This is a genomic window from Staphylococcus arlettae, from assembly GCF_025560845.1.
GTDB lineage: Bacteria > Bacillota > Bacilli > Staphylococcales > Staphylococcaceae > Staphylococcus > Staphylococcus arlettae.
In genome coordinates this window covers 2,595,211-2,649,228 of record NZ_CP094803.1, presented here as the reverse complement: position 1 = coordinate 2,649,228, position 54,018 = coordinate 2,595,211, and the positions used below count along the sequence as shown (strand labels likewise).

Below are 54,018 nucleotides of genomic sequence, written 5' to 3'. Positions count from 1 at the left end.
ATTAACTACTCCATCTTTCACTAAAATTTTTGACTTATACACAAAAATAACACATGTGAATAACTATAATCACAGGGTGTTAATAATTATCCACAAGTTAATAACAATCAGTGGATAACTTAGATTAATTTCATTGTTATACACAGCATTTTTCGGTAAATCTACTAAATGCAACCCTTTATGTATCAACAATTAGCTGACTTATCCACATAATTATACGTTTTAACAGGTTAAGATGTCAAATGACTGTGAATATGTTTGTAAATCTGCGAATGGGTTGTGTATATAGATAATATTATCCACAATTTTGAACAAATAAACTGTGTATAAGTGGATAAGTTGCGAAGTTTTTAATTATAACAGAAAAAAGGCATTTTGGGGAGTTGGGAAATAATTTATATGAATTGTATGGAAAATGTATAATGATGTTCGTCTTTTGAATTGCTAGTAAAATCGGAGGCATATTGTTCGGATTTGGCGCCAATTACATAATAAGAAAGTCAAATAAATTTCATATTTCTTCACTATATGAGTAAATTGGTGCTTGCTTTATAAATTAGAATTTGTTATATTTTAGTAGTTGCTTGAATTATGACTAGAAAATAATTGAGTTAAATCAAGACTTATTAGCAGAAACGTATACTAAAATTTATCTATATAATCGTTTAGATAACTGAATAAAGATGGAGGTGTTTTTGCATGGTAAAACGTACTTATCAACCAAATAAACGTAAACATAGTAAAGTTCATGGTTTCAGAAAACGCATGAGCACTAGCAATGGCCGCAAAGTTCTAGCGCGTCGTCGTCGTAAAGGCCGTAAAGTTTTATCTGCATAAGATCACTGACTCATCAGTGGTCTTTTTTTTGGTTTTAAATCACTTTTTGGAGACGTAAAGTTAATTGTAATGTTAAACAATCTTAATGATTTGAAGCTGATAGCAATACACATTAAAATTAACCATTATATAGAAGAAATACGTCTGGATGAGGAAATGGATAACAGATAGGCGAGTGATATGACGTGGAGAAACAGTACCGCATTAAAAAAAATAAAGATTTTCAATTTGTTTATAAAAAAGGTAAATCAGTGGCAAACAGACAGTTTGTTGTTTATACCAAACCGAATAAAACATTAACGCATTTTAGATTAGGGATAAGCGTATCTAAGAAAATTGGTAATGCCGTCGTTAGAAATCGAATTAAGCGTGGCGTTAGAGAAACGTTTAAAGTACATAAAGACGATATTATAGCAACAGAAATTATTGTTATCGCGAGGCAACCTGCCAAAGATATGTCAGCACTGCAAATTCAAGCAAGTTTGGAACACGTCTTAAAAATTGCGAAAGTATTCAATAAGCGTATTCGATAGGGTAGGGGAAGGTAATATTTAGACGTACGTTAGCCTTACCTCAGACAAACGGAAGACTGAATTGTGAAAAATGTAATTCATGATATTAGCTTTTTCAGTCCAAAGTCTTTACAATATTATAATGATAATTTAGTTACAAGGAGGCGAGATGGATGATGGAATTAGACACGATTACGAGTATATCAACCCCAATGGGGGAGGGTGCGATTGGCATTGTACGACTATCAGGTGCACAAGCTGTAGACATAGCGGATACCTTATATAAAGGTAAACGTCTTTTAGCTGAAGTCCAATCACATACAATTAATTATGGTCATATCATTGATCCAGAAACAAATGAAGTAGTAGAAGAAGTTATGATTTCTGTATTACGTGCACCTAAGACATTTACACGTGAAGATATTGTTGAAATTAACTGTCACGGTGGTATTTTAACCATAAACCGTGTCTTAGAATTGACGATGACACACGGCGCACGTATGGCAGAACCTGGCGAATTTACGAAACGTGCATTTTTAAATGGACGTATTGATTTGTCCCAAGCAGAAGCAGTTATGGACTTTATACGTTCTAAAACTGATCGCGCTTCGAAAGTTGCGATGAATCAAATTGAAGGTCGCTTAAGTGATATGATCAAACGACAGCGTCAATCCATACTCGAAATCCTTGCACAAGTAGAAGTAAATATTGATTACCCGGAATATGATGATGTAGAAGATGCTACAACTGAATTTTTATTAAAACAGTCAACAGACATTAAGGCTGAAATTAATAAATTACTGGATACAGGTACACAAGGTAAAATTATGCGTGAAGGTCTATCCACAGTAATAGTAGGTAAACCAAATGTTGGTAAGTCATCGATGTTAAATAATTTAATTCAAGATAATAAAGCTATTGTCACGGAAGTTGCGGGTACGACACGTGATACTTTAGAAGAGTACGTCAATGTCAGAGGAGTACCATTACGTCTAGTGGATACTGCAGGTATTAGAGATACCGAAGACATCGTGGAGCGTATTGGTGTTGAACGTTCTCGTAAAGCATTGAGCGAAGCGGATTTAGTATTATTCGTCTTAAACTATAACGAAGCTTTAACTGAAGAAGATAGAAAGCTTTATGAAGTAATTAAAAATGAAGATGCGGTTGTCATCGTGAATAAGATGGACTTGGAACAACATTTAGATTTAAGCGAAGTTCAAGCTATGATTGGTGATATGCCACTGATTCAAACATCAATGTTAAAACAAGAAGGTATTGATCAGTTGGAAATCCAAATTAGAGATTTATTCTTTGGTGGCGACGTACAAAACCAAGATATGACGTATGTATCTAACTCACGACATATCTCACTGTTAAAGCAGGCTAGAAATGCCATTCAAGATGCAATAGATGCAGCAGAGTCTGGTGTGCCAATGGATATGGTACAGATTGATTTAACACGCACATGGGAAATTTTAGGTGAAATTATCGGAGAATCCGCTAGTGATGAACTTATAGATCAACTATTTAGTCAGTTCTGTTTAGGAAAATAAAAGGAGGAAATAATTATGGCTCAAAAATATGATGTCATTGTAATCGGAGCCGGACATGCTGGAATTGAAGCTGGTTTAGCTTCTGCAAGACGTGGTGCTAAAACGTTAATGTTAACAATTAACTTGGATAATATTGCATTTATGCCTTGTAATCCATCTGTAGGTGGTCCTGCGAAAGGGATTGTAGTTCGTGAAATAGATGCTTTAGGTGGTCAAATGGCTAAAGCAATCGATAAAACACACATTCAAATGCGTATGTTAAATACAGGTAAAGGACCTGCAGTAAGAGCGTTAAGAGCACAAGCAGATAAAGTATTGTATCAACAAGAAATGAAACGTGTTTTAGAAGAAGAAGATAACTTAGACGTTATGCAAGGCATGGTCGATGAATTAATTATCGAAGACGACGTAATTAAGGGTGTACGTACGAATATTCAATCGGAATATTATGCAGAAGCAGTTATTGTTACGACAGGTACATTTTTACGTGGCGAAATCATTTTAGGAAACATGAAATATTCAAGTGGTCCAAACCATCAATTACCATCTGTCACACTTGCAGATAATTTAAGAGGTCTTGGCTTTGACGTTGTGAGATTCAAAACAGGAACACCACCACGTGTTAACGCTAAAACTATAGATTATGACAAAACAGAAATCCAACCCGGTGATGACGTTGGCAGAGCGTTCAGTTTCGAAACTACAGAATATATTTTAGATCAACTTCCATGTTGGTTAACATATACTAATGAATCCACGCATAAAGTTATCGATGACAACTTACATTTATCAGCGATGTACTCAGGTATGATTAAAGGTACAGGTCCAAGATATTGTCCATCTATTGAAGATAAATTCGTACGTTTTAACGATAAACCACGCCATCAATTATTCTTAGAACCAGAAGGACGCAATACCAATGAAGTTTACGTGCAAGGCTTATCTACAAGCTTACCAGAACACGTACAACGTCAAATGTTAGAAACAATTCCTGGTTTAGAAAAAGCAGATATGATGCGTGCGGGTTATGCGATTGAATATGATGCGATTGTGCCAACACAGTTATGGCCGACATTAGAAACTAAAAAAATTAAAAACCTATATACTGCAGGTCAAATCAACGGTACTTCAGGTTATGAAGAAGCGGCTGGTCAAGGTATTATGGCTGGTATTAACGCTGCAGGACGTGTCTTAGGTAAAGAGGAAACAATTTTAAGCCGTTCAGATGCCTACATCGGTGTATTAATTGATGACCTTGTAACTAAAGGTACTAATGAACCTTACCGTCTATTAACATCACGTGCTGAATATCGTTTGTTGTTACGTCACGATAACGCGGACTTACGTCTTACAGATTTAGGTCATGAATTAGGTATGGTGTCAGAAGAACGCTATGCACGATTTAATGAAAAACGTGATTTAATCAAAGCAGAACAAGAGCGTTTAGCTAATATTCGTATTAAACCACATCAACGTGTGCAAGACATTATCGAAGCACAAGGTGGTTCTATTCTTAAAGATGGTATTCTCGCAATAGAGTTACTACGTCGTCCTGAAATGACATATGATATTATCTTAGACATTTTGGAAGAAAGTCACAAATTACCTGAAGATGTATCAGAACAAGTGGAAATTCAAACGAAATATGAAGGTTATATCAATAAATCATTACAACAAGTTGAAAAAGTAAAACGTATGGAAGAAAAGAAAATACCTGAGGATCTAGATTATACTAAGGTAGACAGTCTTGCTACAGAAGCACGTGAAAAATTAATTGAAGTTAAGCCTTTAAATATTGCGCAAGCTTCACGTATTTCTGGTGTTAATCCAGCAGATATTTCCATCTTGTTAGTATATTTAGAGCAAGGGAAAATCCAAAAGGTGGAGCAATAATATGAGTGTGACATGGTTAACTGAGCAGCTAAGTGAACATGGCATTACCTTAACAGCTAAGCAACAACAACAATTTCAAACGTATTATGATATGCTAGTGTCTTGGAATGACAAAATGAATTTAACAAGTATTACTGAAGAACATGATGTGTATTTAAAGCATTTCTATGACTCCATAGCACCAAGTTTTTATGCAGACTTTCAACAAGATTATAGTATTTGTGATGTCGGTGCAGGTGCAGGTTTTCCAAGTATTCCATTAAAAATTATCTATCCAGAATTACAAGTAACAATTGTCGATTCATTGAATAAACGTATTCAGTTTTTAAATCAATTAGCTGATAATTTAGGATTGGAAAACGTAAGCTTTGTTCACGACCGTGCGGAAACGTTTGGCAAGGGAGACTACAGGGAGTCATATGACATTGTGACGGCACGTGCCGTTGCGCGTTTATCTGTCCTTAGTGAACTATGTATACCACTAGTGAAAAAAGGCGGTCGATTTATCGCTTTAAAATCGGCTAAAGGTGATGAAGAATTAGAAGACGCTAAATTTGGCATCGGTGTATTTGGTGGAAAATTAGAACAGCTAATTTCTTATGAATTGCCCGAAGAAGCGGGCGAACGCCAAATGATGATTATTGAAAAGCGTAGCTTAACACCGAAAAAATATCCAAGAAAACCAGGGACACCAAATAAAGCACCGTTACTTGAAAAGTAAAAACAGACAATTAATTTAGAGGGAGCGCATGAATCATGAAAAAACCTTTTTCTAAATTATTTGGTTTAAAGAATAAAGACGACATCATTGGTTATATCGAAGAAGATTATAATAATAGCGTAGAATCAATCCACGTGGAGCGTATCGTACCTAACCGTTATCAACCAAGACAAGTATTTGAGCCAAATAAGATAAAAGAACTTGCAGAATCAATAGAAGAGCACGGGTTACTTCAACCAATCGTAGTACGTCCAATCGAAGAAGATATGTTTGAAATTATTGCAGGTGAGCGTCGTTTTAGAGCGCTCCAATCATTGCAACAAACGCATGCAGATGTGATTATTCGTGCATTGGATGATGAAGAAACAGCAGTAGTAGCACTTATCGAAAATATCCAACGTGAAAACTTATCGGTGATTGAAGAAGCGGAAGCCTATAAAAAATTGTTAGATATTGGTGATACTACGCAAAGTGAACTTGCAAAAAGTGTAGGAAAAAGCCAAAGCTTTGTTGCTAATAAATTACGTTTATTAAAATTGGCTCCTCAAGTAATTGTACGCTTACGTGAAGGCAAAATTACAGAACGCCATGCGCGTGCTATGCTAAGTTTATCAGAGGCTGAACAAGAAGAATTGGTTGAAATAGTTATTGCTCAACAACTTAATGTCAAACAGACAGAAGCACGTGTGAAACAGCAAATGGGCCCTGAAAAAGTTAAAGCTCAAACTTTCCAATTTGCTAAAGATTTAACACAGGCACGTGAAGAAGTTGGGAAAAGTATCGAAGCCATTGAGCAAACAGGAATCCACGTGGAACAAAAAACAAAAGATCATGACGATTATTACGAAATAAAAATTAAACTTTATAAAAGGTAACGGTTAAAAGAGTATGGAGGATAAACACTCCTCGCTCAAAATAAGAGGTTGGGACGAATCGATCTGAACTGCACCCAGTCAAGTAGACAAGTAAATAATTAAAAAATTGGTTAGTCTCGTTTTATGCGAGATTAGCCATTTTTAATGTAATTCTTTCATTATTAAAAAACTTTATATATTTATTTATAACTTGAAATGCTTCTTCTATACTTTCGAATTTAAACCGTTTAGAACCTCTATAAATCTCAGATTTAATAATTCCCCAAACACCTTCCATAGGACCATTATCAATACACTTTCCAACACGAGACATACTTTGTATCATCTTATGGTGATTTAACTTATTTTTAAATAATCGGGAAGTATACTGAAAACCACGATCGCTATGAAATATAATACCTTCGGTACTAGTTACAGTCTTGACTGCCTTATCAAATGTTTTAAATACGAGTTGATTGTTATTTGAATTTCCCAAATAATGACTTACGATTTTACCTGTTCCCAAATCATATATTGCACTAAGATATATTTTACTTCCATTTTCAAGTTGGAACTCAGTTACATCTGTTAGCCATTTTTTATTAGCCTCTCTTTCTTGAAACTCACGATTTAATTCGTTTTCGGCTATCGTTTGAGGAGTACAAGGCTTATAGCGCTTGCGTTTACGGCGGATAACTGCTTTTAAATTTAGTTGATTCATTAACCGATAAACACGTTTATGATTTACTTTTTTATGCAAATATAGGCGAATATAAATATAAATTCGTCTATATCCATAAATGCCTTTATATTTTTCATAAATGTGTTTGATTTCTTTTATTAATATTTTATTTTCAAATTCTTTTTGTGTGGGCTTTCGATGTAACCATTTATAATAACTTGCGCGTGAAATATTTAAAGTTTGGCATAAATGTTTAATTGGAAATTCATTTCTTAGCGCTTCAATCGTTTCATATGCTGCGATTTTTTTGCTTGTTGATTTATCATCTCTCTTTCTATTTCTTGATATTTTTTTAAGACTTTATTTTCCATTTCTAATATTTTATTTCGATCTTTTAGTTCTTGGATTTCAGCTTCTCTCTGTTCTTCTGGTGTTAATATAGATTTAGGTTTGCCTTTGCCTCTACCGTCTTGGAGGCCATCACGGCCATGTGATTTATACTTTTGTACCCATTGGTACAACTGACCGTAACTAACATCATATTTTTTAGCACAATCTTTATAACTAATTTCATTATCTAAATAGTATTCTACAATTATAAGACGTTCTTTGAATGTTGTTGTTTTACCTTTCATCGTATACACCTCTTGTTTTGGAGAATAATTGGTATTCTCTTTTCTTCCAGTATAACGATTTACCCATTTGCGTACAGTTTCATGGGCAGGAATATTATATTTAATGGCCAATTTTTTATAAGATATATCATTATCCAAATATTCCTGAACTACATTCATTTTAAATTGAAATGAATACTTATTATTTTGTGAGTTACGTATTAAAGAATATAAGCCGTTTGTTAAATACCTATTGTACATATAACGGAGATATTCTGGAGATAGATTAACATCAACTATTTCTACAATGCTTTCGAAACTCATACCATTTTCATAATTATTAAAAACTGATTGTAATAAATCTAAGTCAATTAATTTTCTAGACATAAAAATACTCCCTTCAAAGTTTTCATTTTTTTAATGTCTACTTTGAAGGGAGCATATCAATCGTGTCCAACCTCTTATTTTATATTTGGCTGTTTTTATACACGCTTTCCGCGGGCACTGCCTTAGCCTGTAGTTTGTGGCTAGTGCTTTTTCCTCAGGAGTCGCCCCAAATCACTGCCAATCGTATATAAAAAATTTTGTGATATATGTTAAATAGTGGTTATAATATTGAATCAATTGATAAGCGAACTGGAATTTTGATCGTGCATGCTTGCATGGGGTATGGTTCGAACATATAGTCTCTCACTCATATGATTCCCCCGGGCGTCAGCACGTTACAAAATCGGTACAACATGTATTTAGTTATTCAAAAACAATGTCGATTCGTATAATTGATCAATGAACTTGTTAACGATAAAATCATACTTGTATGTTGGAATTGCACTACAGACAATATGGTTCACTATGTTCGTTATCCAATAACCTTTCATGTACAATGCCAAAGCAGACAACGGATTATTTTCTGGGAAATAATGTTAATGGTTTTGTGGTTAAATGCATTGAACTATTCAAGTCATGACCTTTGAGGTGTTGTACCAATTCGTTTGTTACATAACATAGCAGGATGCATATTTTTAACTACTGTTGCAATTTCAATAAATTATCATTGGTTATCTTAGGTTTTATATAATATTAAAATATAATTTACATAGAATATATCAACTTAATATAGGATTAATTTAATGTTGCTAGAATGGTGATGTGAGACCTAATACGATTTCTTGGAGGAGAATATAGATGATACAGAAAAAGCACCAATCGACTGCATTACGTGCTGCAACGAGTTTTGTTTTATTATTTAGTCTTATTATTAGCCCTGAAACATCAACAGCAAATGCGTCAGCAAACACAGAACCCAATGCTACATCGCAGCAACAAAGCAATAATAAAATCAAATTATTAGATAGTAAACCTGAGGTTGCGGACATACCAAAACATAATAAACCAAACCGTATTATTACTAATATTAATGGTAATCCACAATCAGAAATGGGATTTAGTTGGTATACATCAGATAAATTTGAAGATGCTAAAGTATGGGTATCAGAATCGAAAAACTTTAAAGATGCTAAAACAGTTGATGCCAAAGCTAAAAAAGTAAATTCTAAATATCTTGAAAGAGATAAACATGGTAACATCATTTTCAAAGATATTGCCAAAAATGATGAAGGCGAACCAATTAAAAATAAAGACGGCAAAGAAAAGGTTAACGGCTATTATACTGATAAGCATGCTAGTGGTCCGGAATGGTTGAGTGGCGATAAACATGGTAAAACAGATTTAATAAGCGAACCGGAATATACATATAAAGCACAAGCCAAGGACTTAAAACCGAATACAAAATACTACTATAAAGTAGGTAGCGAGTCGGGTAAACAAAGTCAAATCGGACAATTTAAAACTGCAGGAGATAAAGGTGATCCATTTAGCTTCGTGCAATATACAGATACACAAAATGCCTTTTGGAATGAAAATGTAAGAAATGAAGCAATGTTTGGAGCAGACACATTAAAAAATGCGATTAAGACTGCTGGCGAGCCTAGTTTTGCACTGCACACAGGAGATTTTGTAGAAACAGCAGAAGTTGAAGATGAATGGAAAGATTTATATAAACAATCACGTCCATCGTTTATGTCATTGCCAGTAGTTGCTACAGCAGGTAACCATGATGAATATGCATTAAGCGAAGAGGATGAAAAATTATTAACTAAATTCAATGAGCATGTAAACGTACCGAAAGAAAATGATGCTATCAATGGAGGATCTTATTATTCATTTGATTATAACGGTGCGCACATGGTAGTTGCCAACACAAATGACAACAAGAAATCAAAAGATAATCCAGATGAAAAAGCAATTGGTAAGGAACAAATGGAATGGATTAAGAAAGATATCAAAAAAGCAAGAGAGAATGGAGCAAACTGGGTAGTGTTAAACTTACACAAACCAATGTACTCTAAATCATATCACGCATTATCAGATGAAGATGTGAAAAAGATTAGAGCAGAATTAACAAAACAAATAGATGACTTAGATATTGATTTAGTGTTACAAGGTCATGACCACGTCTTATCACGTACACATCCGCTAGAACATACATCGACTAAGAATAGCTTTGTTAACGCGAAAAAAGAAGATACTAAACAAGTAGTTGGTGAAGACAACGTGCCTTATTATGATAATCCGAAAGGCTCAGTTTATGTATTACCAAATACAGGTGGTACGAAAGAATATGACAGTATTTATGATCGTTCACTAGAACATATTAAAAAGGTAAGACCAGAACTAAGTTGGTTAACTGAAAAAGATTTAGAACACTATAATAGTTTATTCAAAGTAGGTAAACAGCCACAAGAATCAGAAGCCTTTAATGATAGTCACTCAAATAATCGTGATTCATCTGCTCAAAACTTCTCTGTTTATGAAGTAGAAGATAATACATTAAAAGTTAAAATATATCAATTGAGTGGTGACATTAGTAAAGGTGAGCAACGGAATATTGAATTAGTAGATGAATTTGGTATTCAAAAAGACGATAAATAATTAAACCAAATGAGGCTAGGACAAATTAACTATGTCCCAGCCTCTGATTGGTTTCTTTGGAAAAAGAGGTGTGATATAAAATGAAACAGACAATTAAAGGTGTCATACTGATCACACTAACTGGCATGTTGTTGGCGAGCTGTAGTAATGACAAGCAAGCAACTGAACAATCAACCGATAAAGTTGCCCATTCACAATCCACGCAACAAGATAAAAAAGCTAATGATTCCGTTAGTGATGAAGATAAACAAGCAATAAAAAAACAACTATTAACATGGCTCTCTGAACATGAAAAGGACAACGGAAAAGCCGTATCTAACCGTTATTTTGGTAGTGGTAGCATGTCAGACGGTGATTGGTATGCAGGAACTGAAGACGGTGAGATTCAAGTGAGTAATAGAGGTGAACCAGGGCCTAAAGCGTTTGATGTGCATACTGTGACTGGAGCAGTAACGTATACTTCTAACGAAGGTACAACAGGCAAAGATCCAGCTGCTAACAACTTATCCAATATCGAAGGCTATAACACAGTAGCAGACACCGACAAACCAATAACAAAATATCTATTTGCAGATAATGGTAAAGTCTATGAATATCAGTTTACGGGTGCTGAAGATATCACATTATCATCAGGCTTTGCCCCTAAAGACCATACCGATAAAGATCCGAACTTAAGCCCGAATCAAATGTTCAAAGTGAGTGAAAATAAAGCACTTAACAACTATTACAAAAAGTTATTAACTAAATATAACAATGAATAGATAAAGCGATAGCGCTAAAATAAAGGTATAAAACCTTAGTTTTAGCGCTATTTTTAAGATTCACGTGAAACATCATTTTTAATGAAATTATGATTTTTATATTCTTCAGTTAGTAACTGGCCTTCATTTGAGACATAAGAAAAATGGTCATCGAACGTCGATACTGTTGTGGGAAAGAGCCAGTATAGTTTTCCTTGTTCAAATGATGCATTGTTAGTGATACATAAGTATCTACACTCAGAAATTTTCATAGTTGACGCCTCTTTTAATTCAATGTAATCGGTAGTTATTTAATAATATTATTGTGAAAGACAAAGTTTGGTTCAGCACCTAAAATAATTAAGAACATTTGAGGGTAGTCCACGTTGTGTAAGTTCAACATCATATTTTTAAATAATATAAAATTTTGTTCTGCTTTAACTTTTTCGACTTCTTGTTCATATAAAGCTAACACAGATTCTCTAATTAAAGTAGGTCTATTATTTTGGACAAGTTCAGCATCGTTGGAAAACATAAGTAATCCTAAATATTTATAATGAATACTTAATTGTCTTGTTAAACTAGCGATATATTCTAATTTTGCGTAAATATGCGGCGCTTCATTGTGCAACTGTTCTAAATTTGATTTTACTTGTTTAAGTTCATCCATTTCACTAATCATTTTACACACTCCTCTAATTCCCATGGTTTTTTAATATTAAGTGAAGCAATCATCGATTTACTTTGTAGGCGTTTCATCTTACGAATATTTGCGCGATTTTCACCATCGCTAAATAACAAATGTTCTTCTGCAGTTTGAGGTTTGATTTTTGGAACTTTAATAGGGCGTTTATTTTCATCCAAGGCAACAAAAGTAAGGAAAGCTATTGCTGCAATTTTTCGTTCTGCAGTAATCATATCTTCAGCAATGACTTTACAAAAAATTTCCATAGATTTTTCACCAGTGTATACTACGCTAGACTCTACACAAACTGAATCAGATTGTGTAATAGGATGTAAAAACTCTACTGAATCTGTGGAAGCAGTGACACATTCTTTCACACGTGCATGTCTTCTAGCTGATAACGTAGCATTGTTATCAATTTTTTTCATTAATACGCCACCAAACAATGTGTTGTAATTGTTTAAATCGTTAATTAACACTTGATCTGTACTGACAATTTTACTATCACTCGGATATTTATAATTCTCCATCAAAAAACTCCCATTTCTATAATTTTTACAAGTTAAATTATAGTTTGGGAGTCCATAAATATAAAATATCCTTTTTTTATAAGGATATAAATTTTGTGAATGCCTTTATACTTTAAGGATTCAGTAAGTAGTTTTCTTGGATATATTTAATCCAATCTTTAGTTAAAGAGTCTACGATGATATCTTTGCGCCAAATGATAGCGAGTTCCCATTTCATTGTGGCATCAGTGATTTCTATTGCTTGCAAATGCGTATCTAATAATTGCAAGATGCCTTCGGGTAGTATACAAACACCCATATTAGTTAATAACATTTCCTCTATAAAACTCCACTGTGACGTCTCGAAAATAATATTAGGATTAAAGCCGTAATTGCGACACGTTTCTTTAATTTTGTCATTTAAAAAGAAATCAGAATTAAATAAGATGAACTCTTCATCTGCCAATTCATCAATATTCACTGTTTGATGTTGGGCTAACCGATGATCTTTATGAACGACTAATTTTAATTTTTCTTCAATAAAAGAGAAGGTATTGAAATTTTTATTATTAGTAGGTAATACTGTAATACCCATGTCTAGATCTCCATAATACACATCATGTTCAATCGTTTTACTACCACTTTCAAATAATTGAAAGGTGACATTCGGGTAAGTTTCATGAAATTGGGAAATCAGATGAATGAGTCTGCGGATGTTAATAATGGCTGGAATTCCAATTTTTAAATGTCCGGTTTTTAATTCTAATAAATTGCGTAATTCATTAGGAATATTATCATACATTTTTAGCATTTCTTTGCATTGAAAGAAGAAAGCTTCACCGGCATCAGTTAAGTAAATTTGATTTTTATATCTGTTAAATAACGTAACGTCCAGCTCAGCTTCCAATAATTTTATGGTGTTACTAATCGTAGGTTGTGTAACAAATAGTTCCGTTGCGGCCTTCGTCATACTCTTTTGTTTTACAACTTCTACAAAGTATTCCATGTGTCTAAGTTCCATAAGTTCACCCTCTATCTCTATTATTATGTATCTTGATTATTTTATTATTTGTAATTAATTGAGTATAGCATAAGATAAAAAACAATAGAGATAAAGGAAAGATTTGAGATACAAGATATCCTTACCAAAGTCAATGAGTAGTAACAACTATTTCAACACAATGATGTGATTGATGACAGTTTGGACAACTTAAATAGCGTGTCTTGGGTGTATGTTTAGCCAATATCCATGGTAAAATACTTGGTTTGAATTCTGTGTGACAGTGCGGACACATATACATTATAGAGTTATAGAAGCGGTTAGTTAGTTGAATCGCACAAATAACACCTAAAAGTAAGGCTATGATTAATGGTAGATAACTTTTCATGACAATGCTCAGCGATAAACCGATAACTTGAAATAATGTACCCATAGCACCAGTAACAAATAATTTTTTGTATAACTTCTGGGTATTTTTATTGTTGGCCAAAATAGTTTCAATGACATTTATTTTAGGTAATGGAGAAGTTGAAGATTCCGTAATCATACTTTTTACTTGTTTCATATGCTTAATTTTTTGCTGAGTTTTCGCTATTTTTTGTTCATCCTGTATGATTTTTTGCTCTAGTAGTAAATAAATAGTTTTCATATCATGATTATTAATTAATAATGTTTTAATATCTTTTAAACTAAAGCCCATATCTTTTAGTGTGAGTATCATTTTTAATCGTTCAACTTCATTATCAGTATAAATTCTGTAATTATTATCTTGGATATAGGCCGGTTTAAGTAGGTCTTTTTTATCATAATATTGTAATGTCCGAGTTGATATAGAACAAAGTTTCGCTAATTCACCTGTTAAATATTGTGTCATTTGTTCACCTCCATACTCTTGTTATAAACTATTACGTTAAGTCAGGGTCAATGTTATTCCACAATTTGTAGCAGTAAAGTTTAGAAATAAAGATTAAACCAGTAGTATTAGACGGTAGGTAGAATTACCGCTAACAGCAACCTTTAGTTATTTGATAGATTCGTCACAATAACATCTCTGAGAAATTGGGCGCCACCTGTAACAAATCGCTCATAGTAAGCAGTGAAAGATGCATTATGAATATAGAGCTCTGCTAACCCTATATGAGCTTCTGTAGAATAGCTTGGCCAAGTATATAGCAACCATTGTTTGTGTGTTGCTACAAGTTCTTGGGCTATTGTAGATGATGGATCGCCATTTTGACATGCTTGTTGTAATAATTGGCCTATACGTTGTTCTAAATTTTTAAAATCATCATACTGTGCTTTAGACATATTTTTAAACTTCTTGTTACTGTTGTCGATAACCTCATCACCATATTTGTTTCTAATTTCGTCTCCATAATTTTGTTCATTTTGTGAAATTACATGTTCTTTAAAACCTTCGAATTTTTCTTGATCAGACATTGTAGTCACTCCTTTTTTAGTTGCTATTGTTTTTTCAATCGTTGTTAACATAGTGTCGAGACGGTTACGTTTGCGCAACAATTTGTCATAGTGTTCCTCTAAAGCTATCGTTTGGTCAAATGAAGGCTGGTTGATAATAGTACTAATATCCTTTAAGGGGACCTCTAATTCACGGTAAAAGATGATTTGTTGTAGTAAATCTACTTCGTGTTGTGTATAAACTCTATAACCAGAATCGTTAATATCATGTGGTTTCAACAAGCCAATTTCATCATAATAACGTAGCGTTCTCGTACTGACTCCTGATAGATTTGCCAAATTACTAATGGTATATTCCATTTTGTTTCACCTCCACAATGCCTACTATAATGCTTGACGTTACGTGAACCTCAAGTAAAAATCATAATAATTTTAAAATATCAGTAAATCCTTGTCATACAAAGTGAATAATAGCTATTTATCGTTTATTATGTAGCAACTCTTAACGTTATTAAATTAATAATTTAAATTTTAAAAATATTTCGATTAAATATATAATTTGTTTATAAAATATGGTAATTTAAATATATATTAAATAAATTAAAACATATTTGGTAGTAATTTTATGATCAAGCATTAGTTTTATAAAAAATTATATAAATGGAGTGCATAGTATGGAGCGATTTAAGTCTTTTATGAATAAGTATAAATGGTTTGTGATTGGTGGTGTAGTAGCACTAATTATAATAATTGTTGTAGCGACATTACTCGTAAAAAATCATAAGATTGATGTAGAGGATGACGTAAAAGTTAGTTTTAATGGTTATAATAAGACAGGGACAGCCGAAATTACAGATGATTCTTATGAAAAAATCATGAACAAACTTCAAGTAAAAGCGTTGAAACAAGCAGGTTTTAAAAATAAAGAAGTATTAAATATGATTGAAAATAACGAAACTGATGACTTAGATGAAGATGATTTTAATTATGAAGAGCAACAACAAGCGAGAACAGCTGGGAAAATTTTGGAACATGTTAACTTAGACATACATAATGGGGAAGAATTAAAAAATAAAGATAAAGTTACTGTGAAATTGACTATCGACAAAGGTATTTCGAAAGACTATAAGTTAAAAGTAAAAGAATTTACTAAAAGCTTTAAAGCACATGGTTTGAAAGAACCAGAAAATATTGAAGCAAAAGATTTATTTACAGCATTAAAACCTAAATTTACAGGTGTAAATGGTGCAGGTTCACTGAATTTAATTAGTAAAGATTTGCCTAAATCATTACAAGAATTATCAATATCTAACTATGATTTTACAGTAGCTAATAATGGAAATTTAAGTAATGGTGATGAAGTAAAACTTAAAATACCACAAAGCCTTATTGATGATATCAATGAGAGTGGATCGAGCACATTTTCTGGTAAGTCCACTCAAAATATTAAAGTTAAAGGGCTTAAAAATATTAGTAATTTAGATAATATTAATGAGTTAATCGATAAAAATAATACATTAATTGATAAAGAGTATGAAAGTGATGAATATACTAAATACAACACTGAAAATTTAGGTAATTATTATAAAATACAAGCAGATACAGCGGATGAATATTCATTTGGTGAGGAAGAAGAGGAAAGTAGTGAAAAGGTGTCTCCAGTATCTGAAGTTGAACCTACGTATGTGTCATTAATTACGGCCGTTAAGGTTACTAAAACAGGAAAGTATTCTGACCCAGATGTCTCTTACACTTACCAAGGTTATAATAACTATCAGTTAGAAGATAATAGATTGGTAAAAGATGATATGACTGATAAAATGTCGATGACGAGTTCAAAAGATAAGCAGGATGAATTAAACAACGATCTTAAATCAGATGGTTTCAAAGAAATTAAATAAGTTTGTTGTCCCCTAATTTTGTAGGCAGTTTTGTGCACGCTTTCCGCGGGCACTGCCTCAGCCTGTGGTCTTCGGCTAGTGCTATTCCCGCAGGAGTCGGCCCAAGCACTGCCAATCTATAGAAAAACTTTTAGGAGAACTAATATTTAAGGTCTGTTTTCTGATAATAAAAAAAGAGGCTACAGACAAAGTTTGCGACTTTGTAGGCAGTTTTGTGCACGCTTTCCGCGGGTACTGCCTCAGCCTGTGGTCTTCGGCGAGTACTATTCCCGCAGGAGTCGGCCCAAGCACTGCCAATATAACTGAGACTGTGACGAATCAATTTTGTCACAGTCTTTTTTAAGGAGTTAAGTATCTCAAATAAAGTGGTTTTTAGATTGTAAATTAGAAACTAAAGGACAGTGTTAGCTTAATCTCATGTCCTTGGGTCATTTCAAAGAATGCCTAGTATTATAGTTAGTCACAGTCACGAAAATAATATTATTTTAAATATATTTGCTTTAATTTTGAATAATAAAGTTATGGTTTCTCTATTTGGTGGTATAACAATGACTAATAGCAATTTTAGCCAATTTTTATTAACGGAGGGATTACTTGAAACAATTTGCTGTGACATATGATAATACGCTACTTATATTGTCGAAAGAGCAAGGAAAATATCGGATAGAAGCTAATTTTGAAGGTGCTAATCCATTGGCAGTTGCGCAAGATCCAATGGACCATAATATTTTATATTGTGGTACTTTTGATAGAGGCTTATGGAAGAGCTCAGACTTAGGTGCGTCTTGGAAACCGATAGGTACACGTTTTAAACATCATGATGCATTTGCTGAAAATGATATTCATATGACACATATTACTACATTAGCAGCATTTAATTTAACAGGCGGTCAAAGTATCTTACTCGTTGGTACAGAACCGAGTGCCTTGTTTGCGTCTTATGATCAAGGTGAGTCATTTGAATTAGTTACAGATTTTAATGATATTCCTGGCAAAGCACAATGGTTTTTCCCACCTAGACCACATACACATCATGTGAAGTGGTTAACGAGTAACATCAAAGAATCACAAAATATTTACGGCACAATTGAAGCTGGTGGTATGGTTTATTCTACAGATTATGGTAAAACTTGGTCTGCGCCTAATAATACAGAAGCACCCGTAGATATTCATGTTTTACGCGTACATCCTAAGTATCCTAATCAATTATACGGTGTATGTGGAGATGCCTTTTTAGAAGGTGGACGCAGTACATTTGTCTATAGTGAAGATTATGGTGCAACATGGTCAGATTTTAATGTAGGTATCGAACATAAGTATGGTTTCGGCTTGGCGGTAAATTCGGAAAAGGATTATAATTTTGTAATTGCGACGTCTAACTCACCTTATAATGCGCACCATTATGGTGAGGATACTTTTTCTACTCTATATTATGTAGATGATAGTGACCAATGGACTGAAGTAACAGCTGGTTTGCCGGAACGAGAAGGTACTTTAGTGTCTGCAGTGTCTGAAAGTATGGGTGTTTTTTATGTAGCGAATAACAAAGGTATTTTCTATTCTGAAGACGGAGGGCAACAATGGTCCTCGCTTAATATAAGTTGGCCGGAAGAGCTGACGCAACAACATGCCCACCAAATCATCCGGCTAGATTATTAAGTTGATGTTTATAAATGAAAAAGCGCCAAGTACAGTTATTGTGTACTTGGCGCTTTTAATATATTACTAGCTTTTCAATAATGTGAAAACATTGTTATGCAACTAGGACAGCGATTAAGAAATATCATATATAATACCAAAAGACTACGACATTGAGTAGAAAAAGAATAAGCGCTGGTAGTGCTTTAGTAAATGGAAAGTCTTTGTTAAAGATTAAAGATAATGCTGCTACAAACATAGTACAGCCCAATAAAATACTCCCAAAAAGGGCACTGGGAACGAAAAATATTCCAATTAGTAGCGCTAGGCCACCTACAAATTCAAAAATACCAGTAATTTGATTAAAAATCTTTGGGTAGCCAAGTCGTTCAAACTCCTGGCTCATAGTACCAGACAATATTTTGACCCCTGTCATGAGGAAAAAGATCCCAACTACGATTTGTAAAATAATTATAATAATATGCATAAAACCCACTCCTTTCTGTTTAATACGAGAACCACAGGCTTTGTGGAAAGTGATACGTGTTATTCATCTCCATTATATGCCTAATGCGTGATTAAACAAAACGAAGCAAACTATTATATTGAATATTAAAACAAAAGATGAAATAATTATTAGACTATATTTAATAATTTGGCAATCAAATTTGAAGTGTTTTAAGTATTATTGTTACTACATAAATATTAGATAAGTAAAATTAAAATTCATATTATGAAAAATGTATTGCTAAAGAGAAATCATTTACCTGGCATAAAAATGTTTTAAAACAGATGTTAAAAACATTTAATCCCACTATTCGCTATCAATTCAAACTGTGTTCTAGAATTAATATATTTTAAGAAATTCTATTTCAGCTGTGTTGATTAGTTCATAATCAATACGGCTTTTGTAGTTATTTTGATTTTATACAGTTAATGACCATAGTCTTAAGGAGGGAGCGTATGAAAACTATAACCAAAATTTTCAGAATAATGAGTCAGATAGTATTAATCATGGGCGTTACATATCTTGGCAACATCATACAAAAAGCCTTCCATCTTCCTATGGCTAGTAGTATTGTCGGTCTCATCATTTTCTTTTTACTATTAAAATTTAAAGTGATACCTGAAAAATGGATAGATAAGGGAGCTAATTTTCTTTTAACGACAATGATATTTTTCTTTATACCTGCAGTAGTTGGGTTAATGGATGTTGTCACAGTTATTGATATGCATTTTATCCTGTTCTTTGTTTTAGTTATTGTTAGTACATTTGTTGTAGCTATTATTTCAGGTTATGTCGCAGAAGGGATGCTATCAAAGTCTAATAAAAGAGGTGGACATGATTAAATGGAAGTATTAAAAGCTATTTTCATGATTTTGTTGACCGTTATTGTGTATATCATTTCTAGAAAAATACAAATCAAATATAAAAATCCTATACTCAATCCTGCGTTGATATCAGCTATCTTTATCATCGCTGTCCTTGTGCTGTTAAGATTGGATTACTCTGACTATATGGCAGGGGGCAAATGGATAAACTATATGTTGAATTGCACAGTAGTGGCCCTTGCTTTGCCATTATATAAGTACTGGGAAACTATAAAAAGACATGCCAAAGTAATCTTTACTAGTGTATTTGTATCAACGCTTATTAATTTTTTTCTTATTTATTTAACGTTAAAAGTTTTTGGCTATTCAAAAGAAATTATAGTTACATTATTACCTAAATCTATAACAGCAGCTGTAGGTTTACAAGTTACACATCAACTCGGTGGTATTGATGCAATAGCAGTAATGTTTATCACTTTTACTGGAATAATCGGAAGTATGTTTGGAGAATACTTTATTAATATATTTAAGTTTAAAAATTCTATTGCTCGAGGACTATTCTATGGCAACTCAGCACATGGTTTTGGTACAGCAAAAGCTTTTGAATTTGATATAGAAGATGGTACGTTTAGTTCTATAGGAATGATACTTACTGCGGTTTTAAGTTCAATTATAATTCCGATATTGGTCTTAATATTGTATTGATGTAAGTCTATGCTAGAAATTCTTGTTCACATCAAAAATCCCCTCACTACTCGCAATAGTGAGGGGATTGGTGTATCTATGCTAGTTCCTTGTTAAATAAATTATAACATCTTGATAGGTTATAAGGTAAAATTACAATTTAATAACTTTATAGTATTTAAGAAATATATTTGTTACTCTTTACATGATGTGATGGATATGAAAACGATTTCCTATGATTATGGAAGCTTCGTCCGTTTTGTTGTTTTCTGGAGCTTAAACTGCTGCATCTTTGATTATTTTTTCTACTGCAATTAGAAGCATATACAGATCACTTACAAGTTTTATCTGATGCCGAAAGATAATATTAATACTTAATTATCCAACTCCTCAACTTCACAGAAAAGGGTTTTGTGTTAATAAAGATAAAATAAAAGTTATAGGAAGGTGAACATTATTAATTATCCCAAGTCGATACGTCGCTCTGTTTATTTATGGTATTTCGCAATAATTGCTGCTACGTTTGAATTAGTTTTAGTATTAATGCAATTTATGCTTGAAAATAGTGAAGAAACGGTAGGGAGCATTGTTATTAATATTATTCTCAGATTATTACTTTTTATCATTTTAATCTTAATTATTCGTCAATTACTTTATGCAAAAAATTGGGCAAGAATTGTTTTGACGATTTTGTTAGGTGTTTTTGGCATATTATCAATGATTGTCTCTCCAATACAGTGGATGCTTAATAACAATGTATTATCATTTTTTGAAAATATAAATTTATTTACATTGTTGTTTACAATTAGCAGAATACTTCATATCATATTTGTTGTTAGCGCTATTATTTTCATGTATTCACGTGAGGCTAATGAATTTTTTAAGAAAAAGACTTAAATTCAGATTAGTGTTATTTTCACAACAATTTAAGTATCGAGAGTTTTAAAATACTTCTGCGTAACTCAATATAGCGGAAGAACATAGGATTCAAAAGATTCAGATGGTATAATATTGAGGTCGCCTATCTCTCAGGCGTCAATTGACGTAGAGGGGAGGTGCATACGTAATGACCGACATCTTTGTAACCATCATGACCACAGCAGCAAGTGGTTGCATCGTTGCTTTGTTTGCGAACTGGCTACGCAAACGCAATGATAAATAGGCGACTAGCCACACCAAAAAATCCCCTCACTACTGGCATAGTGAGGGGATTTGGTGCATACATGCACGACATCTTTGTTAATTACATTATAACACCATAGAGGATGGGAATGCAAAATTGGTATCTATGGGTGATTAAATAAGATAGAGAGTATTATAGGATTTTTAATAATAATGTTCTTTGCTGGAATGATTATAGATTATGCGAGGGTATCTTCAATAGATCAAAATTTAGAAAGACAACTGCATAATTTAAAGGAGTTTGGCGTAGAGAAAATCTTTACAGAGAAACAATCAGGCAAATCAATGAGAATTAGACCTGTATTTCAAGAAGGACTTAATTTTGTAAGAATGAGAGATCGATTCGTTGAGGAGTCAATAAATCATTTTAAGGGAACAGTCTATTTAATCTTAAAAAATGCTGATAAAGAATAAAATCCCGCCAATTAAAAATAAAAATGATGCAAGTAATGATTTTCTCATAGTTACAATAAACATAGAGATTAAAAATATAGAATAGAAAAATGATTCTACATTTTGACTGAATTTAGTTACTTCAAGTAGATTAATACTTGCTAAGACTAAAAATATAATAGAAATCACAAAAAATACTATCTCGTAGCCCTTCCATTTAACATTTTCTCTCATTCGTATTCACACCTTTAAAACTAATATTCTCTTTCACAACTATATTTACATAAAAAAATAAATACGTAAACTACAATTTAATTTTACGAAAATCTTTTATGATTTTATTGTTATATTGGTACAAAACATTGTTAAACTATGTACTAAATGTTAGAAATCGTAAATTCATTAAAAGAAGCAATCGAATCAGGGATCAATCAAGACTGGTAACTATATAGAAGTAAACATGATAAGAATGATTATCTTCATGGTGGGGCAATGCAAATAAGAGATACTCACAGTTTCTCAAATCGCATAAAATATTACTGAATTAAGATTTGTATAATTAAGCAAGAAAGAATCTGTCTCTTAAGGGCGCTGAACCCTTAGAATGAGAACTTAATAAAAACACTATGTTCTAGGCTGCTAATTCCCTATATTTTCTAGGGGATAAGTAGCCTAGTTTTTGTTGAATTCGATTATTATTATAGTTTTTAATGTAATTTTCGACAATATCTATTACAATTTGGTTAGAGTTATTGAGCTCATTGTTTATGTAGAAAGTTTCACACTTTAGCGAGGAATGGAAACTTTCTATCGGGGCGTTATCAGCTGGTGTTCCCTTTCGGGACATACTTCTGATAATGCCTTTTTCTTCGCATAATTGATAGTAAGCATAGGATGTATAAACACTGCCTTGGTCACTATGTAGTATGCAATTCTCAGGTATATCTATTTGATTCAATGTATCATTTACTAAGCTTTGACCCTGTTTGTTATCTATTTTATACGCCACAATTTCTCCGTTATAAACATCCATAATTGAAGATAAATACAACATAGAGTTACCGAAAGGTAAATAAGTAATATCAGTTGTTAATACTTCCATTGGTTGGTTAGCTTTAAACTGTCTTTGTAATAAATTATCTGTTTTATAATAAGGTTCACCAATTTTTTTAGATTTTTTAGGTCTAACTCGGCAGTTCAGATTATACTCTCGCATGATTCTCTGAACTCTTTTATGATTAATTGACGCTGAATACAATTGATTAATCAATGCTGTAATTTTGCGATAACCGTAGGTGAAATTATTTTCTTCACATAATTCAATAACCTTTTGAGTCACTTTATCTTTTTCCTTGTCCTTATGTTTCCATCTATAGTATGTCGATTGAGGTATTTCTAAAACATCGAGTATCATTTTGATTGAATACTTATGCTTGAATTGATCAACTAATTCTACAATTACTTTGGATACCACTTCCTTTCTAACTCCTTGTACTTTTTTAAAATATCTATTTCAATATCTTTTTTCTTATTATCTAACTTTAATTGTTCTACTTCTGATAATTCTTTCACGCCTTTGCCGTAAGTATATTGCTTGCCTCTTTGTTGATAAAATCTATAAGTTTCACCATTTCGATACCATCGCCACCAAGTTTTTACCTGTGTGCTATTTTTGATATTTAATGCTTCCATAATTTCTTTTACAGTATATTCAGCTTCTTTCATTTCAATCGTTTTATATTTTGTTTCTATTGAATAAGACATTATTTTCATAGAAAAAACACCTCCGTATGATTCATTTTAAATGAATTCAACGAAAGTGTTTTTATTTTATTCCCACTAATTGGGGTCAGTTCACTTACAAAAAAATGTTTCTTTTGAAGTGCCGAAGTGGAAAATACACGAACAAGACCTTATTGCTTATCCAAAACTGACAGGACAACCCGCAGCAACGATAGATCCAGAACTACAAGATTATGTATGGGCAATTGAACATAAACCAGTACCAGAAAACTTTATTAACACATTAGCTGAAACACTTGTAGATTTACACAACATACCAGAAGAAAACATTTCTGCACAGCATATAAAAATTAAAAACATACAAGAAGTAAAAGATGACTTTCAAAGAAGAATGAATAAAGTTAAAGAAACTTATGGTGTAGCAGATGACTTATGGAATAGGTGGCAACGATGGTTAGAAAATGATGAACTATGGACTCGACATGCGACCATGATTCATGGAGACTTACATCCAGGACATATCATGGTAGATGACGAAGCAAATGTTACAGGTCTCATAGACTGGACCGAAGCAATACAATCCGATCCATCAATGGATTTTATGGGACACCACCGTGTATTCGACGATGCAGGATTGGAGCAACTCATAACAGCATACGGTAAAGCTGGAGGAGAAACCTGGCCACGAATGAAGAAGCATATTATAGAACTCAATGCTGTATTTCCAATGTTTATTGCTGAATTTGCGATGGAATCAGGAGAAGCGGCATATGAAAAAATGGCATTAAAAGAGTTAGGTATGGAAAAGTAGAAATTATCAAAATATATAATTTGTGTTATTTTACATCATGGTCTATAATATTTAGTGATTAATCAATAAATATTATAGAGGTGTTTTATGAAGAATAATAATAGCGCAAAAAGAGAGCAAGAAATCTTAGAAGCTAGTTTAAAAGCATTTGCTGAAAATGGCTACTATAAGACAACTACAGCGCATGTAGCTACTATAGCTAATATTTCGCAACCATACGTGTTCAAGTTTTTTAAAACAAAAGAAGAGTTATTTATAGCTTCTTTAAATCAAGCATTTGATAGAATTATCCAAAACTTTAAAAACATTGAATCGACAAAAGAGAACATTGTAAATGATATGATTGATGTTTATGAAAACATTTCTACAACGTATCCTAATGAGGTTAGCATTCAAGTCGTTGCGCTTTCTGTAACAGAAGAAAATATACAACAAACGGTCAGAACTGGTCTGTTGAATATTAGAAGTTATGTATTAGACAGATTTAAAGCAGAGGGTGTAAGCGAACCAGAAAACGAAGTAACTACCTTTTTATCCAGAGGCATATTGTGCAACATCTCTCGATTTATCAATGCTCCAGAATTGATTGATCGTAGTATAAATTGATAACTACTTTAAGTAGTTATTTATTTTTAAATTTTATTTATTGATTAATCACTAAATAAAAAGGGTGTGTTTTATAATGAAAAAAACTCTAGTTTTAGGTGCAACTGGTGGTACAGGAGAAGCTGTTGTTTCGGAGTTATTACGCCGTAATATAGAAGTTATTGCTTTTGGACGCTCAAAAAATAAATTACAAAATTTAATGACAAAATATAATAATACAAAGCTTTCTTATGCTTTAGGGGATATATTTAACTACCAATCAATTGAAAATGCAGCTGTAGATGTTGATATTATTTTCCAATGTGCAAACGTACCTTATCAAGAAATGGAAGAAAAGTTACCTATCATAGGTAATAATGTGATGAAAGTAGCTGATAAATTATCAAAAAAAATCGTTATCGTTGATGGTATATATGTTTATGGTCATCAATCTGCTATAGGCGATGAAAATCATCCTAAATTGCCACATACGAAAAAAGGAAAAATACGTCTGCAATTTGAAAATTTAATTTTTGATAGTAACAAATGGAAAAATGCGAAACCGTTAATTGTTAGATTGCCGGATTATTTTGGACCGAGTTCCCAAAATTCATATTTACAGCCTACAATAAATGGTGTTTTAAACAATAATAATACTATCTTTATCGGTAATTTGAAGACACCTCGTGAGTATATATATTTACCAGATGCAGCTAAAATGATCGTAAATATTGCTGAAAAAGAGGATGCTTATGGTGAAAATTGGAATATACCAGGAGGAAATCCTATTTCTGGAAAAGAGATTATTCATTTAGCACGTAAAAATACTAATTATAAAAAAGCAATCATTCCATTAAATAAGACAATGATATTTTTAATGGGAATATTCAATCCTTTCATGAGAGAAATTACTGAAATAATGTATATTACAAAGGAAAGTTTTATTTTAAATGGTCAAAAATATGAAGACCGAGTTGGTCCAATTATAAAAACTGATTTTGAACAAGCATTAAATGAAACACTAAGTCATAATGGCAAAAATAAAGTATAAAAATAAGTACAAATCTTTTAGTTTGTATTTATACAAACTGCTGATAAAGTCTCCAACTTTGTTGGCAGTTTTTTTGTGCATGCTTTTCGCGGGCATTACCTTAGCCTGTAGTCTTCGGGTAGTGTTTTCCACAGGAGTCGCCCCAAACGCACTGTAAATATTGTAAATGTTATTTATTCGTACGCTCCCCACATTAGCTTCAAGACTTGTGTGGGGATTTTTACACGCCTCTCTTAAATCCGATTTTAATTTCTAATTTAAATTAAATTGTTTAACGAATTAAAATGTTTTCAAATGTATTACATGATAATTTCTAAAAAATTACAATTTCGTTGTAATGAGTGATTTTTAATAATATTTAGTGCTTTTTATATCAAAAATTGATAATATATTTTTTCGTAAGTTATTAAGTAGAGATAGTATTGTTTAAAGGAACATATATAATATTTATAAATTGTACCAGCGCACAAATGTCAGACGCTATGAATTTTTAATGGCACTGACCAATTCACATATATGTAAGATAATGACCCAACATGTTAACTAGGTGCAACCAGTAGTGGTTGTCATACAGAGTTTCCTTTAAAAATAGATGAATCATGAAATGTTTCAGCATTAATCATGCTATATCACACTTAATATCAAAAATGACAAAGTAAGAGGTATAAAAATGATTAAAGCAACAATGCAAGATCAAGAAAATGATAAGTATTTACTACAAATTGTAGATGCACATGTAATGAAGCGCATAACGAAAGACACACAAGAAAGCGTGTACTGCTGTTTATATCAAAGTGATATGTTGACGTTAGACGCGCTAACTTCGTATACTAATGAACTAAAGGTAACAAAAGATTACATTGGAGCGGCTAACATCAATTCGACACTAACAGCTATGGGTAATGGTTATTACCAAGCAACAGTGGCATTATTTAGCCAGTCAGCACAAGAGTTACGTCATGCAACAGAACATTTAACATTACTAGATGTCACTACAGCACGTAATTATATGTTAACAGCATAAACTATAGTTACATTAGCCTATAATAAGTGAACACGAATAGAGCAAGGTTTGAGACCAACGTATAATATTGGTTTCTACCTTGCTTTTTATTTTTTTATAATGCTAAAAGTTAATACATCATAATTTTAAAATGCAATTTAAATATGTAATCATCTTAATAATAGGTTGTAAAATTATGTTTTTCCGATATGATTATTTTTAAAAGTAAATTATGATCTAGCGATTAAATAGATGTAAGTTAAGAGGGTGGGGAGTCTTGCAGAAAAAACGAATGAAACTGAGTACAACAATTATTATCTTAGTAGGTATTGTTGTATTATCGGCGCTAGTGGTGACGAGTATTTTAATTAGCAATACCGTCCGAGAGGCTGTGCGACATACTGCAGAGGAAAAATCTCAAGTTGTTTCACGGACGATTGCGCATTCTGAAATTGTAAAATCTGGTTTGCAACATCAACAAGATGAACAGAAAATTCAAGAGTATACGTCTGAAATTCAATCAGTGACAGACGTGAGTTTTATAGTAGTCATGGATATGAATGGTATACGTAAATCACATCCTAAGCCTGAGCGTATTGGCAAGAAATTTCAAGGTGGAGATGAATATCCTGTATTACATGGTCGTGCTAGTATGTCAGAATCGAAAGGAACACTTGGCAAATCATTGCGCTCATTTACACCGATTTATGATGGTGATGAACAAATTGGTGCTGTAGCAGTAGGGATACCAATGGAAAATGTGAATGAAGCCTTTGCCAATGCTAACCGTGATATAATTTTAGGTGCTATTTTTGGCATTTTAGTAGGTATTGTCGGTGCAATTTTATTATCACGTTATATTAAAAAGATACTTCACGGCTTGGAGCCATCGGGCATTGCTCAATTGTTAGGGGAGCGTAATACTATGTTGCAATCTGTACATGAAGGCATTGTGGCTGTGAACCGTGATGGTCGTATCAACTTAGTTAATAAGTCAGCGCAAGATATCTTTAATAAAGCAGGGTTGCCTTCAGATCCCATAGGAATGCCTATTACAGATTATATGGATTCGACACAGTTGCCTACAGTACTAGAAACAGGTAAACCAGAACACGATGAAGAACAAAATATTAATGGATTGAAAATTTTAGTCAATCGGGTTCCCCTCTATGTCAATAATGAAATTGTGGGTGCAATATCTACATTTAGAGATAAGACAGAGATGGACCAGTTATCTCAACAATTAGTGGGCGTGCAAACATATGCGGAAACACTACGTGCGCAATCGCATGAATTTCGTAACCGACTACATGTTATTCAAGGTATGTTGCAAATGGAAAATTATGACGACTTACAGTTGTATATTAATGATATTGTAGAACATGGGTCAGAAGAAGATGATAATATTGCGACACATATTAAAGATGCGGCATTAGCTGGTTTTCTTATTGGAAAATTAAGTTTAGCACGGGAACAAAACATTACTTTAACGATTATAAATAAAACGGTAATTCCTGAGCCCCAGCATTCCTATTTAACACATGAAATCATTACCATTGTTGGTAATTTAATAGATAATAGTATGGATTCGCTCACAACTGCTAGCACCAAATCAATTGATGTTCAGTTGAAATATGACTTAGAACATCTTTATATTGATGTGATTGATTCTGGTAAAGGTTTATGTGATGAGGTGAAACATAAAATCTTTGAAAAAGGTTATTCCACAAAAGGTAACCATAGAGGATACGGGCTGTATCTCGTGAAGCAAAGTATCGATAAAGTACAAGGGAATATTACGATAACAACACCAGAACATGCTGGTACGATGTTTTCAGTGACGATTCCTTATCCGGAAAGAAGGCGTGAACAATGATTCGAGTATTAATTGTAGAAGACGATCCCATGGTCGCACAATTAAACAAACAATTTTTAGCTAAAATTGAAGGCTATACGCTAGTAGCTATGGCGAATAGTGTGGCAGAGGCACGTGAACGGTTAACTACAGAAGTAATTGATTTAGTTCTTTTAGATGTTTATATGCCAGAAGAGGATGGCTTAGCGTTGTTAAGTGATATTCGTGCGCAACAACTACCAACGGATGCGATATTAATAACGGCAGCTACCGATGTGACTCAAGTACAAACAGCTTTACGCTATGGTGCAGTCGATTACTTAATAAAACCATTTGAATTTGAGCGCTTTAAAACAGCATTAAATAAATATAAGCAACATTATGATTTGTTACATGGTCAACAGTCTATATCACAGACGTCATTAGATCGTCAGTTATTGTCACAAACCCAAACACCAGATAATACGCAAGCCAACTTACCTAAAGGGTTAACGCAAAAAACATTACAAGCGATTATTAATAAAGTAAATGATTCTGGAGAACGTGCTTTCTCTACTGATGAAATTGCGGAAATGGCAAATATTTCACGTGTATCTGTACGTAAATATTTAAAATTTCTAGCTGATATAGAAGTATTAGAAGAATCAATGACATACGGTATCGGTAGACCGGTCTATTTATATACATTTAATAAAGAGAATATGTATATCGTACAACAATATTTACAATAGTTTTGAATGCCAAGTAACAATGGTAAACAGTGTTCTGTAGAGCGCAATAATTGTGTTCAGAAATAATAAGTAGAGCAAATGATAGCGCTTTTTTTAATTACAAAAAGATTATTAAACTTTCATAAACTAGGCTTCCCCTTTATTTAGCATTAGGATGAATATATGTTAAATGAGGGGGATTATTATGATTTCAAAAAGTGAAATGAAAGCGGTTTCTTCTGGGCTGGGAGACAGAGATGCAAGCTTATGGACGAAAATAACACAGCTTAAAGTGGGCGTAGTGCCATTACCATTATATATAACGTTAGCAATTATTATTTATGCAGCATCTGTTTATAATACATTACCACCAGATATGATTGGTGGTTTTGCAGTGATTATGATTATTGGAATTTTACTAGGCGACTTAGGGATGAAAATTCCTATTTTAAAAGATATTGGTGGACCAGCCATTTTAGCTTTATTGATTCCATCTGTCTTAGTATTTTTAAATTTAATTAATCCAGCGACTATGAAAGCTGTAACGACATTAATGAAAACATCGAACTTTTTATACTTATACATTTCGTGTTTAGTTGTTGGTAGTATTTTAGGCATGAATGGCAAAATGTTAATTCAAGGTTTCACGCGTATGTTTGTACCATTGATTGTAGGTACAGCATCAGCAATTCTTGTTGGTATCGGCGTCGGTTTTTTATTTGGTTATGATGTGATGCACACATTATTTTACATCATTGTACCTATTATTGGTGGTGGCATTGGTGAAGGTATCTTACCTTTATCATTAGCGTATTCATCTATCTTAGGTGAATCTGCAGAGTCATTTGTAGGGCAAATGATTCCTGCAGCAGTTATCGGCAATATTGTTGCTGTGGTATCAGCTGGTTTAATGATGAGATTAGGCGAAAAAAACAAAGCATTGTCAGGCAATGGAACATTAGTTAAATCTGACGGTAAAAATGATTTAACGGCAGAAACGCAAAATGAAAAGAAACCAATCGACTTTGGCTTAATGGGTGCAGGTTTACTTATCGCATGTAGTTTCTTTATTTTCGGTGGGTTAGCAGAAAAATTTATAAGTATACCAGGTCCGGTTATTATGATATTACTTGCAACATTTATTAAATGTTTACAATTGATGCCACAGAAAATGGAAGACGGTGCGCATCATTTATATAAATTTGTTTCTACAAGTTTGACGTGGCCACTTATGGTTGGTTTAGGTATGTTATATATTCCACTGGAAGATGTCGTGAAAATTGTAACACCAGCCTATGCTATTATTTGTGCTTCAGTCGTTATTACGATGGTAAGTTCAGGTTATTTTGTCGGAAAATTAATGAATATGTATCCTGTAGACGCAGCGATTGTTACAGGTTGTCACAGTGGTTTAGGCGGTACTGGTGATGTAGCTATTTTATCAGCATCAAGACGTATGTCCTTAATGCCATTTGCGCAAGTAGCAACACGTATTGGCGGGGTTTCCACAGTTATTGGCGCATCATTATTATTAAAACTTTTAAATTAATTAAGAAAATAGAACAATAAGGAGTATTAAAATGACTACACACACATATAAAACAGAAGCACTTGCACTACATGAACAATACGCAGGTAAAATAGAAGTCGCGAGTAAAATTGAAGTCAATAGCGAAGAAGATTTAAGCGTTGTTTATACCCCAGGTGTGTCGGAAGTCTGTAAAGCAATTGCTGCAGATGAAACGAAAGTAAACAAGTTAACATCGAGAGGCAAAATGATTGGTGTTGTAACAGATGGTACAGCTGTTTTAGGTTTAGGAAATATTGGTCCGAAAGCCGCATTGCCAGTAATGGAAGGGAAAAGTATTTTATTTAAATCTTTTGCAGGCTTAGATGCTTTTCCAATTTGCCTTGATACAACAAATACCGAAGAAATTATTGCTATGGTAAAAGCGTTACAACCTAATTTTGCAGGCATTAACTTAGAAGATATTGCAGCCCCACGATGCTTTGAAATTGAAGCACGCTTAAAAGAAGAATTAGATATTCCAGTCTTCCATGATGATCAACACGGTACAGCAATCGTTGTGTTAGCCGCATTACTCAATGCTAGTAAAGTAGTAAAGAAACAACATGATGACTTAAAAATTGTTATTAATGGGGCAGGATCCGCAGGTATTGCTATAGCTCGATTATTATTAGCTGCAGGCTACAACAATATTTCATTAGTGAGCTTAGAAGGTGTAGTGTGTGAAGGTGCAGACTGGATGAACCCAGCCCAACAAAACATTGCTACACAGACAAACAGTGCGCATATACAAGGTGATTTAAATGATGTCATTGTCCATGCGGATGTCTTTATCGGTGTATCGGGACCTAACGTTTTATCATCAGCACACATCGCTACAATGAATGAGAATCCAATTATTTTTGCTTTAGCCAATCCAGTACCGGAAATATATCCCGAAGATGCTCGTGCTGCAGGTGCCACAGTTATAGGAACAGGACGCTCAGATTATCCAAATCAAATTAATAATCTACTCGCTTTCCCGGGTATCTTTAAAGGTATTTTACAAGCACAGAAAAAAGATATTACCATGGCAGCAAAAGTAGCAGCAGCTCATGCAATTGCTGAAGTAATTGCCCCATCAGAATTAACTGCCGATTACGTTATTCCTAGCGCGTTAAATCCTAATGTAGTAGATGCGGTGGCAGATGCTGTAGAAGCGGCCGTGACAGAAGATCAAGCTGTCACAATGAACTAAATCTAGTAATAATACAAACTTATAACGGCACAAAAAAGTACCTTAGATTAAAGTACTTTCAGACTGTCGACAAAGTCTCTGACTTTGTTGGCAGTTTTTTTGTGCACGATTTCCGCTACAAAATCAGCTAATATAAGCACGCAGCATAAATAGTTTCATACGGGAGTATATCAATAAATTAATTCCTAACATTGTGCATTTCAATAAGTTATGATTAAATTAAAGAAAACGCTTTCAATAGAAATAAGGGGGATTATTTACTATGATTACTTTTATTGTATCGATCATTTTGCTAGTGGTAGGTTATTTCACATATGGTAAATACATTGATAAGATGTTTGGTCCTAATAAAGAGCGACCTACACCAGCCTATGATCAACGTGATAATGTTGACTATTTACCGATGAAAACGTCGTCTAATTCATTAATACAATTGCTGAATATTGCAGGGGTTGGACCTATTTTCGGTCCAATTATGGGAGCATTGTATGGTCCAGTAGCATTTATTTGGATTGTAGTGGGATGTATTTTTGCCGGTGCAGTTCACGATTATTTAACAGGTATGATTTCTATTCGTAACAAAGGGGCACATTTACCTGAATTAGCAGGGAAGTTTTTAGGTAAGGTCATGAAGCACTTTGTTAATATCTTCTCAATATTATTGTTATTACTGACGGGTACAGTCTTTGTGGCGAGTCCGGCATTATTATTACATAACTTAATGGATGGTCGTATTGCTTTAGGCATTATTATCTTTGTGATATTTGTTTATTATGTATTATCGACACTCTTACCAATTGATAAGATTATAGGTCGTGTTTATCCAATTTTTGGAGCCTTATTATTAATTAGTGCGGTAGGTATTGGCTTTAGATTGGTTCAAACGGGGGCACCGATTCCAGAAATAAACATTCAAAATATGCATCCAGATGGCGCACCAATCTTCCCGTTATTATTCTTTACAATTACATGTGGGGCCTTATCTGGTTTCCATGCGACACAAACACCGATTATTTCTAGAACAACAAATAAAGAGAAAAATGGTCGTTTTATCTTTTATGGCATGATGATTGCAGAAGGTATCATCGCTATGATTTGGGCTGCTGCTGGTATGAGTTTATTTAATGGTTACAGTGGTTTACAAGATGTCTTAGCACGTGGTGAAGCGGCATTAGTTGTAAGTGAAGCGTCGCATTTATTATTAGGTTCAGTATTTGGTACGATTGCTGTTCTGGGCGTTATTATCTTACCAATTACGAGTGGTGATACGTCATTTAGAAGTGCGCGTATGATTATTGCTGATTATTTAAATATAGGGCAAAGTAAAATTATGAAACGTATATGGGTGGCGACTCCATTGTTTGTTATCAGCTTTGGTTTAACGCAAGTAGATTTTACTATATTATGGCGCTATTTCTCATGGGCGAACCAAACGACTGCCGTTGTAGCATTATGGGTAGGTGCAATGTATTTACTATTAGCTAAGAAAAACTTTTGGGTGGCAGCTATCCCAGCTACATTTATGACATGGAATATTTTCGTCTATATTTTAAGTCAAAAAATCGGGTTAGGGTTAGACTTAACATTAAGTTATTATCTTGGCTTTGGTTTAACGTTATTATGGATTATTTACTTCGTCTACCAATATAAACAAACGGTAGCGCAAACGTCATTTGAATTAGATCATCAAATACCATATGGTCAAAATACTGTGTCGTCTTAATCGTTGAATAAATAGCTAAAGAGCCTGACCCTAAGTAGGGTTAGGCTCTTTAAGTATGTCTACAGGAAGTCTAAAAGATAAGTAGTAGACATCCATTTTTAAGTTGAGCTGTAATGTTTCACGCTAAACAATAACAGTTTTTAATCACTTATATAGATTACTGACAGATGGGAGTCGGTCAAAAATATAATTTCCTAAAAAGCTTGTGTCGTCGCACTTCGGCAAGTATGACTACAATTGAAATATGGCTAGGTCGAATTAATAATATCTCAAACTTAATTGTGGTTAATACTTTTGTTGGTGAAGTCCAAATTCATAATAACAACCCCAGTAATAACCACGACGATACCGATAACATTGACGACCGATAAAATTTCATTGAAAAAAAGTGCACCAATCAATGTAGTACCAGCTGTACCTAACGCTGCCCAAATACTATATGCTTTGCTTAAAGGTAATGTTTTTAAAGAAAATAATAAAAAGATAAATGCTATACCGAAGCTAATAATTAATATTATGCTTGGAATGATATTGGTGAATCCTGATGATAACTTCAACATTGAAGTACCAAAAATTTCAAAACCAATAGATAATAATAAATAAAGATAACCTTGCATGTACAATACCTCCTTAAAGCCTCAACAGTATGAGTCCGATAATAAGTAACATCAAACCAATTATCGTTTGACGTTGAATACGTTCTTTAAAAATAATAAAACCTACTGCCGCTGTTAAAGCAGTACCAATACCACTCCAAGCTGCATAAGTAAAACTGAGTGGAATCGACATTACTGTTAAAGACAAAAAATAAAATGCTAAAAGATAGCTGACAATGACACCAAGAACAGATAGTTTCTTGCGTGATATTGCGCTAAATTTTAACATCGTGGAACCGAAAATTTCAGAAATAATGGCACCTGCTAAATAAATAATTCCCATCACTTATTCCTCCTGAGCGAGTGAATTTAACATATCGAATATAATACGTTCCATATGAGCCATTTGTGCGGTATCAGCTTCTTCATACATGATAGTAAACCATAAACCATCACTCATTAAACGTAATTTTAAGATTTCATCAGGATCTCCTTGATCTTGAGCAAAGCGTGCTGACCATTGTTGTACTACTTTTTGCCATAACCGTAAGCTGTTTTTGTCTTCCTGCGAAGATATAAGCACAGCAGTTAATTGAGCGTTCGAGGATTGACGCAAATAATCTAGCGTAGTTAATACATAAGCACGGGTAAATACATAATTCCCAGACAACTTGGAGATATGATGTTCTATACTTTGTTCAAAATCTGCAATAGCCATTTCATTCATTTTTTGAATTAATGTGTCTTTATTATTGAAGTGATATAAGACACCACCTTTAGTGATATTAGCTTTTTTAGCTAAGTAATCCATTGTTAATTTTTGCATACCTTCTTCTTGAATAATTGTAGCTGCATGCTGTAATAATTCTTGTTTTTTATTCATCACGATACCTCATTAATGTTTACTATACTGACCGTTCAGTACAGTAAATTTAACATAGAATAATTAAGTACGCAATTTTACATGTTAAAGGACGATTGAGTTTAAGTTTTGAATGTGTGAAGAAATTTTATATACAAAAAGCCAAGTAAACACTTCTTATATGAGTGCTTACTTGGCTTTTTAAGTGCGTTTTATGTTGTTGATGATGATAGTTCGCGGCACATTTTAGGGATAAGGAAGAGATCGATGATCAGCCATATCCATAAGATAAATAGCAAACCATACCCAATGAAGATAGGTGATGTAACCCAACCAGTAAGGCCTAGTCCTACTTGCCAAATGGCGGTATTAAATTTTCGTCCATAAAACCGATGTGCCCCTAATTGACCAAAAAAGAACCAAAGTATGTATGCGATGATGAGTTTATTACGTTCGACTAAAGTATTCGACTGTGTATCTACTTCTGACATTAAGTGAAATCCTCCTTGATAACTCATAGTATTTATTATATTGACTGTTTTAACACTATAAAACATTAAAATAGGGGCGAGCTAGAAATCACTAGTTGTAGTGTGAATTCCTATGCTCGTCCCTGTAATGATGACTATAGAGCAAAATGTTGCTATAGCAATTGCTCAAGGTCATATATAATGAAATAGAAAGGATAGAATGTTGTAGTAAAGGGCTCAATTTTTACTACACAAGTTCAAATGTAAATGGCTAGTTTACTTTACTTGTTTGGCTCAAGGTTTGATCGCGAATGCACGCACGGGAAACCCAGGTGCATTTTTGGGTTTGGGGCTAATCGTATAAATGATTGCACCCCTAGTTGGGAGTTGATCTAAGTTAGTTAACAGCTCGATTTGATACGTGTCTTGACCAAGGACATAACGCTCTCCTCTAATATCTCCATATTTAGCGACATCTACAGAAGCGTCTGTATCAAAGGTTTCGTGACCGATGGCTTTAATGTTACGTGTTTCAAAGAGAAACTGTAATGCATCAAGGCCCCAACCTGGTAAATGTAATTGTCCGTCACTATCTTTATTTTCAAACTGTTCGATATTGGGCCAACGTTTAGACCAATCTGTACGTAAGGCGACAAAAGTATGCGGTTCAATTGTGCCATGTACTTGTTCCCATTGCAATATATGGTCTTTGGTAACGATAAAATCTGCATCTTGTGCAACTGCTTCGGAAAAGTCTAAAACAATTAATGGCAATACTAATTCTTTAAGTTCTAATTCTTCCAAGTAACGTTGGTGTGGCACAAAATGGATGGGAGCATCGATATGAGTACCATACTGCGTCACGAGATTCCAACGTTGTACAAAAAAGCCATGATCTTCGATGTTATATAATGTAGAAACTTCGGCTTTTTCAAACTCACTAAAGCGTGGGCTATGCTCATCAAAGGTGTGTGTTAAATCTACCCACTCTGTTTGTTTTAACTGTTCTAGTTGGTCCCATAATGGATATTGTGTCATTGTATCAATGCTCCTTTACTTAATTAAACTGTTGCTGGATCTTTAGATTCACGTAATTTTTCTACTGAATTGACTAATACAGTTAAGGCTTCACGTACTTCATCTTCTTTACGTGTTTTCAATCCACAGTCAGGGTTAACCCAGAATAATGAACGATCGATTTCTTGCAATGCACGGTGGATTGCAGTTGTGATTTCATCTTCTGTTGGAATACGTGGGCTGTGAATATCGTATACGCCTAAACCAATACCTAAATCGTAAGTGATGTCTTCAAAGTCTTTAATTAAATCACCATGACTTCTAGATGTTTCAATAGAAATAACATCAGCATCTAAATCATAGATGGCATGAATGATTTGTCCGAATTGAGAATAACACATATGTGTATGAATTTGTGTTGCATCTGCCACAGATGATGTAGATAGTTTGAATGAATGAACAGCTTTGTCTAAATAATCTGCATGGTATTCAGAACGTAATGGTAATCCTTCACGTAATGCAGGTTCATCGACTTGAACAATTTTAATGCCTGCTGCTTCTAATGCTAAAACTTCTTCGTTAATAGCTAAAGCAATTTGGTCTTGGACATCTTCACGTGGTAAATCGACGCGTTCAAATGACCAGTTCAAAATCGTAACCGGACCTGTCAGCATACCTTTTACTGGTTTGTCAGTTAAATTTTGGGCATATACTGTTTCTTTGACAGTTAATGGTTCTGTCCATTTTACATCTCCGTAAATAATTGGTGGCTTCACGGCACGAGAACCATAAGACTGTACCCAACCAAATTTAGTTACTAAGAACCCTTGTAATTTTTCACCGAAGAATTCAACCATGTCATTACGCTCAAATTCACCATGAACAAGCACATCTAAACCGATATCTTCTTGAATTTTGATCCAACGTGCAATTTCATCTTGTAAAAATGTTTTATATGCTTCGTCAGAGATACGGTTGTTTTTCCAATCAGCACGTTGTTTACGCACTTCAGTTGATTGTGGGAAAGAACCGATTGTAGTTGTTGGTAAATCTGGTAAGTTGAGTTGTGCGTCTTGTTGTTTTTTACGTTCTGCAAATGGTGATTGACGTGTATCACGCACTTGTGAAAAGTCATATTCTAGATTTTTAAACGCTTGGTTTTGGAAACGTTCATAACGTGCTTTTAACACATCAAATTTGTCAGAATCATTGTCATTGATTACACGTTTTAATGCATCGAGCTCATCTAATTTCTCAGTAGCGAAGCTTAAGCCTTCAGCAATCGTTTCATCTAAAGTTTCATCATCTAATGAAACTGGAACGTGTAGTAATGATGCTGATGGTTGCACCACTAATTCGGATGTATAGTTTTGTAGTGTTTCAATTAAGTCTTTTTTAGCGGCAATATCGGCAGCCCAAACGTTACGGCCATCAATAATTCCAGCGTAAATTGCTTTATCTTGGTCTAAATCACCAGCTTTAAGTTGCTCTAAGTTGTAACCACGGTCGTGGACGAAATCTAACCCAAAACCTTTAACAGGTAAAGTATTTAAAAACTTAATATTCGCACGTTCAAAATATGTTTGAATTACTAATTTGCTAGCAACTCCTGCTTCAGCGAAATAATCATAAGCTTGTTTAGTAATATTTTCGAAATCTGCACTTGCATCTGTCACAAGGACTGGCTCATCAATTTGAATATATTCAGCGCCAGCATCTACAAGTGATTGTAATACTTCTTTATATAATGGTAGTAACGTTTGAACTTTTTCTTCAAATGTTTGGTTGCCACCTTTTGATAGTTGAACAAATGTAATAGGGCCAACAATAACAGGATGCGCATTAACATTTAATGATTGGGCATAATTAAAACGTTCTAATAAAACATTGTGATTTAATTTTGGTTCAGCGTTATCCCACTCAGGAACAATGTAATGGTAGTTCGTGTTAAACCATTTAATTAAAGCACTCGCTACGTGTTCTTTATTACCTCGGGCAATGTCGAATAACAGATCATTATTAACTTCACGTCCTTGGAAGCGTTCCGGAATTATATTGAAGAGTAATGATGTATCTAAAATGTGATCGTATAATGAGAAATCACCGACTGGAATACTATCTAAATTATAATTTTTTTGCAGTAGTAAATTTTCTTTGTGTAAGTCTGTTAATTGTTGATTTAACTCTGCTTCAGAAATTTTGTTAGACCAGTAACTTTCGATTGTCTTTTTCCATTCTCTTTTTCTACCTAACCTTGGGAAACCTAAATTTGATGTTTTAATTGTCATAATATTGCCTCCTGTTTTGTTGAAGTGATGGTTTTCGAGTATGCTGCTAGTTCTAAAGAAAAATCTACACGTTGGAAGGGTGTAATCAGATATAAGCCGTTGAAATATTCATGTACAGTGTCGATAAGCTCTTTACAGATTGAAATGCTGAGCTCGCGTGTCTTTTCTTTATCGTTTTTAACTGCTTCAAATTGAGTTAATATTTCTTCAGATAGTTTTATGCCAGGTACTTCGTTGTGTAAAAACAACGCGTTGTTATAACTGGTGATTGGCATAATACCAATAAAGAAAGGTACATTTAAATGCTTTGTTGCTTCATATACTGCTTTGATTTTTTCTTTACTATAAACGGGTTGGGTAATGAAGTAATTCATTCCGCTATCGATTTTCTTCTCTAAACGTCGAATAGCCCCGTCTAGTTTACGTACGTTAGGATCAAATGCTCCTGCGATGTTGAAGTTCGTTGCTTGCTTCAGCGCATCACCATCAGTATTGATTCCTTGATTAAAACGTTGTGCGATTTCTGTTAATCCTTTGGAGTTCACATCAAAAACATTCATGGCACCGGGAAGGTTACCAATTTTTGAAGGATCACCAGTAATGGTTAATATCTCGTCGACGCCAATGAGTGACAGACCGAGTAAATGAGATTGTAAACCTATAAGGTTACGGTCACGACAAGTAATGTGTACTAACGGTTCAATATTATAATTTTGCTTGATTAGACTAGCTGCCGCGATGTTGCTGATGCGGACAGTAGCTAAGGAATTATCAGCTAACGTTACCGCATCTATATCGGCGTCATCTAATTTTTTGATATTTCTGAAAAATAAGCTTGTATCGAGATGTTTGGGTGTATCTAATTCAACAATAATAGTTGGACGTTGTTTCACTTTAGTAGTTAAATTAACTTTGGAACTTGTCGTTGTTGTTTTAGTTTGGTGTTTAGTTATAGGAATAATATCTTTATGTGTAACAGGTTTTAAGTCTTTAATAGATGACTTAATAAATTTAATATGTTCGGGTGTTGTACCACAACAACCACCGATCAGGCGAACGCCTTCATTTATTAATTTTTGAGCGACGCTACCAAAATATTCAGCGTTATCACTATATTTAAATTCACTGTTATCGATATCTAATAGACTCGCGTTTGGATAACAAGATAAGTAACCGTCATCCGGTAATTCAATATGTGAAAAAGATTGCTGCATATGGTGAGGTCCATGATGACAATTTAATCCTACAACATCGGCGCCACTGGCTTTAAGTTGTTGTAATGCGCTATTGATTTCTGAACCATCACGTAAATAATTGGTATTAGAAGCTGTTAGTTGAGCGACGATAGGAATATCATATTTACGACGTGTCGCTTGAATGATATTTGTTAGTTCTTCTAAATCATAATACGTCTCGAAGAGTAAACCATCAACGCCAGCTTCTACTAAAGTATCGACTTGAATGCCTGTATGGTATTGGATGGCAGATAAGCTTAAGTCCTCTTGGCGCACACCTCGAAAGCCGCCAACGGTACCTAAGATATACGTATCATCATTGGCAGCCTGTTGAGCAATTTTAACGGCAGCCTGATGTATGTCCTTCACTTTATGTTCTAATCCGTAAGCTTTGAGCTTCTCGAAATTAGCTCCATACGTATTGGTCTGAATAATGTCAGCGCCAGCATCTATATATGAACGATGAATATGTTCGACTTTTTCTGGATGGCTGAGATTATATGCTTCAGGACAAGTATCTAAGCCTTCAGAATAAAGTATTGTTCCCATCGCGCCGTCAGCGATGAGTATGTTGTGTTTGAGTGCTTGTAACAGTTGAGTCATTAAAAGCCTCCTTAAATGCGTAGTTAAAGTCAGCGATAAGTTCATCTGGGTCTTCTAGACCAACACTTAGTCTAAACAGACCAAAGGTAATATTGCGTGCTTCACGTACATCTTGAGGCACTGCTGCGTGTGACATTGTGGCTGGGTGTGACAAGATCGTTTCAACACCGCCTAGACTGACTGAAACAAGTGGTAGTGACAATGCGTCTACAAAAGCTTGTGCTTTATTTTCATCTTTTAAACGGAAACCGAGCACAGCACCGCCATGTTTAGCTTGTGCTAAATGTGTCTCATTATGTCCCGGGTAATAAACTTCTGCGACTTCATCGCGTTCTGATAAGAATGTAACTAATTGTTGCGCGTTACTTACAGATTGATTAAAGCGTACAGGTAAAGTTTTTAAATGTTTAGCCAATGTCCAACTATCTTGTGCAGATAAGGCATTACCTGTACCGTTTTGTAATAAGTACAACGCATCTGCGACAGCTTTATTATTAGTAATAGCGACTCCAGCAATAATATCGCTATGACCACCTAAAAATTTAGTAGCACTGTGAACAACGATATCTGCACCTAATGTCAATGGAGATTGTCCTAGTGGTGTCATAAAGGTATTGTCAACTGCTACTAGTAAATCACGTGCTTGTGCTAATTGAGCAACTGCTTTAATATCAGTGATTTTAAATAGTGGGTTGGATGGTGTTTCTAAATAAATCAATTTAGTTTGTGACTCAATTGCATCTTCAATTGCCGTAACGTCTGTTGTATCTACAGTAGTGAATCGTATATTAAAGCGTGTTAAAATTTGTTCTGTTAAACGGAACGTACCTCCGTATACATCATCAGGTAAAATGACGTGATCGCCACTATTAAGCGTGAGTAAGACTGATGAAATAGCCGCAATACCTGAAGCATAAGCAAAGGCGTAGTCAGCCCCTTCTAGTTTAGCTAGTTTTTCTTCTAATAAATTACGGTTAGGGTTGCCACTGCGTGCATAATCATATGTTGCATCGCCACCTAGTACTTGTTGATGGAACGTTGATGAATCATATAATGGTGGGTTTGCTGAATCATAGTCCTGTCCACGGTGTGCATCATATATTACTTCTGTTTCTTTTGATAAAGTCATGAAATCACTCCTACTTTAGATTTTTCTAATGCTTGAATAATATCTGCTTCGATATCTTCATAGTTTTCAACGCCAATAGATAAACGGATTAAATATTCGTCAATGCCACGTTTATCTTTTTCTACATCGGGCATATCAACATGTGTTTGTGTATATGGGAAGGTAATCAATGTCTCAGTACCACCTAAGCTTTCTGCGAAGATACAAACATCAATGTTTTCTAAAAATTTGGCAACGCTATAGTCTTTGTGTAAACGTAAACTCATCATACCGGTGCGGCCGCTGTATAATACTTCAGAGATTGATGATAACGTCGAACATCGCTCTGCAAGTCGTTTGGCATTTTCTTCTGAACGATCTAAGCGTAAATGTAATGTTTTTAGACCTCGTTGTAATAAATAACTATCGATTGGTGATAATGTCGCTCCAATCATATTGTGTAAGGCGTTAAAGTCTTCAGCGAGTTGTGGGTCTTTAACTGTGACGATGCCGCCTAAGACGTCGTTATGACCTCCGATATATTTAGTACCTGAATGTAAAACAATGTCTGCACCTTCCTCTAATGGTGTTGAAAGATAAGGTGTTAAGAACGTATTATCAATAATAGTTAACAAGTTACGCTCTTGGCTTAAAATATAGTAAGGTTCAAGGTCGACCTCTAACATTAAAGGATTTGATATTGGTTCAATAAAAAGTGCACGTGTTTGTGGTGTTAGTGCTTGTTGTACTTCTTCGTAATTTAAAAAGTCGACATATTTAAATTTCACGCCATATTGTTGTTCATAAAAATCAAATAGTCTAAATGTACCTCCGTACAAATCAAAAGATACGAGCACCTCATCTCCTGGTTTGAAAATATTACAAACGAGTTGAATTGCTGCCATACCGCTAGACGTTGCATAGGAAGCTATACCGCGTTCTAATTTAGCAAACGCTTCTTCAAATGCTGAACGTGTAGGGTTTTTCGTTCTTGTATAATCAAAACCCGTCGATTCTCCCAAATGCGGATGCTGATATGCAGTTGATAAATAAATAGGGTTGGCGATAGAGCCAGTAACATCTTGTGTTAATGCGATTTGAGCCAATTCAGTATTTTTCATAATATATAACCTCCTAAAAAATAAAAAAGCTTCCGTCCTTTAGACCCGAAAAATTCGGATATAAAGGACGAAAGCTTGCTTCGTGGTACCACCTTAGTTTGTTGTTTTATTGCTAAAACAACCTTATCCAGTACGCTAACAGCTGCTGCACAGATATTTTGCCTCCTTTTGGATAGGTCAAAATAATGGAAGATAATTCCATATCGGCATGTAACTGATGTTAATACTGTATCGCTATAACGGGCGATCCCGATGATGCCTCATATTGGCACCAGCACTCAAAGGCCATTTTCAAACTCGCTTTCTGTGTCTTCTTTCAGCAACTGAAGACTCTCTGTGCCAGCAGGGCTAGTTCTACTTTCCTTATTACAGTGTTTAGCTATTTGTTTTAACTGATAAATCATAGCTTACACATTAAAAGAAATTTTGTCAACAACTTTTCTGAAAATTTAGATTAACGAGATTATTTTGATATTAGAATAAAAAGGCTAATCTGCGCTAGTATAAATATTTCTACTTGTTCTCACGTATAAAAATTCATAAAATAACAGTAAAGCTGTTAGAAAGGTAGGTGAATATCATCGCACAGACAGAAGACAACCGTTTAATTACTACCCAGGATGAAGAGGTGCAACATATTGCACTAGATCAAATTAAAGCCAATCCATACCAACCCCGAAAAACATTTGATGATACTAAATTAGATGATTTAGCGGGTTCTATTCGACAACACGGCATTCTACAACCAATTGTCTTACGGCAAACTATAAAAGGCTATCATATTGTAGTAGGTGAACGCAGGTTTCGTGCATCACAACGTGTGGGTCTGACAACGATTCCTGCTATTGTCAAAACAATGACAGATGAAGATATGATGGAACTTGCGATTATTGAAAACTTACAGCGCGAAGACTTGAACGCAATTGAAGAAGCTGAAAGCTATCGTAAATTAATGGATGACCTACAATTAACACAACAAGAAGTTGCGACACGCTTAAGTAAATCGAGACCGTATATTGCTAATATGTTACGTTTACTTAATTTACCAACTGAAATCATGCGAATGATTCGCGATGAACAACTTTCGGGAGCACATGGACGTACACTATTAGCTGTTAAAGATAAGCGTACAATGAATAAAATGGCACAGCAAGCCTACGAGGAGTCTTGGAGCGTTCGCTATTTAGAAGATTATATCAATTCAACAAAAGATAGTAAGCCACCAAAACAATCGCCTACTAGTAAGGAAAAGCCAAAGTTTATTCAACAACAAGAACGTCAATTAAGAGACCAATATGGCTCAAAGGTGAATATCTCTACCGTGAACAAAAAAGGGCATATCACATTTGAATTTACGTCAGAGGAAGAATTTAAGCAACTCATACAACAATTAAATGCCCACTATCGAACATGAGAATAGTCCCGTTGTCGTAATAAACTATAAAGTATGCAACATAACACTCGTTAAGGACATGATTGCTATTAAGAACGAGATTATAAATTGCATTCTACTATCGATACAGTTAAGGTTTTATCAATGATACACAACATTCTTAAACCAATAATATAAAAAGCGCATGCTTAAGAAGGGGCAATGCGCTTTTATTATACGATATAACTATTGTTGTTAAGTTTGATGGAAAAAAGGGGTTAGACGTCTAAACAGCAACAAATTAATGATACTTAACTTGTAATATAGTCTCCGCCATTCACGTGAATAACTTGTCCAGTAATGTAAGAGCTATCAGCGTAAGAAGCTAAGAAAACATAAGTAGGTGCTAGCTCTGCTGGCTGTCCTCGTCTCCCCATCGGTGTGTCATCACCTTGGTGTTCGACTTTGTCTTGGCTAAAAGTTGCAGGGATGAGTGGCGTATAAATAGGACCAGGAGCTACAGCGTTGACCCGTATCCCTTTTTCAACCAAGCTTGTAGCAAGTGAACGTGTAAATGCTACGATTGCGCCTTTAGTGGCAGCGTAATCTATTAAATGACCGGAACCACGATAAGCTGTCACACTCGTTGTATTAATTATAGCATCGCCTGATGAGAGGTGAGGTTCAGCTGCTTGAGATAAAAACATCATACCAAAAATATTAGTCTCAAATGTTTCTTTAATTTGCTCCGGTGTGATGTCAGCAAAGTGATCTTGTGGGAATTGGACACCACCATTATTTACTAAAATGTTGAGTTGGCCGAAATCGGTAATTACTTGTTGAATTAATGCTTGAGAGTCAGCTACGCTTTTTAAATCATGTGCATAAGCTTTAGCTGTCACTCCAAAAGCTTTAATATAAGCAACAATGTCATCAGCATCGCTATGCTCGTCATAATAACCTATGGCGACATGAGCACCTTCTTTAGCATAAAGCGTTGCTATCGCACGACCAATACCAGAATCGCCTCCAGTAATGAGTGCGACTTTACCTTGTAATTTTCTGCCTGCTTGATAGTCATCAAATTCAGAAATGGGTTTCGGCTGCATATCTTTTTCGATACCAGGTTGACGCTGTTGTACGTATCCTTTTATTTCTTTATGAAAATCAACTAAGTTCATAAAGCACCTCCAAAAGTGTCATTATTAATCCGATACCACCTGTAGTACAAATGAAACTTAGTTACAATTATTATATTGCTATTCAAACAAAAAGGAGATTAGTATCGTGAAATACTAATCTCCCGTCTGTTATGAGTTTAAAACATCGCCTTACATCTTTTAGTGATATTAGAGTTAGTTTGAAGTGTGACGATGTTTATTGAATGCGTAAACTAATTAATAGTAATATCAATTTTATAAGGTTGTTTACCTATTATAAATCTGAAAATATGGAATTCCCTTAAAATAACATAAGCAATCAAGTGTTTTCGCGTAAAAGCCACTATTATAACGATATTTTAGTTAAGCTTGTGAAGAAGCAGAAAAGCTTAATCTTGGAATAAACGTTTCAAAGTGAACATTTTCTTGTGGTATATCTAATGTTTGTAGTTGCATAATCATTGAGTTTAGGAACGAATTACCACCACAGATGTAAATTTCAGTGTTTGCATCTACATACTCTTGTAATTGTTTAGAATCGATAAAGCCATCAACATCTCTAAAATGAGTTTTGAATTCACCTTGTGCAACAGAGTTATTAATGTCGTTCAATTCTTGTTCAAATGCTACATTATTGTCATTAGATGTAACTTGAATAAATGTAGCTGCTAATTGTTTATTTGCTGCTTCGCGGTACATTGATACTAAAGGTGTCACTCCTACACCAGAACCTAAGAATAATTGTTTATTATTGTTATCGGCTAAACCGAAACCACCAACCGGTGCCGATATATTTAAAGTATCACCAATAGTTACTTCATCATGTAAAATTGTTGAAACTTCACCTTCATGACCTTCAGTTACATCGCGTCTTACACCAAATGTTAAATAGTTTGTATCACCATCAACAATAGAATAATGACGTTTAGCTCTGTACGGTAATTTGTCACTGGCTACGTCAACCGTAATATATTGACCAGGTACAAACTGACTTAAATCTATATTTTCTGATGTAATTGTGAATGATTTTATGATCTCTGTTTGTTCTTTAATGTCTGTGACTTTGAATGGCTGGAAGCCGTCCCAAGCCATGTTACTGTAAACTTCTTGTTCTAAACCGATAAATGCATCTGCAATTGCTTGATATGCTTTGCCCCACGTTTGGATAACTTCACTATCATCTGTCAATCCAGTCACTTCTTTAATAGCCCATAATAAATTTTCTCCAACAATGGGATAGTGTTCCGGTTTTACTTGTAAAGCGCAGTGTTTATATACTACTGGCATAATAGCAGGAACGATAGGTGACAAATCATCGATATTATCGGCAGCTGCTAAAACGGCCATAGCTAGTGCTGAAGATTGTAAACCTTTTTTCTGGTTTGTTTGGTTAAAAACATTTTTTAATTCTGGATGTGTTTCAAATAAGCGTTTATAAAATTTCGAGGTAATTGTTTGTCCTTCTTCTTTTAGTAAAGGTACCGTGTCTTTAATAGTACTAATTTCTTTTTGAGTTAACATAATATGACCTCCTTATTTATCTAACTTAATTATTAAACTATTGTATTAATTGTTCAAGTAAATAAAAGGAAAGTCATAAAGGTTTCAAAATTATTAAATTGTGCGAATATCATCACATTATTTTAATGAGCAGTTAATGGTAATGTTAATGTAATAATAATCGATAGTAGTAGATATGAAAATAGGGAGTGGTTGTATGAAAATTGCATTAACGCCTAATACATATGGCTTTCGTTTGAAAGGTGATTTTCAAGAAACAGTAGCAGGATTACAAACGACAGGTTATGAAATTAGACAACATCATGATTATCGGTGGGATGGGTTACAACGAACTGAGCAAGATGTTTATATTTTTCAATATACGTTAAGTGGGAAGGGCGCAATACGAATTGGTCAACAATATTATGAGTTAAGGCAAGGCGATGCCTTTTTTGTGAAAGTACCTAGTGACCATTGTTATTACTTACCGCATGATTCTGAGCAATGGGAGTTTTTGTATTTTACAATATATGGAAATATGGCAGCTACGCTCTTTGAAAAAATACAAACTACTGCTGGACCAATTATACAATTACCACTTCATGCAGCACCAATACAATTTATCATTGAAACATTAGAAAAAATAGAAAATATAGGTATTCATCACGGTTACGAATCTTCTGCCCGTGCTTATACGTTTGTGATGAAATGTCTGGAGTATTTAGAATATGGTCAACGCGTGGGGACGGGACATGACTCGCCAATTAATAAAGCAATACGCTACATAGAAAAATATTATTATGAAGATTTATCGTTAGACGACGTTGTAGCGGTGACACAACTCTCTAAATATTACTTTACCCGTCAATTTAACTCAGCGATGAAAGTAACACCAATACAGTATTTAACGCAAATACGTATACGTGTCAGTGTTCAATTATTAATTACTAGTGAATTGTCAGTAGCAGAAATTGCTACACGAGTGGGTTTTAGGTCTAGTAATTACTTCAGCAAAGTTTTTAAGAAGGTAATTGGTGTAACGCCAGGTAGTTATCGCAAAAATAATAAAGTGATGCCTGTAGATAAATTATTCATTGATTAATAGCGCAATATTATACCCTTTTCAAAATAATTTACGATTGCTAGTTGTCAGAATATTCACTAATCTGAATATAAGATATTGTATTTACAGCAAATGAAGACAATAAATTAAAAGTTCAAGTAACTGTGAGCAACTTGTGAAATCGCAATATTAAACTTATATTTAGGAGGCAGTAATATGAAAAAGATTACGTTTTTAGGTGCAGGAAGTACTGTGTTTACTAAGAATGTATTAGGAGACTGTATGACTGTTGACGCATTACAAGATTTTGAATTTGCATTATATGACATAGATGAACAACGATTAGAAGATTCCGAACGAATGTTAAATAATTTGAAAAGCAATTTAAATGCTGGTGTCACAATACGTGCGTACCATAATCGTAAAGAAGCTTTACACGATGCTAAATATGTTATTAACGCAATCCAAGTGGGAGGATATGATCCAGCTACTATTACAGATTTTGAAGTTCCTAAACAATACGGCTTACGTCAAACAATTGCTGATACATTAGGCATTGGAGGTATTTTCCGTAATTTAAGAACGATTCCAGTAATGCAAGCATTTGCTCAAGATATGAAAGAAGTATGTCCAGATGCTTGGTTTTTAAATTACACAAATCCTATGGCAGTGTTAACAAATATTATGTTGCAAGAAGGGATTAAAACAGTTGGATTATGCCACAGTGTTCAAGTTTGTGCTAATGATTTATTAATGTCTTTGGATATGCCAACAGATGGAATTCAGCATAAAATAGCGGGCATCAATCACATGGCATGGTTGCTTGAAATTACTCGTAATGGTAAAGATTTGTATCCGGAAATTAAACAACGAGCGAAAGCAAAACAGCAACAGCCACATGATGATATGGTGCGTTTCGAACTCATGGATAAATTTGGCTATTATATTACTGAGTCTTCAGAACATAATGCCGAATATCATCCTTATTTTATTAAAAGCCAATATCCAGAATTGATAGAGCGTTTCAATATACCATTGGATGAATACCCACGTCGTTGTGTCAATCAAATAACAGAATGGGAACAAATGCGTGATGATATGGTGAATAATAAAAATTTAGAGCATGAACGTTCACATGAATATGGCTCGTATATCATTGAAGCAATGGAAACGAATCAACCGTTTAAAATTGGAGGCAACGTTTTAAATACTGGTGGTTTAATTAGTAATTTACCAGAAAATGCTGTAGTAGAAGTACCGTGTTTAGTGGATAGTAGTGGCATTGCACCGACTTATATTGGTGCGTTACCAGAACAACTCGCAGCATTAAATAGAACGAATATTAACACGCAATTATTGACTATTGAAGCGGCATTGACTCAGAAAAAAGAAAAAATATACCAAGCAGCAATGTTAGATCCTCATACAGCAGCAGAATTATCAATCGATGACATTATTGCATTATGTGATGATTTAATTACAGCTCATGGCGATTGGCTACCAAAGTTCGACTAATATCAGCGAGAGCTTTGAAAAGGTACACAAAGAACTATTATGCCTAGCTTTAACAATATTAAAAGCTAGTAGAACTTAAGGGGTGGTTTTTTGGATAGACAAGTAACCCGAAAAGCAAAGTATTCTTTTGGTATTGGTGCTTTTGGTAAAGATTTAGTAGTAGGTCTAACGGGTACCTTCTTAATGTTTTATTTTACGGACGTATTAGGAGTGGCAGCAAGTTTTGTAGGAACGCTGTTTTTTGTCGCACGTATTTGGGATGCAATTAATGATCCGGTTATGGGCATGATTGTAGATAAAACTAAAACCAAATGGGGCAAATTTAGGCCGTGGTTAGTGATTGGTACTATTATTAATGCGGTGATAACCATCATTTTATTTAGCGATTTTGGATTGTCTGGCACAAGTCTGTATATATATGTTTCAGTGTTTTATATTTTGTGGGGGATGACTTATACGATGATGGATGTGCCATATTGGTCTTGGTTACCTAATTTAACTAACGATCCAACAGAACGAGAGGAAGTATCTATCATTCCTTGTGTGTTTGCTAGTTTAGCCAATATGATTGTTGGTACTGCAGGTTTAACAGTTGTAGCATTTTTTGCTCACCACTTTGGAGGCGGAGAGCAATCTGTAGGTTTCTTTATTATGACAGTCATCATTGCTATCGTATTTATAATTGCAATCATAATAACTGTACGTAATGTTTATGAAGCGCCGACAAATATTGATACAGGCATTACATTGCGTTTTAAAGATATTTGGCGTATTTTATTCATGAATAAAGAGTTACTCGCTTATATCGGTATTTTAGTAACTTTCTTTTTAAGTATTCAATTACTAGGCAATGTCGCAATATATTATTTTAGTTATGTGGCAGAATCTAAGGCATTGTTTGCACTGTATAATGGTGTAGGCTTTGTAGAAATCCTTGCATTATTGATGTTTCCTAAATTAGCAAAATGGCTGTCACGTGAACATGTGTTTCCGATAGCAGCAGTATCATTATCCATAGGCTTAATCATTTTTTTAATTGCAAGTTATGTATCGCCCTCTGCTATGATACCAGTAATTGTAGGTACTATATTTATTAAGACAGGTACCGGTTTAATCATGGGTATTATTACAGTATCGATTGCAGATGTTATTGATTATAGTGAATTGAAATTTGGTCAAAGGAATGAAAGTGTTATTACATCAACTCAAACGTTCTTGATGAAAACTGCTATGGCAGTAGCGGCACTATTTACCGGATGGGGATTAGACTTATTTGGTTATCAAGCTGGTCAACAGCAAAGTGACTTTACGAAAAATGGTTTACGTATCATCATGATTGCATTACCTATAATCAGCGTCTTTTTAAGTTACCTCATTTACCGATTCAGTTATCATTTGAAAGGTGCGTACATTCAAGATGTTGTAAATGTCTTAAATGTTAAAAAGCGACAAATTAAATAATATGACTAACAAGAGACTGGGACAATATTGATTGTCCTAGTCTTTTTTCATATTGGCAGTAGCTGACTGCATTGAAAATGCGCTTCAAATCAAGCTTGTTTCAAGGCTAGTCAACCTTGCCGGAGTGGGAAGACGAAATCATTTTTTCAAAAACAGATTTCTGTCCCACTCCCTTTACTATGAAAGAGCTATGTATTATTTTGTTGGTCTATCAAGTACTAATAAGTACTTAGCAAGTAAGCATTAAAATATAGATAGAAGTAAGTGGAAATATAAGCGTTATAAAAATGTTAGCTATTTTCTGTCGGTTACTGTAGGGTAGCCTTAGCGTTGTCTGACTTCAGACTACCGGTGGTGATACTTTGCTTTTTTTAAGATGAATTACAGCAACTGCACCGTTGCCAATGCAAACGGTGCAGGAGGATTAACTTTCTTTATTTTCAAAGTCTTCTTGTTTGTTATTATCAAAGAAAGATGAAAATTTATCTTTAATATCATCTAACTTGTTATTTACTTTATCGAGCTCTTCTTGCATTTGATCACTGTTGCCATTTTCTTGTTGATCTTTAGCTTGCTCTAAGTTGTTTACAGTACTTTGATATTTATCGGCTAAATTTTCTGTCGTGGATGAATCAGCTTCTTGTTTAAGACTATCTACTTTATCTTGTAATGATTGCAGTTTAGATTCTGTTTCATCATTTCCATTACTTATATCATCTTTAATTGTTTGGATTTGGCTTTCAATTTTACTATTTTGATGTTCGAAATTAACATTTTCACCTTGGCCAGCATCGTTTTGGTTTTGATTATCAGTTTGTGCTTGCTCTGTTTGATTTTGTTGTCCGTCATCACGTGAGTTGAAAAATGCTGTTACGGCAAAAACACCTACGATAAGTAACAAAATAATAGCACTTAAACCGAGCCACGTATTTTTACGTTTGGTTTTTTTATTTTCTTCCAGTAATTGTAATTCTCGTTCTCGATCGCGTTGATTATAATGGGCTTCTGATTTTAAGTGGTTCGGATCATGTGAATCATGCGCATAGGATTGTTGGTATTTTTGGATACGACTATAAGGGCTGTATAATACTTCTCCAAAGATATCGTACTGTTGCTCGTCCGTAACACTATGTGTGTTTAAATCAGTATTAACCTTACCGTGTTTATCTAATGCAATAATAGTTCCATCGTCTTCGATCTTTAAAATTTTAGGATATTCGTTAAAGTTATTATTACGCTGCATCATCTTCACCCTCATCTTCTAGTTAAAAATTACTACCATAGTAAGCTATACCCAAATTGTTCTATGTTATAAATAGTAAAAGGATACTTAACATAAAAATAATAAAAGCTGACTTAAATTAAATTAAAGTACTTTATTATATTTTTATCCATATTTTGAGTGAGGTCGTCATCAGAAATAATGAAATCCAATTCAGCCAAACCACTTATTTTAGCTGTTACAACTTTGCCTACTAATAAGTTGTAAATACAATAAAAGCTACAAGACATAGTGCTATTATAAAAAAACTAATACCGATAAATATCGAATGCCTATTGAATGCTACTATACCGAAGCAAATAAAAGTGACGCTTAAGCAAAGCATAGCTATAAAGTGTGGAAACTGTAAAATGTTGAATGAAATACTTAAATTTAAAAGAAAGCTTAGGATCCCTAAACATAAAAATATTCTCTCAATAAAAGTGAAAGTTATAGGGGCTTCATATAGTATACTCCTTCTATAAATTTTTAAACTACTATAACACAAGTAGTATAATAAATTGAATTTCATGTTTTTGTAGCCAATATATTATAGATAGAATTATGTTCATTCTGTATCTATAACCCTAAATATATTATGCAAATATAATTTAAAGCGTTTTATTTTATATTGGCATTATGGTTTATTTATAAAAAAAGTTACTTTTCGCTAATGAAAGGTAACTTTTTTTATAAATGTAAGAAAGCGCTTACGTGTAGGGGGATGTAACATGGAAGAATCAAGTACGTTGTTAACTATAGTGGGTTTATTGATTATTGTTTCAATAGTCACTTTGTTAATCATTAAAAAGATAAGTCCAGTAGTAGGAATGATACTTATTCCTATTGTTGGTGCATTATTGATTGGTCATGGGTTTGGGGATATTCGAAAATATGTGGATTCCGGAATTGACCAAGTTTTTAATGTTGCTATTATGTTTATTTTCGCTATTATTTATTTTGGTATTATTTCTGATAGCGGATTATTTAGACCATT

At 34.0% G+C, this 54,018-nt stretch carries 47 protein-coding genes, 3 pseudogenes and 1 other annotated feature (1 of these 51 only partly in view); of the genes and pseudogenes, 29 read left to right on the top strand and 21 right to left on the bottom strand.

The window, feature by feature from the left end:
* Positions 1-699: 699 nt before the first annotated feature.
* From rpmH to MUA37_RS12970, 6 genes are all read left to right on the top strand, one after another.
* Positions 700-837, top strand: coding sequence for a 50S ribosomal protein L34 (gene rpmH / locus MUA37_RS12995; RefSeq protein WP_002510608.1), 138 nt, complete (start codon positions 700-702; stop codon positions 835-837).
* A 185-nt stretch (positions 838-1,022) separates the two neighbouring features.
* Positions 1,023-1,370: a ribonuclease P protein component gene (gene rnpA / locus MUA37_RS12990; protein ID WP_103388665.1), complete on the top strand. Its 348-nt coding sequence runs from the start codon at positions 1,023-1,025 to the stop codon at positions 1,368-1,370.
* A 155-nt stretch (positions 1,371-1,525) separates the two neighbouring features.
* Positions 1,526-2,905, top strand: a complete 1,380-nt coding sequence (gene mnmE / locus MUA37_RS12985; RefSeq protein ID WP_193325444.1) for a tRNA uridine-5-carboxymethylaminomethyl(34) synthesis GTPase MnmE — start codon at positions 1,526-1,528, stop codon at positions 2,903-2,905.
* Between the two features lie 15 nt (positions 2,906-2,920).
* Positions 2,921-4,798 carry a tRNA uridine-5-carboxymethylaminomethyl(34) synthesis enzyme MnmG gene (gene mnmG / locus MUA37_RS12980; RefSeq protein WP_103388664.1) on the top strand — a complete coding sequence of 626 codons (1,878 nt, stop codon included), beginning with the start codon at positions 2,921-2,923 and terminating at the stop codon, positions 4,796-4,798.
* A 1-nt stretch (position 4,799) separates the two neighbouring features.
* A complete protein-coding gene (gene rsmG, locus MUA37_RS12975; RefSeq protein WP_103388663.1) occupies positions 4,800-5,519 on the top strand; it encodes a 16S rRNA (guanine(527)-N(7))-methyltransferase RsmG in 720 nt (239 codons plus the stop codon).
* 35 nt (positions 5,520-5,554) lie between these two features.
* The gene (locus MUA37_RS12970; protein WP_103388662.1) at positions 5,555-6,394 is read left to right on the top strand and encodes a ParB/RepB/Spo0J family partition protein; all 840 of its coding nucleotides are present in this window, start codon (positions 5,555-5,557) and stop codon (positions 6,392-6,394) included.
* Between the two features lie 121 nt (positions 6,395-6,515).
* On the opposite strand, the pseudogene MUA37_RS12965 reads toward MUA37_RS12970, so the two are convergent.
* Positions 6,516-8,082, bottom strand: a pseudogene (locus tag MUA37_RS12965) (IS3 family transposase).
* A gap of 772 nt (positions 8,083-8,854) precedes the next feature.
* On the opposite strand from MUA37_RS12965, the gene MUA37_RS12960 reads away from it, so the two are divergent.
* Together MUA37_RS12960 and MUA37_RS12955 are read left to right on the top strand one after the other, a co-directional pair.
* A complete protein-coding gene (locus MUA37_RS12960; RefSeq protein WP_021459413.1) occupies positions 8,855-10,660 on the top strand; it encodes a purple acid phosphatase family protein in 1,806 nt (601 codons plus the stop codon).
* Between the two features lie 80 nt (positions 10,661-10,740).
* Complete coding sequence (locus MUA37_RS12955; protein WP_021459412.1) at positions 10,741-11,421, top strand: hypothetical protein; 681 nt, start codon at positions 10,741-10,743, stop codon at positions 11,419-11,421.
* Between the two features lie 53 nt (positions 11,422-11,474).
* Here MUA37_RS12955 and MUA37_RS12950 read toward each other — a convergent pair whose 3' ends face one another.
* The 6 genes from MUA37_RS12950 to MUA37_RS12925 form a co-directional block, all read right to left on the bottom strand.
* Complete coding sequence (locus MUA37_RS12950; RefSeq protein ID WP_002510601.1) at positions 11,475-11,672, bottom strand: hypothetical protein; 198 nt, start codon at positions 11,670-11,672, stop codon at positions 11,475-11,477.
* A 35-nt stretch (positions 11,673-11,707) separates the two neighbouring features.
* Positions 11,708-12,082 carry a hypothetical protein gene (locus MUA37_RS12945; protein WP_002510600.1) on the bottom strand — a complete coding sequence of 125 codons (375 nt, stop codon included), beginning with the start codon at positions 12,080-12,082 and terminating at the stop codon, positions 11,708-11,710.
* Complete coding sequence (locus MUA37_RS12940) at positions 12,079-12,615, bottom strand: acyl-CoA thioesterase (RefSeq protein WP_002510599.1); 537 nt, start codon at positions 12,613-12,615, stop codon at positions 12,079-12,081. The genes MUA37_RS12945 and MUA37_RS12940 overlap by 4 nt, the downstream gene beginning before the upstream one ends.
* A gap of 112 nt (positions 12,616-12,727) precedes the next feature.
* The gene (gene cidR, locus MUA37_RS12935; protein WP_103388654.1) at positions 12,728-13,615 is read right to left on the bottom strand and encodes a cidABC operon transcriptional activator CidR; all 888 of its coding nucleotides are present in this window, start codon (positions 13,613-13,615) and stop codon (positions 12,728-12,730) included.
* Positions 13,616-13,745: 130 nt separating this feature from the next.
* Positions 13,746-14,468, bottom strand: a complete 723-nt coding sequence (locus MUA37_RS12930) for a MerR family transcriptional regulator (protein WP_262624700.1) — start codon at positions 14,466-14,468, stop codon at positions 13,746-13,748.
* 143 nt (positions 14,469-14,611) lie between these two features.
* Entirely contained in the window at positions 14,612-15,373 is a 762-nt protein-coding gene (locus MUA37_RS12925) for a MerR family transcriptional regulator (protein WP_262624699.1), read from the bottom strand.
* A gap of 314 nt (positions 15,374-15,687) precedes the next feature.
* Between MUA37_RS12925 and MUA37_RS12920 the strand changes: the two genes are divergently transcribed.
* Both MUA37_RS12920 and MUA37_RS12915 read left to right on the top strand, forming a co-directional pair.
* Positions 15,688-16,914, top strand: a complete 1,227-nt coding sequence (locus tag MUA37_RS12920) for a hypothetical protein (RefSeq protein ID WP_262624698.1) — start codon at positions 15,688-15,690, stop codon at positions 16,912-16,914.
* Positions 16,915-17,508: 594 nt separating this feature from the next.
* A complete protein-coding gene (locus MUA37_RS12915; protein ID WP_262624697.1) occupies positions 17,509-18,573 on the top strand; it encodes a WD40/YVTN/BNR-like repeat-containing protein in 1,065 nt (354 codons plus the stop codon).
* Between the two features lie 124 nt (positions 18,574-18,697).
* Here the strand turns inward: MUA37_RS12915 and MUA37_RS12910 are convergent, their stop codons facing one another.
* Positions 18,698-19,039, bottom strand: coding sequence for a DoxX family protein (locus MUA37_RS12910; RefSeq protein WP_107379997.1), 342 nt, complete (start codon positions 19,037-19,039; stop codon positions 18,698-18,700).
* A gap of 476 nt (positions 19,040-19,515) precedes the next feature.
* Between MUA37_RS12910 and MUA37_RS12905 the strand changes: the two genes are divergently transcribed.
* The 5 genes and pseudogenes from MUA37_RS12905 to MUA37_RS12885 all read left to right on the top strand — a co-directional run.
* On the top strand, positions 19,516-19,902 hold the full coding sequence (locus tag MUA37_RS12905; RefSeq protein WP_002510593.1) for a CidA/LrgA family protein: 387 nt from the start codon (positions 19,516-19,518) through the stop codon (positions 19,900-19,902).
* Positions 19,903-20,589 carry an LrgB family protein gene (locus tag MUA37_RS12900; protein WP_142020057.1) on the top strand — a complete coding sequence of 229 codons (687 nt, stop codon included), beginning with the start codon at positions 19,903-19,905 and terminating at the stop codon, positions 20,587-20,589. It begins immediately after the preceding gene.
* Between the two features lie 426 nt (positions 20,590-21,015).
* Positions 21,016-21,465 (top strand): hypothetical protein, encoded by a 450-nt coding sequence (locus tag MUA37_RS12895; protein WP_021459402.1) that lies wholly within the window; start codon positions 21,016-21,018, stop codon positions 21,463-21,465.
* A gap of 169 nt (positions 21,466-21,634) precedes the next feature.
* Positions 21,635-21,730: a type I toxin-antitoxin system Fst family toxin gene (locus MUA37_RS12890; RefSeq protein WP_107373678.1), complete on the top strand. Its 96-nt coding sequence runs from the start codon at positions 21,635-21,637 to the stop codon at positions 21,728-21,730.
* A 188-nt stretch (positions 21,731-21,918) separates the two neighbouring features.
* A pseudogene (locus tag MUA37_RS12885) lies at positions 21,919-22,113 on the top strand (recombinase family protein); the annotation flags it as partial.
* 661 nt (positions 22,114-22,774) lie between these two features.
* On the opposite strand, the gene MUA37_RS12880 reads toward MUA37_RS12885, so the two are convergent.
* Positions 22,775-23,916 (bottom strand): IS3 family transposase gene (locus MUA37_RS12880; RefSeq protein WP_262624696.1). Its coding sequence is split into 2 segments (ribosomal slippage): positions 22,775-23,646 and positions 23,646-23,916, totalling 1,143 coding nucleotides; the frame shifts between segments, so codons are not numbered across the junction.
* 85 nt (positions 23,917-24,001) lie between these two features.
* Here MUA37_RS12880 and MUA37_RS12875 point away from each other — a divergent pair.
* From MUA37_RS12875 to MUA37_RS12835, 9 genes and pseudogenes are all read left to right on the top strand, one after another.
* Positions 24,002-24,697 (top strand): annotated as a pseudogene (locus MUA37_RS12875) (macrolide 2'-phosphotransferase); the annotation flags it as partial.
* An 87-nt stretch (positions 24,698-24,784) separates the two neighbouring features.
* The gene (locus MUA37_RS12870) at positions 24,785-25,303 is read left to right on the top strand and encodes a TetR/AcrR family transcriptional regulator (RefSeq protein WP_193325277.1); all 519 of its coding nucleotides are present in this window, start codon (positions 24,785-24,787) and stop codon (positions 25,301-25,303) included.
* Between the two features lie 76 nt (positions 25,304-25,379).
* The gene (locus MUA37_RS12865) at positions 25,380-26,333 is read left to right on the top strand and encodes an SDR family NAD(P)-dependent oxidoreductase (RefSeq protein ID WP_193325276.1); all 954 of its coding nucleotides are present in this window, start codon (positions 25,380-25,382) and stop codon (positions 26,331-26,333) included.
* Positions 26,334-27,003: 670 nt separating this feature from the next.
* Positions 27,004-27,357 carry a hypothetical protein gene (locus tag MUA37_RS12860; RefSeq protein ID WP_002509677.1) on the top strand — a complete coding sequence of 118 codons (354 nt, stop codon included), beginning with the start codon at positions 27,004-27,006 and terminating at the stop codon, positions 27,355-27,357.
* Between the two features lie 256 nt (positions 27,358-27,613).
* A complete protein-coding gene (gene dcuS, locus MUA37_RS12855; protein ID WP_193325275.1) occupies positions 27,614-29,212 on the top strand; it encodes a DcuS/MalK family sensor histidine kinase in 1,599 nt (532 codons plus the stop codon).
* A complete protein-coding gene (locus MUA37_RS12850; protein ID WP_002509676.1) occupies positions 29,209-29,922 on the top strand; it encodes a response regulator in 714 nt (237 codons plus the stop codon). The genes dcuS and MUA37_RS12850 overlap by 4 nt, the downstream gene beginning before the upstream one ends.
* A gap of 184 nt (positions 29,923-30,106) precedes the next feature.
* Entirely contained in the window at positions 30,107-31,450 is a 1,344-nt protein-coding gene (locus tag MUA37_RS12845) for a 2-hydroxycarboxylate transporter family protein (protein ID WP_002509675.1), read from the top strand.
* Positions 31,451-31,481: 31 nt separating this feature from the next.
* On the top strand, positions 31,482-32,666 hold the full coding sequence (locus tag MUA37_RS12840) for an NAD(P)-dependent malic enzyme (RefSeq protein WP_002509674.1): 1,185 nt from the start codon (positions 31,482-31,484) through the stop codon (positions 32,664-32,666).
* A 262-nt stretch (positions 32,667-32,928) separates the two neighbouring features.
* Positions 32,929-34,389, top strand: a complete 1,461-nt coding sequence (locus MUA37_RS12835) for a carbon starvation CstA family protein (RefSeq protein WP_262624695.1) — start codon at positions 32,929-32,931, stop codon at positions 34,387-34,389.
* Between the two features lie 275 nt (positions 34,390-34,664).
* Here the strand turns inward: MUA37_RS12835 and MUA37_RS12830 are convergent, their stop codons facing one another.
* From MUA37_RS12830 to MUA37_RS12790, 9 genes are all read right to left on the bottom strand, one after another.
* Positions 34,665-35,006: a DMT family transporter gene (locus tag MUA37_RS12830; RefSeq protein ID WP_002509672.1), complete on the bottom strand. Its 342-nt coding sequence runs from the start codon at positions 35,004-35,006 to the stop codon at positions 34,665-34,667.
* A gap of 13 nt (positions 35,007-35,019) precedes the next feature.
* Positions 35,020-35,331 (bottom strand): DMT family transporter, encoded by a 312-nt coding sequence (locus tag MUA37_RS12825; RefSeq protein ID WP_031266689.1) that lies wholly within the window; start codon positions 35,329-35,331, stop codon positions 35,020-35,022.
* Entirely contained in the window at positions 35,332-35,868 is a 537-nt protein-coding gene (locus tag MUA37_RS12820; protein WP_142020046.1) for a TetR/AcrR family transcriptional regulator, read from the bottom strand.
* Positions 35,869-36,059: 191 nt separating this feature from the next.
* Positions 36,060-36,338, bottom strand: coding sequence for a TM2 domain-containing protein (locus tag MUA37_RS12815; protein ID WP_002509669.1), 279 nt, complete (start codon positions 36,336-36,338; stop codon positions 36,060-36,062).
* A gap of 273 nt (positions 36,339-36,611) precedes the next feature.
* The gene (locus tag MUA37_RS12810) at positions 36,612-37,355 is read right to left on the bottom strand and encodes a cyclase family protein (protein ID WP_103388630.1); all 744 of its coding nucleotides are present in this window, start codon (positions 37,353-37,355) and stop codon (positions 36,612-36,614) included.
* Between the two features lie 23 nt (positions 37,356-37,378).
* Positions 37,379-39,625 (bottom strand): 5-methyltetrahydropteroyltriglutamate--homocysteine S-methyltransferase, encoded by a 2,247-nt coding sequence (gene metE, locus MUA37_RS12805; protein WP_031266687.1) that lies wholly within the window; start codon positions 39,623-39,625, stop codon positions 37,379-37,381.
* Positions 39,619-41,460 carry a bifunctional homocysteine S-methyltransferase/methylenetetrahydrofolate reductase gene (locus MUA37_RS12800; protein ID WP_002509666.1) on the bottom strand — a complete coding sequence of 614 codons (1,842 nt, stop codon included), beginning with the start codon at positions 41,458-41,460 and terminating at the stop codon, positions 39,619-39,621. The genes metE and MUA37_RS12800 overlap by 7 nt, the downstream gene beginning before the upstream one ends.
* The gene (gene metC, locus MUA37_RS12795) at positions 41,414-42,589 is read right to left on the bottom strand and encodes a cystathionine beta-lyase MetC (RefSeq protein ID WP_021459378.1); all 1,176 of its coding nucleotides are present in this window, start codon (positions 42,587-42,589) and stop codon (positions 41,414-41,416) included. Before metC ends, MUA37_RS12800 begins: the two co-directional genes overlap by 47 nt.
* Complete coding sequence (locus tag MUA37_RS12790) at positions 42,586-43,689, bottom strand: PLP-dependent transferase (protein ID WP_193325272.1); 1,104 nt, start codon at positions 43,687-43,689, stop codon at positions 42,586-42,588. The genes metC and MUA37_RS12790 overlap by 4 nt, the downstream gene beginning before the upstream one ends.
* 60 nt (positions 43,690-43,749) lie before the next feature.
* Positions 43,750-44,068 (bottom strand) — a binding site (T-box leader).
* 201 nt (positions 44,069-44,269) lie between these two features.
* Between MUA37_RS12790 and MUA37_RS12785 the strand changes: the two genes are divergently transcribed.
* Positions 44,270-45,103, top strand: a complete 834-nt coding sequence (locus tag MUA37_RS12785; protein WP_262624932.1) for a ParB/RepB/Spo0J family partition protein — start codon at positions 44,270-44,272, stop codon at positions 45,101-45,103.
* 269 nt (positions 45,104-45,372) lie between these two features.
* On the opposite strand, the gene MUA37_RS12780 is transcribed toward MUA37_RS12785, so the two are convergent.
* Positions 45,373-46,242, bottom strand: coding sequence for an SDR family oxidoreductase (locus MUA37_RS12780; protein ID WP_262624694.1), 870 nt, complete (start codon positions 46,240-46,242; stop codon positions 45,373-45,375).
* A gap of 342 nt (positions 46,243-46,584) precedes the next feature.
* Positions 46,585-47,742, bottom strand: a complete 1,158-nt coding sequence (locus MUA37_RS12775) for a globin domain-containing protein (RefSeq protein ID WP_262624693.1) — start codon at positions 47,740-47,742, stop codon at positions 46,585-46,587.
* Positions 47,743-47,938: 196 nt separating this feature from the next.
* Between MUA37_RS12775 and MUA37_RS12770 the strand changes: the two genes are divergently transcribed.
* From MUA37_RS12770 to melB, 3 genes are all read left to right on the top strand, one after another.
* The gene (locus MUA37_RS12770; protein ID WP_262624692.1) at positions 47,939-48,823 is read left to right on the top strand and encodes an AraC family transcriptional regulator; all 885 of its coding nucleotides are present in this window, start codon (positions 47,939-47,941) and stop codon (positions 48,821-48,823) included.
* 177 nt (positions 48,824-49,000) lie between these two features.
* Positions 49,001-50,299 (top strand): alpha-glucosidase/alpha-galactosidase, encoded by a 1,299-nt coding sequence (melA, locus tag MUA37_RS12765; protein WP_002509660.1) that lies wholly within the window; start codon positions 49,001-49,003, stop codon positions 50,297-50,299.
* 90 nt (positions 50,300-50,389) lie between these two features.
* Positions 50,390-51,760, top strand: coding sequence for a melibiose:sodium transporter MelB (gene melB, locus MUA37_RS12760; protein WP_262624691.1), 1,371 nt, complete (start codon positions 50,390-50,392; stop codon positions 51,758-51,760).
* Positions 51,761-52,184: 424 nt separating this feature from the next.
* Here melB and MUA37_RS12755 read toward each other — a convergent pair whose 3' ends face one another.
* Positions 52,185-53,006 carry a hypothetical protein gene (locus MUA37_RS12755; RefSeq protein WP_227006484.1) on the bottom strand — a complete coding sequence of 274 codons (822 nt, stop codon included), beginning with the start codon at positions 53,004-53,006 and terminating at the stop codon, positions 52,185-52,187.
* A gap of 746 nt (positions 53,007-53,752) precedes the next feature.
* Here MUA37_RS12755 and MUA37_RS12750 point away from each other — a divergent pair.
* Positions 53,753-54,018, top strand: partial view of a CitMHS family transporter gene (locus MUA37_RS12750; RefSeq protein ID WP_262624690.1) — the start only. The gene runs 1,096 nt beyond the window's last position; the window shows 266 of its 1,362 coding nt (coding positions 1-266); the start codon lies at positions 53,753-53,755; the stop codon falls past the right edge of the window.

Coding starts and splice junctions, on each gene's coding strand:
- MUA37_RS12865 (WP_193325276.1), top strand. CDS start 25,380: ATGAAAAAAACTCTAGTTTTAGGTGCAACTGGTGGTACAGGAGAAGCT.
- MUA37_RS12870 (WP_193325277.1), top strand. CDS start 24,785: ATGAAGAATAATAATAGCGCAAAAAGAGAGCAAGAAATCTTAGAAGCT.
- MUA37_RS12840 (WP_002509674.1), top strand. CDS start 31,482: ATGACTACACACACATATAAAACAGAAGCACTTGCACTACATGAACAA.
- MUA37_RS12850 (WP_002509676.1), top strand. CDS start 29,209: ATGATTCGAGTATTAATTGTAGAAGACGATCCCATGGTCGCACAATTA.
- MUA37_RS12830 (WP_002509672.1), bottom strand. CDS start 35,006: ATGCAAGGTTATCTTTATTTATTATTATCTATTGGTTTTGAAATTTTT.
- MUA37_RS12845 (WP_002509675.1), top strand. CDS start 30,107: ATGATTTCAAAAAGTGAAATGAAAGCGGTTTCTTCTGGGCTGGGAGAC.
- MUA37_RS12800 (WP_002509666.1), bottom strand. CDS start 41,460: ATGACTCAACTGTTACAAGCACTCAAACACAACATACTCATCGCTGAC.
- MUA37_RS12970 (WP_103388662.1), top strand. CDS start 5,555: ATGAAAAAACCTTTTTCTAAATTATTTGGTTTAAAGAATAAAGACGAC.
- MUA37_RS12810 (WP_103388630.1), bottom strand. CDS start 37,355: ATGACACAATATCCATTATGGGACCAACTAGAACAGTTAAAACAAACA.
- MUA37_RS12820 (WP_142020046.1), bottom strand. CDS start 35,868: ATGAATAAAAAACAAGAATTATTACAGCATGCAGCTACAATTATTCAA.
- MUA37_RS12860 (WP_002509677.1), top strand. CDS start 27,004: ATGATTAAAGCAACAATGCAAGATCAAGAAAATGATAAGTATTTACTA.
- MUA37_RS12925 (WP_262624699.1), bottom strand. CDS start 15,373: ATGGAATATACCATTAGTAATTTGGCAAATCTATCAGGAGTCAGTACG.
- MUA37_RS12755 (WP_227006484.1), bottom strand. CDS start 53,006: ATGATGCAGCGTAATAATAACTTTAACGAATATCCTAAAATTTTAAAG.
- metC (WP_021459378.1), bottom strand. CDS start 42,589: ATGACTTTATCAAAAGAAACAGAAGTAATATATGATGCACACCGTGGA.
- MUA37_RS12905 (WP_002510593.1), top strand. CDS start 19,516: ATGAAAACTATAACCAAAATTTTCAGAATAATGAGTCAGATAGTATTA.
- MUA37_RS12835 (WP_262624695.1), top strand. CDS start 32,929: ATGATTACTTTTATTGTATCGATCATTTTGCTAGTGGTAGGTTATTTC.
- rpmH (WP_002510608.1), top strand. CDS start 700: ATGGTAAAACGTACTTATCAACCAAATAAACGTAAACATAGTAAAGTT.
- MUA37_RS12920 (WP_262624698.1), top strand. CDS start 15,688: ATGGAGCGATTTAAGTCTTTTATGAATAAGTATAAATGGTTTGTGATT.
- MUA37_RS12890 (WP_107373678.1), top strand. CDS start 21,635: ATGACCGACATCTTTGTAACCATCATGACCACAGCAGCAAGTGGTTGC.
- melA (WP_002509660.1), top strand. CDS start 49,001: ATGAAAAAGATTACGTTTTTAGGTGCAGGAAGTACTGTGTTTACTAAG.
- MUA37_RS12930 (WP_262624700.1), bottom strand. CDS start 14,468: ATGACACAATATTTAACAGGTGAATTAGCGAAACTTTGTTCTATATCA.
- rsmG (WP_103388663.1), top strand. CDS start 4,800: ATGAGTGTGACATGGTTAACTGAGCAGCTAAGTGAACATGGCATTACC.
- MUA37_RS12770 (WP_262624692.1), top strand. CDS start 47,939: ATGAAAATTGCATTAACGCCTAATACATATGGCTTTCGTTTGAAAGGT.
- MUA37_RS12945 (WP_002510600.1), bottom strand. CDS start 12,082: ATGATTAGTGAAATGGATGAACTTAAACAAGTAAAATCAAATTTAGAA.
- MUA37_RS12900 (WP_142020057.1), top strand. CDS start 19,903: ATGGAAGTATTAAAAGCTATTTTCATGATTTTGTTGACCGTTATTGTG.
- MUA37_RS12955 (WP_021459412.1), top strand. CDS start 10,741: ATGAAACAGACAATTAAAGGTGTCATACTGATCACACTAACTGGCATG.
- MUA37_RS12910 (WP_107379997.1), bottom strand. CDS start 19,039: ATGCATATTATTATAATTATTTTACAAATCGTAGTTGGGATCTTTTTC.
- cidR (WP_103388654.1), bottom strand. CDS start 13,615: ATGGAACTTAGACACATGGAATACTTTGTAGAAGTTGTAAAACAAAAG.
- mnmE (WP_193325444.1), top strand. CDS start 1,526: ATGGAATTAGACACGATTACGAGTATATCAACCCCAATGGGGGAGGGT.
- MUA37_RS12815 (WP_002509669.1), bottom strand. CDS start 36,338: ATGTCAGAAGTAGATACACAGTCGAATACTTTAGTCGAACGTAATAAA.
- MUA37_RS12790 (WP_193325272.1), bottom strand. CDS start 43,689: ATGAAAAATACTGAATTGGCTCAAATCGCATTAACACAAGATGTTACT.
- MUA37_RS12950 (WP_002510601.1), bottom strand. CDS start 11,672: ATGAAAATTTCTGAGTGTAGATACTTATGTATCACTAACAATGCATCA.
- MUA37_RS12775 (WP_262624693.1), bottom strand. CDS start 47,742: ATGTTAACTCAAAAAGAAATTAGTACTATTAAAGACACGGTACCTTTA.
- mnmG (WP_103388664.1), top strand. CDS start 2,921: ATGGCTCAAAAATATGATGTCATTGTAATCGGAGCCGGACATGCTGGA.
- MUA37_RS12780 (WP_262624694.1), bottom strand. CDS start 46,242: ATGAACTTAGTTGATTTTCATAAAGAAATAAAAGGATACGTACAACAG.
- MUA37_RS12960 (WP_021459413.1), top strand. CDS start 8,855: ATGATACAGAAAAAGCACCAATCGACTGCATTACGTGCTGCAACGAGT.
- MUA37_RS12940 (WP_002510599.1), bottom strand. CDS start 12,615: ATGGAGAATTATAAATATCCGAGTGATAGTAAAATTGTCAGTACAGAT.